Below are 57,671 nucleotides of genomic sequence, written 5' to 3'. Positions count from 1 at the left end.
CATGTGCGGTGACTTTCTGTGTGGTGGTGCTGCTGCGTGGAGGGGACGGGTTGGTGCTGTTCGGTGCGGGTTCTGCTGTGTCTGGTACGGGTTCTGCTGGTCGTGCTGGTCGGTGCTGGTTGGTGCTGGTCGTGCTGGTTGGTGCTGGGTCAGGCGGCGTGTGCGGCCGCCGCGGCGGACTTCGCGGCCGCCGCCGTGGACGCGGCGAGTGCCGCCTGGGCCATCTCGCGGGCCTCGTCGAGGGTGTGCCTGCCGAGTTCGGCACGCACGTCGGCGAGGGCCGCGGGGGTCATGGAGAGGGTGGTGGCGCCGAGGCCGACGAGCACGACCGCGAGGAGCGGGTCAGCCGCCGCCTCGCCGCAGATGCCCACGGCCTTGCCGGCGTCGGCTCCGGCACTGCCGAGCTGCGCGACCAGGCGCAGGACGGCGGGGTGCCAGGGGTCCTGGTAGCTCGCGACGGTGCCGAGCATGCGGTCGGCGGCCATCGTGTACTGGGTCAGGTCGTTCGTGCCGATGGACACGAAGTCGGCGGAGACGAAGACCTGCTCGGCCATCAGCGCGAGCGAGGGGACCTCGGCCATCACGCCGGCCGTGCGGATCCCGAGCTCGCGGGCCAGGTCGACGAAGTACTCGGTCTCCTCGGCGTCGGCGACCATCGGGGCCATGACCCAGAGGTCCGCCTCGGTCTCGGCGTCGGCCTGGGCGAGCGCGGTGAGCTGGTCGCGGAGCACCTCGGGGTGGTTCCGGAGCGCCCGGAGTCCGCGGCGACCGAGCGCCGGGTTCTCCTCGTCCTTGTCGGTGAGGAACGGCAGCGGCTTGTCGGCACCGGCGTCGAGCGCCCGGACCACGACCTTCTTCCCCGGGAACGCCGCGAGGAGCTGGACGTACGAGGCCTTCTGCTCGTCGACGGTCGGCGCCTTCGGGGAGTCGAGGAAGAGGAACTCGGTGCGGAAGAGCCCCACGCCCTCCGCACCGAGAGCGACGGCGCCGGAGGCGTCGGCCGGGCTGCCGAGGTTCGCCAGCAGCGGCACGACGTGGCCGTCGGCCAGGGCCCCGGCGGTGAGCGGTGCCGCGGCGGCGGCGAGGCGGTCGGCGATGCGCTGCTCGACGTCGGCGACGAGTTCGGCGGAGGGCTCGGTGACGACCGTGCCGGCGGCGGCGTCGACGACGACGGCCTGCCCGTCGGTGAGGTCGTCCGCGCCGGTCACGCCGACGATGGCGGTGATGCCCTTGGCGCGGGCGAGGATCGCGGTGTGCGAGGTCGGTCCGCCGTCTCGGGTGACGAGCGCGAGGACCTTCTCGAGGTCGAGGAGTGCGGTGTCCGCCGGCGCGAGGTCGCGGGCGACGAGCACGAAGGGGGTGTCCGACTCGGGGACACCGGGTGCGTGGACCCCGCGGAGCTTGGCGACGATGCGCTGGGCGACATCGTCGAGGTCGGTGGCGCGCTCCCCCATGTAGCCGCCCATGCCGACGAGCAGGTCGCGGAACTGCGCGAAGGCCTCGTACACGGCACGCTCGGCGTTCGTGCCGCCGTCGATGCGGGCGTGCACGTCGTCGAGGAGGGTGGGGTCCTGCGCCATGAGCGCCTGGGCCTCGAGCACGGCCTGGGCGTCGCCACCGGCGAGCTGCCCGCGCTTCGTGAGGTCCTCCGCCACGGCGGCGAGCGCTGCGTGCACGGCCTGCTTCGCGTCGTCCGACGAGCCCTCGAGCGGTGCGGTCGACGGTTCGCCGAGCGGGTCCGCCATCCGGAGCACGGTGCCGTGGGCAACTCCTCGGCCGACGCCGGTTCCGAGCAGTTCGGACATTCGAGACTCCTTCATCTCACACGCGCTTGCGGTGGGGTGGTTCCGTTCTGTGCACAGCGACACGGACGGACCACGCCCGTGCGGCTTGGAGCACCATACATCGATCCGCGTTGACAAACAAACACATCCGGGGATAAAAATGCACAAACAGATGCCCGTTTCGGTCTGACCTGCTCCCGTGCGGCGCATCGATCGCCGAGCTCGCATCCGTCCGTGTCCGTTCTGCTCCGAAGTGGTCAGCTGCTGCTGGAAAGCGGTCAGCTGCTGCTGCGAGGCGGGCAGCCGGATGCCACCACCACGAGACACCGAGGTCCGATGTACGCACCAGAGCGCCACCAGCGCATCGTCGAGCAGGCCCGTGCCGCGGGCCGCGTCGACGTGAAGGACCTCGCCGAGCTCCTCGAGGTCACGCCGGAGACCATCCGGCGCGACCTCACCTCCCTCGAGCGCCGCGGACTCGTCCGTCGCGCCCACGGTGGCGCGATCCCCGTCGAACGGATCACCCTGCACCCGGGCGTCGGCGACCGCGGCGGCATCAACCAGCCGGAGAAGATGGTGATCGCCGAGGCCGCGCTCGAGGAGCTGCCCGAGAACGGCTCCGTGATGATCGACGCCGGCACGTCGACGATCTGCCTCGCCGAGATGCTGCCGACCGACCGCGGGCTCACCGTGGTCACGCACTCGCTGCCGGTGGCGATGGCCGTCGCGAACCGCCAGGGCATCGACCTGCACCTGCTCGGCGGGAACATCCGCAGCGACTCGCTCGCGGGCGTCGGGACCTGGACGCACCAGCTCATCGGGATGGTCAGCGTGGACGTCGCCTTCATCAGCATCAACGGCATCACGCCCGAACGCGGCCTGACCACGCACAACATGGCCGAGGCCGCCGTGAAGTCCGCGATGATCAAGGCCGCCAGACGGAGCATCCTGCTCGCCGACCACACGAAGTTCGGTCGCGAGGAGTTCGGTCGCGTCGCCCCCCTCGCGGCGATCGACACGATCATCACCGACCCGGCCGTCAACCTCGACCTGGTCCGCGAGGTCGAGGCCGCCGGCGCCGAGGTCTTCTGGCCCGGCCGGTCCTGACCGTCGGGACACCCCGACCACCGGCTCGCTAGCATGGGCCGACCATCTCGTCGAAGGAGTTCATCGATGTCCGAAGCCACCCGCACCGTCACCGTCGCCAGCGGATCCGGTCTGCACGCCCGCCCGGCGTCGCTGTTCGTCCAGAGCGTCACCGCGTCCGGGCACCAGGTCACGATCAACAAGGGCGAGAAGTCGGCCAACGCCGGCAGCATCCTCGGCCTGCTCGGCCTCGGGGTCGAGAACGGCGACGAGGTCACGCTGACGGTGACCGGCGACGACGCCGAGACCACGGCCGACAGCCTGGTCGAGTTCCTGAAGACGGACCACGACGCGGCCTGACGTCGCTGGTCGCGCTGGTCGCGACCTGCGTGTCTGACGGGAGGCCCGGTGCCAGCTGGCACCGGGCCTCCAGTCGTTCCCGCCCCACGTCCGCAGGCTGTCGCCCCCCGCCGATAAGGTGTTCTGCATGACACGCCTGCGCCTCGCATCCGTCAACGTGAACGGCGTGCGCGCCGCCTTCCGCAAGGGCATGGGCGACTGGCTGGCGACACGCGACGTGGACGTCCTCGCCCTGCAGGAGGTCCGCGCGTCGAGCGACGACCTGACCGGCCTGCTCGGCGACGAGTGGGACGTCGTGCACGACCCGGCCTCGGCGAAGGGCCGCGCCGGCGTCGCCATCGCCTCCCGACACCGTGCGCACATCCACCGCGTCGAGCTCGGCCCCGCGGAGTTCGACTCCGCCGGCCGCTGGCTCGAGGCCGACTACGAGATCGACGGCACCATGGTCACGGTCGTGTCGACGTACGTCCACTCCGGGGAGGCCGACACCCCGAAGCAGGACGAGAAGTGGAAGTTCCTCGACGCCATGACCGCCCGGCTGCCCGAGGTCCGGGCGCACAACCCGCTCGCCGTCGTCGTCGGCGACCTCAACGTCGGGCACGACCAGCGCGACATCAAGAACTGGAAGGGCAACGTCAAGCGTGCGGGCTTCCTGCCGCGGGAGCGCGCCTACTTCAGCCGCTTCTTCGGCGCGGACGGCGAACCCGTCGAGGGCGCTGACGGCTCCACGGGGCCGGGCCTCGGCTGGGTCGACGTCGGCCGACAGCAGGCCGGCGACGTCGACGGGCCGTACACGTGGTGGTCCTGGCGCGGGCAGGCCTTCGACAACGACTCCGGCTGGCGCATCGACTACCAGATGGCCACGCCCGAGCTCGCGGCGAAGGTGCAGACCTACACGGTCGACCGCGCCGACGCGTACGACCAGCGATGGTCCGACCACGCCCCCGTGGTCGTCGACTACGAGCTCTGACCCCGCTCCCCTTCTCCGTCCAGGACTGGAACCAGCACCATGACCAACCCCCGCACCTTCTCCGGCATCCAGCCCTCCGCTGGCTCGCTGCACCTCGGCAACTACATCGGCGCGCTCATGCAGTGGCGGGACATGCAGGACGACCACGACGCGATCTTCTGCGTCGTGGACATGCACGCGATCACCTCCCCGCAGGACCCCGCCGCCCTGCGCGAGAACACCCGTCGAACCGCCGCGCAGTACATCGCCGCCGGCATCGACCCGGAGCGCTCGACGCTCTTCGTCCAGTCGCACGTGCCGGCGCACGCCGAGCTGGCGTGGGTGCTCAACACGCTGACCGGGTTCGGTGAGGCGAGCCGGATGACCCAGTTCAAGGACAAGTCGGCGCGCCAGGGCGCAGAGGCTGCCTCCGTCGGGCTGTTCACGTACCCGATCCTGATGGCCGCCGACATCCTGCTCTACGACGCCCAGGTCGTGCCCGTCGGCGACGACCAGCGCCAGCACGTCGAGCTCACGCGCGACCTCGCCGGACGCTTCAACTCCCGGTTCGGCGACACGTTCGTCGTGCCAGCGGCCCGGATCCTCGCCGACACCGCGCGCATCTACGACCTGCAGGACCCGACCAGCAAGATGAGCAAGTCCGCAGCCTCCGACTCCGGCCTCGTGCTGCTCCTCGACGAGCCGAAGCGCACCGCGAAGAAGATCCGGTCGGCGGTCACGGACACCGAGCGGGAGATCCGAGCCGACCGCACCGAGAAGCCCGGCGTGACGAACCTGCTGTCGATCCTGTCGGCGTTCACGCGCACGCCGGTCGCCGAGCTCGAGGCCTCGTTCGCGGGCAAGGGCTACGGGGACCTCAAGGGCGAGGTGGCCGACGCCGTCGTCGCCGAGCTCGAACCCGTCCGGGCCCGCACGCTGGAGCTCCTCGACGACCCGGCCGAGCTCGACCGCCTGCTCGCCCTCGGCGCCGAGCGTGCCGAGTCGATCGCGACCGAGACCCTCGCCCGCGTCTACGACCGCATCGGGTTCGTCCCGCGCGTGCGCCGCTGACGTGCTCCCCGTCACGCTCGAGTCCGACCGGGTCCGCCTGGACGTCCCCACCCGCGCGGACACCGTCGCGATCACCGAGGGCTGCCAGGACCCCGAGGTGGTGCGCTGGACGACCGTCCCCACGCCGTACCGCCCGCAGGACGCCGCCGCCTTCGTGGACGCGCTCGTCGGGCCGGGGTGGGCGTCCGACCGCGAGTACACCTGGGCGATCCGCCGCCAGGGCTCCATCTGGCTCGAGGGCGTGATCTCCTACCGCACCGTCCACCGCGACCTCGGCTTCTGGCTCGCGCCGGGGGCCCGCGGCCAGGGCCTCGTGCACGACGCGGTCGACCTCGTCGTCGACTGGGCCTTCGACCGTGGCGCGCCCGACGTGTACTGGGAGTGCTATGTCGGCAACGTGGCGTCGGCAGAGGTCGCCCGGCGTGCTGGCTTCGCGTACACGGGCACCGGCACCGCGAACATCCCGAACCGGGACGGCTCCCCCGCGTCGGCGTGGAAGGGACTCCGTCGTGCCGACGGCACCCCGGCGTCCGACCTGCCGTGGCCGTCCGAGTCCTACGCTCCGGGCGATGCCCCAGGGGCCGACCCGGCGTCCCGGTAGTCTCGGCTCGTGGACAGCAGGGCAGTGACGGAGACCGAGGTGCGGGCCATGCGCCGGGCGCTCGAACTCGCCGCGCTCGGCCCCGTGCTCGGCGACCACGCCCGCGTCGGCGCCGTCGTGCTCGCCCCCGACGGCACCACCATCGCCGAGGGCCACCACCGCGGTGCCGGCACCCCGCACGCCGAGGTCGACGCCCTGTCGCAGCTCACGCCCGAGCAGCAGCGCGGTACGACGGTCGTCGTGACCCTCGAGCCCTGCGACCACGTCGGTCGCACCGGCCCGTGCTCCGTCGCGCTCATCGACGCCGGGGTCGCCCGCGTCGTCTACGCCATCGACGACCCGGGCCCGGCCGTGCACGGCGGTGCCGACCGGCTGCGTGCCGCCGGGGTCGACGTGGTCTCCGGTGTCCTCGCCGACCAGGCGACCGCCTTCCTCGAGCGCTGGCTCACCTCGGTCCGGCAGGGTCGCCCGTGGGTGACCGTCAAGTGGGCGTCGAGCCTGGACGGCCGAGCCGCGGCAGCCGACGGCTCGAGCCGCTGGATCACCGGCGCCGCCGCGCGCCAGCACGTCCACGAGCAGCGCGCCGCCCACGACGCGATCGTCGTCGGCACCGGCACCGTGCTCGCCGACGACCCCTCGCTGACCGCCCGCGGTGACGCCGGCGAGCTCCTCGCCGACCAGCCGCTCGCGGTCGTGCTCGGCGACCGTGCCGTCCCGGCCGACGCCGCCGTGCGCAGGCACCCTCGCGGCGTCCTGCACCTGCCCGGGCACGACCCGCGCGCGGCGCTCCAGGCCCTCGCCGCCGAGGGCATCCGCACCGTCTTCGTCGAGGGCGGGCCCACCGTCGCGTCCGCGTTCATCGCCGCCGGCCTCGTCGACGAGGTGCTGGCCTACGTCGCCCCCGTGCTGCTCGGCGGACCCCGGGTCGCCCTCGGGGACATCGGCGTGGGAAGCATGCACGAACGTCTGCGGTTGGACGTACTATCGACCACCAGCCTCGGCCCCGACCTGCTGGTGCGTGCCCGTCCGGCCGCCGCTGTCCCTACACAGCCCGGACCCGTGCACGCTGACGACGGGGCCCGTACCGACCGGAGCACCACATGACCGACGCCCTGACATCCCCCACCCCGGGCAGTCCGGTCCGGTTCGAGGTCGCGACGAACGTCCCGACCACGCACGGCACGTTCGAGATGCGCGCCTACCACGACCTGGTGACCGGAGCAGAGCACGTCGCGATCATCGGCGCGCTCCCGGACGGCTCCGCCCCGACCGACGGCGCCCTGGTGCGGGTGCACTCCGAGTGCCTGACCGGTGAGGCCTTCGGCTCGCTGAAGTGCGAGTGCGGCCCCCAGCTCGACGCCGCGCTCGACACCATCGCGGCCGAGGGCGGCGTGGTCGTCTACCTCCGCGGGCACGAGGGCCGCGGCATCGGCCTGGTCAACAAGCTCAAGGCCTACCGCCTGCAGGAGGACGGCCTCGACACCCTCGACGCCAACCTCGCGCTCGGTCTGCCTGCCGACTCCCGTGCCTACGGCGGCGCCGCCGGCATCCTCACCGAGCTCGGGATCGGCCGCGTCCGGCTCCTGTCGAACAACCCGGAGAAGCGCCGGCAGCTCGAGGAGCACGGCATCACGGTCGATGGCCTGGTGCCGCTCGTCGTCGGCATCTCCGCGCAGAATGCCGGCTACCTCGACACCAAGCGCGACCGGATGGGCCACCAGCTCCCCGCGCACCTCGAGGCCGGCGCGCACAACTGACCCCACGGGCGGTCTCGGCGGATTCGCAGCTGCGCGACGACCGTCGTACACTGGTGTCCCCCGTCACGAGCGGTCCACCACCACCCGAACGCACCCGTCCGATGCCGCCCACCACGCGGTCCGCACGGTGTCCGCCGTTCGGCACCGCCGCACCCGCTCCGGGTGCTCAGCACGGAGAACGTCGACCATGTCCGCCACATCGGCTGCCCCTGCCCCCGCCCAGAAGACGAACCCGCGGTCCCGGGTCGTCGTCGCGAGCCTGATCGGCACGTCGATCGAGTTCTACGACTTCTACGTCTACGCGACCGCCGCGGTCCTCGTGTTCCCGACGCTCTTCTTCCCGAACGAGGACCCGACCGCGTCGCAGCTGTCCTCGTTCGTGACCTTCGCGCTGGCGTTCTTCGCCCGCCCGGTCGGGTCGATCATCTTCGGCCACTTCGGTGACCGCATCGGCCGCAAGACCACCCTCGTCGCGTCGCTGCTCGTGATGGGCACCGCCACGTTCCTCATCGGCTGCCTGCCCACGTTCGACTCGATCGGCATCTGGGCGCCCGTGCTCCTCGCCGTGATGCGCTTCGCCCAGGGCGTCGGCCTCGGCGGCGAGTGGTCGGGCGCGGCACTGCTCGCGACCGAGAACGCCCCCGCCGGCAAGCGCGGCGTCTTCGGCTCGATGCCCCAGCTCGGCGCCCCGATCGGGTTCCTGCTCGCCAACGGCCTGTTCATCGCGATCAACGCCGCGATGCCCGCCGGAGCCGACGGCACCCCGAACCCCGACTTCCAGGCGTGGGGTTGGCGCCTGCCGTTCCTGCTCTCCGCCGTGCTCGTGCTCGTCGGCCTGTACGTCCGCTTCCGACTGGTCGAGTCGACCGTGTTCCGCGGCGTGCAGGAGTCCGGCACCGTGGCGAAGATCCCGCTGGGCCGCGTGTTCCGCACCTCGTGGAAGGCCGTCATCGTCGGCACCTTCGGCATGGTCGCCACGTACGTGCTCTTCTACTTCATGACCACGTTCACGCTGTCGTACGGCACCACCGGCTCCACCGCCTCGGCGCTCGTGCCGAAGGTCGGCCTCGGCTACTCCCGCGGGGAGTTCCTCACGCTGCTCATGATCGGCGTGGTGTTCTTCGGCATCTTCACCCCGATCGCCGGGATCCTCGCCGACAAGTTCGGCCGTCGTCGCACGCTCATCCCGACCACGATCGGCATCGCGCTGTTCGGCCTGACGTTCCAGTTCTGGTTCGCGGCGTCGCACGGCCCGGTCACCGTGGTGACGTTCCTCATCGTGGGGCTGTCGCTCATGGGTCTGACGTTCGGGCCGATGGGGGCGCTGCTGCCAGAGCTGTTCCCGGCGAACGTCCGCTACACGGGCTCCGCGCTGGCCTACAACATCGCCTCGATCCTGGGTGCCTCGCTGGCGCCGACGATCGCCCTGGCGCTGTGGAAGCCGGACGGGAACATCTTCCTCGTCGGCCTCTACCTGACGATCGCGGCCGTGGTCACCCTCGTCGCGCTGCTGCTCATCCGGGAGACCCGCGGCAGCGACTTCGGCGAGGCCGACGCGGCCCGCGCCGGCGTCGCGTCCCCCGACCACGTGCAGTAGTCGCGACCGCGTGGCGGACGGGAGGCTCGGTGCCAGCTGGCACCGAGCCTCCCGTCCGTCTGCGGCCTGGTCCGGCACCTGCTCCCGCCGCCCCCTCGGTACGTCCGCATCGTGCGACACCACGCGCGTCGAACGACTGGCGCGGTGTCGATCGTTGCGGACTCATCGTCTGCGTCTGCATGATCCGACATCACGGAAGCCGAACGACGCGTGCGGTGTCGGATGGTACGGCTGCATGTTCCAACAGGTCACCGACGCTGCAGCCCGCCCGCGTCAACCCAGGTTGACAGATGTCGGCGCGTCAATGTACGTTGACAACCATGGACCGGCCGACGATCACGAACCTCGCAGCGGGAGCATCAGGGGACGACCCCTTCTCCGCGCTCGCCAGCGTGCGCGACCTCCGCCGGGAACTCGACCGGACCGAGGAACTCGCCGCCCGCCGCGCCAGGAACGCCGGTGCCTCGTGGCAGGAGATCGCGACGCTCCTCGGCGTCAGTCGCCAGGCAGTGCACAAGAAGTACGGCAGAAACTAGGACACGATGAGCCTCCCCTTCGCCCGCCCGAAGCCGACCGACGGCCCCCGTGCCACGTTCGGTCGTCTGCTGTCCTACCTGTTCGAGAACAAGCCGGCGATGGTCGTCATCATCGTGCTGAGCGTCCTCGGTGCGGGTGCGTCCCTGGCGCAGCCGCTGCTCGTGAACCAGGTGATCACCGCGGTGCAGCACGGCAACACGCTGAGCATGCTCGTGTGGTTGCTGGTCGGACTCGTGATCGTCGCGGGACTGCTCAACGGCATCCAGCACTTCCTGCTGCAGCGCGCCGGTGAGGGCGTCGTGCTCTCCACCCGCCGCAAGCTCATCGGGCGCATCCTCAACCTGCCCATCTCCGAGTTCGACACGCGCCGCACCGGCGACCTCGTGTCGCGTGTCGGCAGCGACACCACCCTGCTGCGGGCCGTCCTGACCCAGGGCCTCATCGAGTCCATCGGCGGCTCGCTCACCTTCGTCGGCGCGATCATCGCGATGGCGATCATCGACCCGCTCCTGCTCGGCATCACGCTCGCGATCGTCCTCGTCGCCATCGTCGTCGTCGGCGGGCTCAGCCGCCGCATCCGCGTCGCGTCCAAGCGCGCGCAGGAGAAGGTCGGCGACCTGACGGCCGCGGTCGAACGCGGCATCGGCGCAGTCCGCACCATCCGCGCTGCGGGTGCCACCGAGCGCGAGGTGCACGAGGTCGACGGCCACGCGACCGAGGCCTACCGCCGCGGCCTCGACATCGCGAAGATGTCCGCTTTCGTCGTCCCCGTCGCGAGCATCGTGATGCAGGTCGCGTTCATCGCCGTCCTCGGCGTCGGCGGGGCCCAAGTCGCGGCGGGCACGATCACCATCGCCACGCTCATCACGTTCATCCTGCTGCTCTTCATGATGATCATGCCGCTCGGCCAGGCCATGGGGGCAGCGGTCGCCGTCGCCCAGGCACTGGGTGCGCTCGGCCGGATCGAGGAGATCCTGCACCTGCCGACCGAGGACCAGGACGACGCCGCCGTCCGTCCCGCCGCCGCGGTCGCCACCGACGACGCCATCACCTTCGAACACGTCACGTTCCGGTACGCCCGCTCCGCCGACGCGTCCGGTCCCGACGGCGCGGTCGCGTCCGACGCCTCTGCCGACCGGACGGCAGGCGGCGGTGCGGCTTCCGGGGCAGCCGAGGACGAGCAGGCGGTGCTGCACGACGTCTCCTTCCGGGTGCCCCGCGGATCCCGGGTCGCCCTCGTCGGGCCCTCGGGCGCGGGCAAGTCCACGACGCTGGCCCTGATCGAGCGCTTCTACGACCCGACCGACGGGGTCATCCGCCTCGGCGGCATCGACGTCCGCGGGCTGGACCGCGACGAGCTCCGGGCGCAGATCGGGTACGTCGAGCAGGACGCCCCCGTGCTCGCCGGTACCATCCGCGCCAACCTGCTGCTCGGGTCACCGACCGCCACGGAGCAGGACTGCGTCCGCGTGCTCGAGGCCGTCAACCTCGGCGAGGTCCTGCACCGCGACGCCCGCGGGCTCGACGCGCAGGTCGGCGAGGACGGCGTGATGCTGTCGGGTGGTGAACGCCAGCGCCTGGCGATCGCCCGTGCCCTGCTGGCCGCTCCCCCGATCCTGCTGCTCGACGAGTCGACGTCCTCGCTCGACGGCGTGAACGAGCAGAAGATGCGCCTGGCGATCGACGCCGTCGCCGAGGACCGCACCCTGCTCGTGATCGCGCACCGGCTGTCCACGGTCGTGGACTCGGACGTCATCGTCGTGCTCGAGCACGGCCGGGTCGTGGGTGTCGGGACGCACTCGGAACTCGTCGAGTCGACCCCGCTGTACCGGGACCTGGCGAAGCACCAGCTCCTGGTCTAGCGGGGCCGACCGGGGCCGTCGGGCTCGACTACCGCGCGAAGGGGTCGGGCGTCAGGACGTACACGGTCTCGAGGTACTCCTCGAGGCCTTCGTGCGAGCCCTCGCGCCCGAGCCCGGAGGCCTTGACACCGCCGAACGGGAACGCGGCGTTCGACACCACGCCGGTGTTCAGGCCGAGCATGCCCGTCTCCAGCCGCTCGGCCAACCGCTGCCCGCGGGCGAAGTCGGACGTGTAGGCGTAGGCGACGAGCCCGTACTCGGTGTCGTTCGCGAGCCGGATGCCCTCGTCCTCGGTGTGGAACCGGGTGATCGCGACGACCGGCCCGAAGATCTCGGTCGTCAGGATGTCCGACCCGGGCTGCACGTCGTCGAGGACGGTGGGCGCGTAGAAGGTCCCCTGGCGGTCGACCCGCTCGCCGCCGGCGACGAGCCGGGCCCCGCGCTCCACGGCGTCGTCGACGAGTGCCGCGGCCTTGTCGACCGCACGGCTGTCGATGAGCGGCCCGATGGTGGTGCCGTCCTCCGAGCCGCGGCCGATGCGGAGGGCCTCGACCTTCGCGGTGAGGGCCGCGAGGAACGCGTCGGCGATGCCGTCCTGCACGAAGAAGCGGTTGGCAGCCGTGCACGCTTCGCCGACGTTGCGGAACTTGGCCTGCATCGCGGAGGTGACGGCGGTGTCGAGGTCGGCGTCGTCGAACACGAGCAGCGGGGCGTTGCCGCCGAGCTCCATGCTCGTGCGGAGGACGTTGTCGGCGGCCTGCTTGAGCAGCGCCGAGCCGACGGGCGTCGACCCGGTGAAGGTGAGCTTGCGCAGCCGGCGGTCGGCGATGATCGGCGCCGAGAGCTCCTTGGCGTCCGAGGAGGTCACGACGTTGAGGACACCGTCCGGCAGCCCGGCCCGGCGGAACAGCTCCGCGAGGAACAGCGTGGTCAGGGGCGTCAGGTCGGCAGGCTTGATGACGATCGTGCAGCCGGCGGCGAGTGCGGGACCGATCTTCCTGGTGGCCATCGCCAGCGGGAAGTTCCACGGCGTGATGGCGTACACGGGGCCGACCGGGCGCTTCAGCACGATGCCGCGGCCGGTGCCCTCCGGGTTCGTGCGGTAGTCGCCACCGATGCGGACGGCCTCTTCCGAGAACCAGCGCAGGAACTCGGCACCGTAGACGACCTCACCCCGGGACTCGGCGAGGGGCTTGCCCATCTCCAGGGTCATCAGGGCCGCGAGGTCGTCGGCGTGCTCGTGCACCAGGTCGAACGTGCGGCGGAGGACGTCGGACCGCTTCCGGGGCGCGGTCGCGGCCCAGGCGTCCTGGGCGGCGACGGCGGCGTCGAGCGCGGCGATGCCGTCCTCGGGGGTGGCGTCGGCGACCTCGGCCAGGACGGCACCCGTGGAGGGGTCCTGCACGGCGATGGTCCGGCCGCCGGTCGCGGGGCGCCAGGTGCCGCCGATGAGCAGCCCGGTGGGGACGCCCTCGACGCGGACGTGCTCGTCCGCCACGGTCGTGGTCGCGTCGGTCGTGGTGGTGTCGTTCGTGGTCACAGTTGTGCTCCTCCGGGGTTCGCGAGCCCCTCGTCCATGTCACTCCGGTCGACGTGCCCGCCGCCGTTCCGGATCTCCTCGAGCGCCGCAGCGCTCCTGGTGGGGTCGACCCCGACCACGAGGTCCTCGAACACCACGACGTCGAGTCCGGCGCGCAGGCCGTCCTCCGCCGTGGCGCGGACACAGTGGTCGGTGGCGATCCCGACGATGTCGATCTCGTGCACCGAGCGGTCGAAGAGCACGTCGGCGAGGTCCTTCCCGGACTCCGTCGTGCCCTCGAACGCCGAGTAGGCCGGTGCGCCCTGCCCCTTCATGACGTGCACGTCGATCGGCGCGGTGTCGAGGTCGGGGTGGTACTCGGCACCGGGGGTCCCGGCGACGCAGTGCACCGGCCAGGTCGTCTCGAAGTCGGGCTCGTCCGCGCTGGCGAAGTGCCCGCCGTTGTCGCCGTCGGCGTCGTGCCAGTCGCGGGAGCCGACGATGAGGTCGTACTCGTCAGCGTGTCGCGCGAGGAAGGCGGTGATGCGGGTGGCGAGGGTGTTGCCACCGCTGACGCCGAGCGCACCGCCCTCGGTGAAGTCGTTCTGCATGTCCACCACGAGGAGAGCCCTGGTCATGGACCCATCCAACACCCGCCGGCTCAGGACCCCGTGAGGCGGTTCCCGCAGGAGTAGGCGGCCGCGGTCACCGCGTCGAGTGCCGGGAGCGCCGAGGCCCTCGGGGAGCCGATGGCGTAGAACGCGAACGTCAGCTTGGTGCCGTCCGCGGCGTCGATGTACCCGCCGAGGGTGTTCGCGCTGTCGATCCAACCGGTCTTCGCGTGCACCGCGCCGCGGGCGACGGCGTTCGCCCCCGTGAAGCGGCTGGTGAGCGTGCCCGACTGGCCGGAGACCGGCAGCACCTGAGCCAGCGTGCCGAGGCCCTTCGCGCCGGCGGCGACCGGGACCATGAGGTGCGCCACGAACGCCGGGGACACCGCGTTCGCCGCGCTCTCCCCGGAGCCGTCCTTGATCACGATGCCGGCCGGGTCCACCCCGTAGGTGGCGAGTGCCTTCTGGTACACGCCGGAGAGCGACGCGGCGGACCCACCGCCGCCGGACTCCCGCGAGGAGATCCTGGCGAGCATCTCGGCGAGGGTGTTGTCGGAGTTCGGGATCATCTGCCCGATGAGCGTCGACACCGGCTGCGACGACACGGTGGCGATCGTCGTCTGGCTCGTCGTGGCGCGCTTCACCAGCTGGGCGTTGCCGGCACCGACGACGCCGGCGTTCGCGAGGGCGGTCCGGAAGGCCGCACCCGCGCGTCCGACCGGGTCCTCGGAGCGCGGCGAGGTCGCTGCTCCTGGGTTCGCCCGGTCGCCGTCGACCATGAGCGCGGTGACCTTCGGCTGGTACCCGATGGTCCGCTCGCTGACGGGCCACGTCGGGTCCCAGGCGTCGGCGTCGTCCCAGTAGGAGTCGTCCGTGACGATCGTGGTGACGGGCGTCTCGCCGAGGCGCGCCTTCACCTGCTGGGCCAGCTGCGCGAGCGTGGGTGCCCCCGGGTACACCGTGGCACCGCCCTGCGACAGGGTGGCGTCACCGTGGCCGACGATCGCGATCGTGCCGCTGCCCTCGTCGGTGACGGTGGTGGGGATGGTGTGACCGCCGCCGAGGACCGCCAGTGCCGTCGCGGTCGTCAGGGTCTTCATGACGCTGCCGGTCTGGGCCGGGGTGTCGCCGTTCTTCGAGAACAGGGTCTCCCCCGTCGTGGCGTTCATGACGTAGCCCTCGAAGTTCCCGAGGCCGGGCGCTGCGGCGGCTCCGGCGATCGAGCACGTCCGGGCGGCAGCCGCTGGCTGGCTGGCGGTCGGGGTGGCCGTCGGCGTCGCGGTCGGCGTCGCACGCGCCTTCGGCGTGCGGGTCGGTGTCGGAGACGCCGAACGAGTCCGGGTCGGCGTGGCGGACGCGGTCGTGCGTGTCGAGGCAGACGCCGAGGCCGTCGACGTCGGTGCGTCGGCGGAGGCGATCGCGACCGCACCTCCGGAACCGACCGCGACGACGGCGACCAGACCACCGACCACCCAGGGCACCGGCTTCCGCCGCATCGAGGCGCGGATCGCGGAGAGCCCGCCACGGAGGCGGTCGGGGAAGGACTGGTGCTGGGACATCGGAAGCGATCCTACGGAACCGCGGGAGGAGCCTCCAGGCCGACTTCGCCGGGATGTGGAGGACGGGAGTGCGCTACCGGGCTGTGGAGGAGGCGGAGTCGGCGGCGTACCGGACTCCGACCTGACGGCGGGCCTCGTCCATCGCGGCCATCACGACGACCGTCTCCTCCGGGTCCATCGCGCCGCCCTCGTGGTCACCGGACTCGATCATCGCCTCGAAGGCGCGGACCTCGTGCGCGTAGCCCGCCAGTTCCTCGCGGCCGTCGAACTCTTCGACGACGACGCCGTCCCGGTCACGGAGCCGCCACGTCGTCGGGGTGTACCAGGTCGCGTCGATGTCGATGCGGCCGTCCTCGCCGATGATCGACGCCGTGTTCGGGCTCCGCACGTCGAGCGCGAAGTGCACGGTGGACTGCGTCCCGCCCTCGTGGGTCATGACGATGCCCATCTGCGTGTCCACGCCCTGGTCGCTGAGGGTGCCGGCTGCGGCGACCGCCGACGGCGCTCCGAGGACGTCGATCGCGAACGAGATCGGGTAGACGCCGAGGTCCAGGATGGCGCCGCCGCCGAGCGCGGGGTCGTTGAGCCGGTGCGTCGGGTCGTCCGGGAGCGCCTGGTGGTGGGTCGCCTCGACGAGTCGGGGTCGGCCGATGCGCCCTTCGGCGACGAGCTCGCGGATCATCGTCATCTGCGGCAGGAAGCGGGTCCACATCGCCTCCATCACGGCCACGTCGGCGCGTCGTGCGGCGTCGACGACCGCCCGGGCCTCGTCGGCGGTGATGGTGAACGCCTTCTCGACGAGCACGTGCTTGCCTGCGGCGATGGCCAGCAGGGCGTCCTCGGCGTGCCGGGAGTGCGGCGTGGCCACGTAGACCGCGTCGACCTCGTCGTCGGCGACGAGGTCCGCGTAGCTGCCGTGCGCGCGTGCGATGCCGTACTCGGCGGCGAAGGACTCGGCGCTCTCCTGCGTCCGGCTGCCGACCGCGGTGAACACCACCCCGGCCGCCGTGCAGTCGCCCACGAAGGTCCGGGCGATGCCGCCCGTCCCGATGACTCCCCATCGAACCGTCATGGGCCATGTCTACCAGTGGGTCCTCCACACCCGCCGGTCCGTTCTGGTCTGTCCACATGCAGGCGATTGCTCTGGACCGCACGGCGGACTGCCAGCTAGCGTGCTCGAGCGACCCCCGATCAGGGGCCGTCTCCTCGAGATCAGGATCCCCATGCGCCGTTCCGCGTCCCCCTCCCGGTTGTTCGCCGTCGCCGCCGCGGCAGCAGCCGTCGTCGTCACGTCCACGGTCGTCGGCGCCGTCCCGGCGTCCGCGCACGGCTGGGGCTCGCCCGGCCACGGGCACGGCCACGGGAGCGAGGCCGCGCTCGCACCGCGGACGTCCTTCACGATGGCGCCGGACGGGTCCTCCGGTGCGACGCAGGGCGGCGAGGGCATCCCGAACATCGACTCCGTCAAGAAGACCATCGCCACGTACTACGGCGACCCGGGCACCGGCATCGCGGACAAGACGGACTCCCCGTACATCCGCGAGATGACCCGCATCGTCGCCCGGCAGACGGCGCAGCTGCAGCGCATCCACGACCGCGCAGTCCGGCGCGGCGAGAAGCCCGCGATCGTGCTCGACGCCGACGACACCACGCTCTGGACCTACGACATGGAGGTCGCGGACATGCACTTCGTGTTCGACCCCACCGAGCAGGACGCCTGGGTGCAGGACCAGCGGTTCCCCGCCACCCCGTCGATGGTGGGCTTCGTGGACACCGCGTCGCGGATGGGCTTCACGGTCTTCGGGCTCACCGGCCGGAACGACGACCAGAAGGCCGCCACGGTGGCCAACCTCGCGAAGGTCGGGTACCAGGGCTTCACGCCCGACACCTTCTTCACGAAGTGGACCGGGGTCGGCGCCTCCCAGCAGCCGTCGTACGTGCAGTGTGCGACCGCCAAGTGCACCACCGTCGAGTACAAGGCCCAGACGCGCAAGCACATCGAGCAGGACCTCGGCTACGACATCACGCTGAACGTGGGCGACCAGTGGAGCGACCTGCAGGGCGGGTACGCGGACCGGACGCTCAAGCTCCCCAACCCGACCTACTACCTCCCCTCGACGAACCTGCCGGGGGTGACGGAACCGCGGCTCGCGCCGCGCACCCGCTTCACGATGGCTCCCGACGGTTCCTCCGGCGCGACCCAGGGCGGTGAGGGCATCCCGAACATCGACTCGGTGAAGTCCACGATCGCCACGTACTACGGCGACACCGGCACCGGCATCGCCGACAAGACACACTCCCCCTACATCCGTGAGATGCGCTCGATCGTCGCCCGCCAGGCGCCCGTCGTCGCCGCGCAGTGTGCCGCTGGCCGGTACCAGCACCGCAACCCCGCCGTCGTGCTGGACGCGGACGACACCACGCTGTGGACCTACGACATGGAGGTCGCCGACATGCACTTCGTCTTCAACCCCGCCGAGCAGGACGTCTGGGTCCAGGACCAGCGCTTCCCGGCCACCCCGTCGATGACGTCCCTCGTCGCGATCGCCCAGCGGGCCGGCTGCACCGTCATCGGACTGACCGGACGCAACGACGACCAGAAGGCGGCGACGATCGCGAACCTGCAGAAGGTCGGCTTCCCCCAGTTCACCGCCGAGCGACGCGGCACGCAGACGTACTACACGAAGTGGACCGGTGTCGGCGCCTCGCAGCAGCCGTCGTACGTGCAGTGCGCCACCGCCAAGTGCACGACGGTCGAGTACAAGTCGCAGACGCGTGCGCACATCGAGTCCCGGAGCGGCGGGCACTACGACGTCGTCGCGAACTTCGGCGACCAGTTCAGCGACCTGCTCGGGGGCTCGGCCGACCGCTCCGTGAAGCTGCCGAACCCGACGTACTACCTGCCGTAGGTCCCTGCACCGGCGGACGGGAGGCGCGCCTCCCGTCCGCCGTCGCGGCTTCCGCGTCCATGTGCCCCCCGGACTGGGGGCGATGGCCGCGTCGCACACTGTCATGTCAGCGGGAAGCCGCAAAGGCCGCGCTGACCTGGCTGCCAGACCAGCCAGCCGTCACCCGCGGAGTTAGCGTTGAGGCGTACTCGAAGGTGAAGACGAGAACGATCTGGACCCCGGAGATCCCTGAGGCAGATGTTCCGCGGGGTTCCCATGATCAAGCGTGTGATGACAGTGGTGGTGGTGGCGGCGGGTGCGGCGGCGCTGGCCCTCGCGACCGTCGCCCCGGCCGGCTCCTCCGAGCCCGCCCCCGGGACGGCCGGCAGCTCGGTGCAGAGCGCCACGCCCTCCGCACCCGCCACGAAGCAGCCCTCGGCGCCCGGTTCGGCAGCGTCAGCGCGCGTCGACGAGTCGACCACGCCGGCCACCCCGTCCGTCCCCTCCGCGACGGCCGGAACGCCGTCGTCGAGCGCCGAACCCGACCCCACGGTGCCCCCGGCGGCCGCTGACGAGACGACGGCGCCCCCGGCCGGTGCGACCTTCTCCGAGGGCTTCGACACGCCCGCTCCGGCGGGTGGTGCGTTCGCCGCCACGTACGCGAACGCCTGGCAGCCCTACCCGGACGCCACCGGCGGCAAGTACTGGTCCAGCCTGGTCGCGAGTGCCCACGACGGCGTGATGGACGTCACGCTGGACGGTGCACACGGTGTCGCCGGGACGTTCGGGACACCGACCGACGCCTGGTCGCACGTCGGCGGGACCTTCAGCATCCGCGCGAAGGCCAGCGGCGGTGCCGGCAACGGCGTGGCCGTGATGCTCTGGCCGACGTCGAACGTCCGGAGCGACGGCGAGCTGAACTACCCCGAGGGTCAGTTCGAAGGACGCCCGACGGTCTTCCACCACTCGATGGTCCCCGGACACGAGGACAAGGCCAAGTCGATCGACACGTACGTGTCGTGGCACGGCTGGCACACCTACACGACCGACTGGGTCCCCGGGCAGTACGTCAAGTACTACCTCGACGGCGAGCTCATCGGCACCGTGACCGAGAACGTCCCCACGACGCCGCACCGCTACATGTTCCAGACCGGCAACTGGGGCCAGCCGGGGCACCTGCTCATCGACTGGGTCGCCACCACCACGAACTGACCAACGAAGAGAACCCCGGTCGGGGCCCTGAACTGGGCCCCGACCGGGGTTCTTCGTGGAGCCGCCTGTCGGAATCGAACCGACGACCTATTCATTACGAGTGAATCGCTCTACCGACTGAGCTAAGGCGGCGCACGCTCCGGATCCGGAGCGGCACGGGTCACGACTATACAGGTTCAGACCCGCGAGCGCGAAACGAGCGCACTGCGCGCGTCGCTGGAGATCGCGCGCGGGCCTCGGCGTCGTCCGCCGGGTTCAGCGGAGGGCGCGGACCAGCGTGACCAGGAGCGCCTCGAGCGCCAGCAGCGCCGCGACGTTCGCGGCGATCCGCTGCCGGGCCAGGGCGATCGCGTCGAGGATCTCGAGGGCCGCCGCGGGCGGGACCGATCCCTGTGCGCGGTCGAGCTCGTCCTGCATCGCGAGGTTCACCGGTTCGACCGGCGCGCCGAGTCCCATCAGCAGGAGGTCCCGGTAGAGCGAGGAGACGTCCACCAGGATGCGGTCGAGGCCGTCGCGGAGACTCCGGGTGGCCCGACGCTTCTGGTCCTCTTCCATGGCACGGAGCTGCGACCGGAGCGCCGGCGGCACCGTGCCACCCGGTTCGACCCCGAGGGACCGAAGGGCGGCGTCGCGCTCTTCCGCGTCGCGCTCCATGGTGATCGACTTGGCGTCCTCGTCGGCGACGGCGAGGAGTTCGGCCGCGGCGGTGACGGCCTCTCCGACGCTCCGGATGCCGAGCACGGTCTGCAGGGTCCTGCGTCGGCGCTCCCGTGCCTCGGGGCTGGTGGCCAGGCGCTGCGCCATGCCGATGTGGCTCTGGGCCTGTCGTGCCGCATCGAGCGCGAGGGCACGGTCGACCCCGGTCCGGGCGACGAGCAGGTCGGCCACGGACTCGATGCCGGGGACCCGCAGCCGGACAGAACGGACGCGGGACCGGATGGTCGGGAGCAGGTCGGCCTCGCTCGGTGCGCAGAGGATCCAGACGGTGCGCTCCGGCGGTTCCTCGAGCGCCTTGAGCAGCAGGTTCGACGTGCGCTCCGTCATGCGGTCGGCGTCCTCGATGATGACGACACGCCAGCGACCGACCGACGGCGAGTAGTACGACGACGTCACCAGGTGCCGGATCTCGTCGATCGTGATGATCACCCGCTGGGTCGTCAGCACGGCGACGTCGGGGTGCGTGTGCGCCGTGATCTGTCGGAGGGTGTGGTCGTCGTCCGGTCCGGAGCCGACGAGGGCTGCGGCGAAGGCGGTGGCGACGTTCGACCTGCCGGAACCCGCGGGGCCGGTGATCAGCCACGAGTGCGTCATCCCACCGGTGTCGTCGGGTGACTCGGCCGCGTTGCGGAGCGCGGCGACCGCTTCGTCCTGGCCGGTCAGGCCGTCCCACACGCTCACAGGGACATCCTGGCAGCGACCACCGACGAGTCCACGCTCATGCGCCGATCCCGACGAGCGGTGCGAGCGCACGACGGATCGTCTGCTGGACGTCGTCCGTCGGCCGGGCGGCGTCGACCACGAGGAAGCGGTCGGGCTCGGCGTCGGCCATGTCCAGGAAGGCGCGGCGGACGGTCTCGTGGAACACCGCGGCCTCGGACTCCAGGCGGTCGAAGGTGTCTCCGCGAGCGGCTGCCACGCGGGCGCGCCCCTCGGTGACGTCGAGGTCGAGCAGGACCGTCCGGTCGGGCCGGAGGCCGTCGGCGGCCCAGTCCGAGACGCCGCGGACGTGCTCGGCACCGAGTCCACGGGCGACACCCTGGTAGGCCACGGACGAGTCGATGTAGCGGTCTTGCAGCACGACCTCGCCCCGCGCGAGCGCCGGCCGCACGACCGTCTCGACGTGGTGCGCGCGATCGGCGGCGTAGAGCAGGGCCTCGGCCCGGGGGGCGATGTGCCCCCGCTCGTGCAGGACGATCTCGCGGACGCGGACCCCGAGGTCGGTGCCCCCTGGCTCGCGGGTGCGGACGACCGTCCGGCCGTTGGCCTCGAGCCACGCCGTGAGCAGTTCGGCCTGCGTGGTCTTCCCCGCCCCGTCGCCGCCCTCGAGCGTGATGAAGCGGCCGGTCACTTCTTCTTGGCCGGAGCGCGTCGCGCGGGGGCCTTCTTCTTGACCGGGCCCTTCGCGCGCTTGTCGGCGAGGAGCTGGACAGCGCGCTCGAAGTCGACGGCCTCGACCTCTTCGCCGCGCGGGATCGTGGCGTTCGTCTCACCGTCGGTGACGTACGGACCGAAGCGGCCGTCCTTCATCTTGATCGGCTTCCCCGACACCGGGTCGGCTTCGAACTCCTTGAGGGACGCACTCGCGGCACGCTTGGCGCCGTACTTCGGCTGCGCGAAGATCTCAAGCGCACCGGCGAGGTCGACGTCGAAGATCGCGTCCTCGCTCGGCAGCGTGCGGGTGTCCGTCCCCTTCTTCAGGTACGGGCCGTAGCGGCCGTTCTGCGCGGTGATCTCGTCACCGGACTCCGGGTCGGCGCCGACCGTCCTCGGCAGGGACAGCAGCTTCAGCGCCGTCTCGAGGTCGACGCTCTGCGGGTCCATCGACTTGAACAGCGAGGCGGTGCGCTCCTTCGGGGCGGCAGCCTTCTTCGCGGGCTTCTTGGCCTTGGTGGCAGTGGCCTTCGTCGCGGTGGCGGTCGTCCCGGCGGCAGCGGCCTTCTTCGCGGCAGCGGCGGTGGTCTTCTTCGCCGCAGCGGTCGTCGCGGCGGGCTCCGGCTCCGCAGGGGTCTCGATGACCTCTCCGGTCGCCGGGTCCACCTGGGGCTCGGGCTCCGGCGTGCGCTCGGTCACGTACGGACCGAAGCGGCCGTCCTTCGCCAGGACCTCCTTGCCCGTCTCCGGGTTGATCCCGACCACGCGGTCACTGACGACCGGGGCCTCGACGAGTTCGCGGGCCTTCTCGGCCGTGAGCTCGTCCGGGGCGAGGTCCTCGGGGACGTTGACGCGGCGGGGCTTCTCCGGGTCGTCGCTCGGGGTCTCGATGTACGGGCCGTACCGACCGATGCGGAGGGTCAGGCCGGGCGAGAGCTCGACGGAGTTGATCTCCCTGGCGTCGATCTCACCGAGGTTGTCGATGACCGTGCGGAGCCCGCGCTGGTCACCGCCACCGAAGTAGAAGCCCTTGAGCCAGTCGACGCGGTCGGCCTCGCCGTTGGCGATCCGGTCGAGGTCGTTCTCCATCTCGGCCGTGAAGTCGTACTCCACGAGGTCGCCGAAGTAGTCCTCGAGCAGCCGCACCACGCTGAACGCGATCCAGTTCGGGACGAGCGAGGTGCCGCGCGGGGTCACGTAGCCGCGGTCGACGATCGTCGAGATGATCGCCGCGTAGGTGGAGGGGCGCCCGATGCCGAGCTCCTCCAGCGTCTTGACGAGGCTGGCCTCGGTGTAGCGCGGCGGTGCGGAGGTGTCGTGCCCCTTGGCCTCGACGTCGTCGACCCCGAGGTGGTCGCCCTCGGTCATGACCGGGAGCTTGGCGTCGGCGGGGTTCGCCGACGCGTCGTGGCGCTCTTCGTCACGGCCCTCTTCGTAGGCGTTGAGGAAGCCACGGAACGTGATGACGGTGCCGGACGCGGTGAACTCGACGTCCGTGCCCGCCGCCGTGGACGCGAGGCCCTCGACGGACTCCGCGGAGGTGATCCCGAGGACGACGGAGGCGGTGGAGCCCTTGGCGTCCGCCATCTGCGACGCGACGGTGCGCTTCCAGATGAGGTCGTAGAGCTTCCAGTCGTTGCCGCGGAGGACCCTCTCCATCTGCGACGGCGTGCGGAACACGTCACCGGCGGGGCGGATGGCCTCGTGGGCTTCCTGGGCGTTCTTGCTCTTGCCGGCGTAGCTGCGCGGCTTGTCCGGGATCGTGTCCCCGCCGTAGAGCTCCGAGGCCTGCTTGCGGGCTGCGGCGACCGCCTGCTGCGAGAGCGACGCGGAGTCGGTTCGCATGTAGGTGATGTGGCCGTTCTCGTACAGCGACTGGGCGACGCTCATCGTCTGCCGAGCGGAGAAGCGGAGCTTGCGCGCGGCTTCCTGCTGCAGGGTCGACGTGGTGAACGGTGCGGCCGGTCGACGTGTGTAGGGCTTGGAGTCGACGCTGCGCACGACGGCGTCCCCGGCACGCTCGAGCACGGCGGTCAGGGCGGTGGCGGAGGCCTCGTCGAGCCGGACGGCGTCCGAGGTGGTGACACCGCGGTCGTCGAAGTCACGGCCGGACGCGACACGAGTGCCGTGGATCCGGGCGAGCTTCGCCGTGAAGGCGCTGTCGCCGGTCTTCTCGAAGCGGGCGGTCAGGTCCCAGTAGTTGGCCGAGACGAAGGCGAGCCGCTCGCGTTCACGGTCGACGACCAGGCGGGTGGCGGCGGACTGCACGCGGCCGGCGGACAGGCCGGGGCCGACCTTGCGCCAGAGCACCGGCGAGACCTCGAAGCCGTAGAGACGGTCGAGGATGCGGCGGGTCTCCTGGGCGTCGACGAGCGCGGTGTCGAGGTCGCGGGTGGCTTCCTGGGCGCGCTGGATCGCTTCCTTGGTGATCTCGTGGAAGACCATGCGCTTCACGGGCACCTTGGGCTTCAGCACCTGGAGGAGGTGCCACGCGATGGCCTCGCCCTCGCGGTCCTCATCTGTGGCGAGGTAGAGCTCGTCGGCGTCCTTCAGGGCGCGCTTGAGGTCGGCGACCGTCTTCTTCTTGGCATCGGAGACCACGTAGTACGGCTCGAACCCGTTGTCGACGTCGACCGAGAACTTGCCGATCGAGCCCTTCTTGAGCTCCGGGGGCAGGTTCTTGGGCTCGATGAGGTCACGGATGTGTCCGACTGACGCCTGGACTTCGTATCCGTCACCGAGGTATTGCGCGATCGTCTTCGCCTTCGCGGGGCTCTCGACGATCACGAGCTTCTTCGTGCCTGGCACGTGACTCCTTGATCGATGGTGCTGTCGGCCCTGGGACGCGGACGCGTCCGGGTCGACCGGGACATCGATGACCGGCGGGCCGACAGGCACACCATACACACAGTGACGGGGATGCCCGCCGGGTCGATGTCCGCGTCGTGTGTCGACGCGTCGGCGGTCGGAGGACCGGCGAGCGCGGCGGCCTCGACGTCGACGAGCCCGGCGCGCAGGCGCACCCGGACCCGGACGACGGCGTCGGCGACGTCACACGAGGAGACCCGTGCCCCGTTGCCACGAGCCGCATGGTCCGCAGCGACGCACGGTTCACCGCGGACCAGTCCGACGGCTGCCGCCGCCCCGGCCACGGCGGCGGCGTCCGCGGCCCCCTGGGACCGCACGAGCGCGACCCGGGTGCCAGCGGCGGCGAGCAGTGCCGCGGCGAGGAGCATCGTCGCAGTGACGACGCCGACCATGACGACGGTCGCTGATCCGCGGTCAACGGCCGCGGATCCGCGGTCACCGTCCGCCGTCCGCCGCACAGCCCCTCGCCCGGAGCGTGAGGGAGGAGAAGGGGCCGCTGCCGGAGCGCTCGACGGTGACACAGACCAGGCCGTCGTGCCGGTCGACCTGGCTGCCTGCCCCGGCGGCGAGTCGTCCCAGCGCCGCCTGTGCACCGTCGGCGTCGTCGCGGCCCCAGGCCCGAGCGGCCGTGGCGGCAGCGACCTGCAGGCGCCCCTGCGCGTCGACGAGCAGGACCCCGCCGATCGCGAGGGAGACGACCACGGCCACGACGGGCAGCGCGACGGCGAACTCGACCGTGACGGCACCACGGTCACAGGGAGAGCGCACCACGGACCAGGTCCGTGAGGATCGCCTGGACCTCGCCGGAGCGCATCACCGCCACGAGGACACCGGCGAAGGCCACGGCGGCGAGGATCACGACGGCGTACTCGGCGGTGGCGGAGCCGCGGTCGTCGTCGAGCGCAGGACGACGACGGACGGCGCCACCGCGTGCGGGACGACGGAGCGGGGCGTGGACGGAGCGACGGTCTGGCCGGGAGTCCGGAGTGGAGGTGGTCATGCTGGGGTTCCCTTCTCTTCTGGTGCGACCAGCCTGGCGACCGGGCATGTCCCTCCACGCGGCTGCGGACACACCCGTGGACAAGTCACCCGACACCCGACACGGTGGAGGACAGGATGCCCACGACGACGGGGACCACCCCCACGAGCACGAACGCCGGCAGCACACACGTCCCGAGCGGCAGCACGAGCCGGACCCCGAGCCGTTCGGCGGCGGCCAGGGCGTCCGCGGCGACGTCGTCGCGCACGTCGTCGGCGGCGGCCCGGAGCAGCGCCGCCGCCGGCACCCCGGCCCGACGTGCCAGGTCGAGCGTCTCCCGCAGGCGGTCGGCCTCGACGGACCGCGACGGCCGGTCGCGCATGGCCTCGCGGACGGCCGACGCGGCGCTCGTCCAGGAACCTCCTCCGGCGAGCGCCACCGCCCACGCGTCGAGGAGCACCCCGGGGACCGCGCCCTCCGGGGTCGCGGCACGGACCAGTCGAGCGCTCCAGGCGCGACCGACGCCGACCAGGAGCAGCGCGGACGTGCCGCACACCCACCCCACGGGTGACCCCAGCAGCACCGCCGTGGTGTCGATCCCCCACAGGGAGCCGAGCACCACGCCGAGCAGCGGCAGCGCGAGCACGACGTTCGCACTGGTCCGTGGTCCGGCGAGCGCCACCCGGACGGCACGGTCGCCGGACGCCGCCCGCCGCAGCGCCCCTGCCAGCGCTCGGAGCGTCGGTGCGACAGGCGCCCCGGTGCGCTCGGCGACGGCGAGCACGGTGCGGACGTCGTCCCAAGCTGGTGCACCGCTCCCCCGCTCGGGGTCGAAGGACGCCAGGGCCTTCGCCCGCGGGGCCGGGATCCCGGCTGCGACCAGCGTCGCCACCTGGTCGAGCACACGAGCTGTCCGGACCGGGTCGAACGTCGGAACCGGGCGGCTCACCGATGCTCGTCCGGGAGCGGACGTCGACGGCCGTGGGGTTCCGCTCCGGCCGCCGGTGTGACGGCGAGCCGACCGGCGGAGTCGACCCCGAGCCTCCCGGCAGCGGCCAGCCGGCGGGTACCCCGCGAACGCTCCAGGTGCAGCACGAGGTCGAACGCGCTCGCCGCCTGCCGCGCAAGTGCGTCGGGGTCGAGCCCCGCCAGCGCGCCGAGGGCCTCGAGCCGCGCGGGCACGTCCGCGATCCCGTTCGCGTGCACGGTACCGGCTCCGCCGTCGTGCCCGGTGTTGAGCGCCGACATGAGCTCCCGCACCTCGGCGCCACGGCACTCACCGACGACGATCCGGTCCGGACGCATCCGCAGGGCCTCGCGGACGAGCCGGTCGAGCCCGAGTGCTCCCGCACCTTCGGCGTTCGCCTGGCGGGCCTCGAGCCCCACGACGTGTGGGTGGTCGACGCGGAGCTCGGCGACGTCCTCGACCGTGACGATGCGTTCGTCGTGCGGGACGAGCCCGAGCATGGCCGCCAGCAGGGTCGTCTTCCCACTCCCGGTCGCGCCGGAGACCAGGACGTTCCGCCGCCGCGTGACCGCGTCCTCCACGAGTCGGCGCGACACCCGGTCGAACATGCCGTTCTGTGCGAGTGAGTCGACCGTCGGTGGTGCGCCGCGCGGCAACCGGATGGAGAGGGCAGTGCCGCGCACCGCCACGGGCGCGAGGACCACGTGGACGCGGACGCCCTCGCCGTGGCGGACGTCCGCGATCGGCGTGGACTCGTCGACGTGCCGGCCGCCGAGCGCGACGAGCCGGGTCGCGAGTTCCCTGGTCCGGGTCTCGTCGATCCGGAGCCCGGTGTCCACGAGTCCGGTCCCGCGGTCGACCCACACCGACAGACCGCCCTGGACGAGGACGTCGGTCACGGAGTCGTCGAGCACGAAGGGTGCGAGCTCCTCGAACTCCAGCGTGTCGGTGCCGCTGCGGAGCCGGACGGGCGGGGTCGACCCCGGCAGGAACGGTGGGGCATCGGCGCGGTGGCGGTACATGCGGGCACGCTAAGCGGCGCTGAAGCGGCAGCGTCCGACCATGCAGGGGTCTGTGGAGGTCCTGTGGCCGAGCTGCCAGCGGGACGTTTTGTACCCCGTTCGGTGGCGACGTACCCCGGGTGATCTCGTGGCGAGTCCGTGATCCGCAGCCGGCGACGACACCCGGGACCGCGCCGTCCCGACGACGTCGCTCGACCGATGTACCACCGGTCGGTCAGTGGTGGTGTATGCGTCGACATGGACCGGTCTGTCCACCGTTCGGCATCAACGCGCGGATCGGCCCGATCTCCGGGCCCGCAACAGACGATGGATCGCGTGGATTGCGTCCGGGAAATAGAAGAGGCGGCACCGGTTGGGGGGAACAGGTGCCGCCAGGACACCGGAGGATTGGGGGGAATCCGATCCGATGCCGCCGGAAACGAGTCCGGCAAGCACCACTGTACCCCACGACGGGCCGTCCGGGGCAACCCGTGTCGCGCATCCGGCGCGTGTCCGCCGAGGGCGTACGACGGAGCCCGGCAGGAACCACCCGAGCCAGCCAGTCCGACCCCGGCAGGGACCGCCCACGCCAGGCCCACGTTGCCCTGCAGAACCGCCCGTTGCACGACACACCTCCGCCTCCGGCCGAGCGGTAGTCTCCGTGTGCACACCGGACGCACCGACGCGAAAGGGACATCGATGTCCACTCCGACCCAGGTCGACCCCCGGGGCGACGACGCACGCCAGAACGACGGCGCGCGCCGCCACGACGGCGCCGACCCACGCCACGACGACTCGCCCACGTTCCCCCCGACCCCCGAGTTCGTCGCCGACGCCATCGCACGCGAGGACCTGCACACCGCCGCCAGCACCGACCGCGAGCAGTTCTGGGCGGACCAGTCGCGCGAGCTCCTTGACTGGCGCACCCCGTTCACGCGGACGCTGGACTGGTCGGGTGCGCCGTTCGCGAGGTGGTTCGACGACGGCACGCTCAACGTCGCGGAGAACTGCCTGGACCGCCACGTCCGCGCGGGCAACGGCGACCGGGTCGCGATCCACTTCGAGGGCGCCCGCGGTGACACGCGCCGCATCACCTACGCCGAGCTGACCGCCGACGTGCAGCGCGCGGCGAACATGCTCACCGACCTCGGTGTCGGCCGGGGCGACCGTGTCGTCGTGTACCTCCCGCTCATCCCGGAGGCCGTCGTCACGATGCTGGCGGTCGCCCGAATCGGCGCCGTGCACTCCGTGGTCTTCGGCGGCTTCAGCGCGGAGAGCCTCCGTGCCCGCATCGAGGACGCCGGCGCGAAGCTCGTCGTCACGGCGGACGGCGGGTGGCGTCGTGGTGCCGTCGCGGCCCTGAAACCGGCGGTGGACGAGGCACTGCAGGGCGAGGGCACCGACAGCGTCGAGCACGTCCTGGTCGTGCGGCGTGGCGAGAACGCCATCGACTGGCACGACGACCGCGACCTGTGGTGGCACGACGAGCTCGCGAAGGCGGACGAGCACCACGAGCCGCAGGCCTTCCCCGCCGAGAACCCCCTCTTCATCCTGTACACCTCGGGAACGACCGGGAAGCCGAAGGGCATCGTCCACACCTCGGGCGGGTACCTCACCCAGGCCGCGTACACGCAGAAGAACGTCTTCGACATGCACCCGGAGAAGGACGTCTACTGGTGCACCGCCGACATCGGCTGGATCACCGGGCACACCTACGTCGTCTACGGACCGCTCGCGAACGGCGTCACCCAGGTCCTCTACGAGGGCACCCCGGACGAGCCGAAGCCCGGTCGCTGGTGGGACCTCGTCGACGAGTACGGCGTCACGGTCCTCTACACCGCACCGACCGCGGTCCGCGCCGCGATGAAGGCCGGCCGCCAGGTCCCCGACGCCCACGACCTGTCGTCGCTGCGTCTGCTGGGCAGCGTCGGCGAACCGATCAACCCCGAGGCCTGGCACTGGTACCGACAGGTCATCGGCCACGACCGCACCCCGGTCGTCGACACGTGGTGGCAGACCGAGACCGGCGCGATCATGATCTCCGCGCTCCCCGGCGTGACGAAGCTCAAGCCGGGCGCGGCGCAGACACCGCTGCCGGGCATCGTCGCCGAGATCGTGGACGAGGACGGCAACCGTGCCGACCCGGGCGAGAGTGGCTACCTCACCATCACCGAGCCGTGGCCGTCGATGGCGCGTGGCATCTGGAACGACCCCGACCGCTTCGTCGAGACGTACTGGGACCGTTTTCCCGGCCGCTACTTCGCCGGCGACGGCGCCCGGCTCGACGGCCAGGGCGACATCTGGGTGCAGGGACGCGTCGACGACGTCATGAACGTGTCGGGGCACCGGCTCTCCACCGCGGAGATCGAGTCCGCGCTCGTCGGCCACGAGGGCGTCGCCGAGGCCGCCGTCGTCGGAGCCGCCGACGAGACCACCGGTCAGGCCATCGTCGCGTTCGTGATCCTGACGACCGAGGCAGCCGAGGGCGTCGACCGCGAGGCCGTCGCCGCCGAACTCCGCGCATGGGTCGGGACCCGGATCGGCGCGATCGCGAAGCCCCGCCAGGTGGTCATCGTGCCGGAGCTGCCGAAGACCCGCTCCGGCAAGATCATGCGCCGACTCCTCCGCGACGCGGCCGAAGGCCGCCGCATCGGCGACACGACGACGCTGGCCGACCCGACGATCATGGCGACCATCGCGGATCTGATGTAGACCACGGAACGCGAGCAGGGCCTCCAGTCAGTCCAGACTGGGCCCACGCCGCCGGTTCCGGAGTGACGCGCCAGCGGCAGGCCGGCCGTGCCGGTGGGGGGAGGCCCTGCTTGCGTTCGGTCCGCTGCTGACGGTCCGTCAGTCGGTCAGCTCGACGACCAGCTCGACCTCGACGGGCGCGTCGAGCGGGAGCACCGCGACGCCGACGGCGCTGCGCGCGTGGACGCCCGCCTCGCCGAAGACGTCACCGACGAGCTGCGAGGCGCCGTTCGCGACGCCGGGCTGCCCGGTGAAGGACGGGTCGGAGGCCACGAAGACCGTGACCTTGACGACCCGGGCGACCCGGTCGAGCGACCCGGCGACGCTCTGCACCGCGGCGAGCCCGTTGAGGGCAGCCTGACGGGCCTGCGCCGTCGCGGTCGCGGCGTCGACCTCCGCGCCGACCTTGCCGGTGACGGGGAGTGCTCCGTCGACGAACGGCAGCTGCCCCGCCGTGTAGACGTACTGCCCCGTGACGACGGCGGGCACGTAGGCGGCGACGGGTGCGGCGACCGCTGGGATCGTCAGGCCGAGCTCCGCGAGCCGGTCGGAGACGCTCACGCCTGGGCCTTCGCGCGCTTCAGGTAGGCGACGAGCCCACCCTCGGGACCGGTGACGATCTGGACCAGCTCCCAGCCCTCGTCCCCGTAGTTGTTGAGGATGGCGGTGGTGTTGTGGATCATCAAGGGCGTGGTGAAGTACTCCCAGCGAGTCATGCGGTTCCTTGCCAGCCTTCCAGTCGTGGGTGTCGTTTAGGCTGCATCCTATGTCTGCCCAGAAGACGTCTGCATCGCGGACCAAGCCCGTCTCTGCAGTCGGTGCCTTCATCGGTTTCACCGGCTTCAGCGTGCTCGCCGGCCTCCTGGTCACCATCGGGGTCACCCCGGCGATCGCGGTCGCCGGCGTCACGACGACCTCCACGATCGGTGTGTTCGAGTCACTGCCCGAGTACATCGAGATCGGCAAGCTGCCCCAGCGCAACGAGGTGCTCGCGTACCAGGGCGGCCAGCCAGTGCACCTGGCGACGGTCTACGACCAGAACCGCCAGGAGCTCAAGTACAACGACATGAGCGACCAGCTCAAGCACGCCGCCATCGACGGCGAGGACAAGCGCTTCTGGGAGCACGGCGGTGTCGACATGACCTCGCTCCTCCGCGCGGGCGTCGGCAGCCTCGCCGGCGGGCTCGGCGAGTCGGGCGGTGGCTCGACCCTGACGATGCAGCTCGTCCGCAACATCAAGATGCAGCAGGCACTCGAGCTCCCCACGCAGGAAGCGCGCGACAAGGCCTACGACGACGCGGTCAGGCAGACCATCCCCCGCAAGCTCGAGGAGATGAAGCTCGCGATCGGCCTCGCGAAGAAGTACTCGAAGGCGCAGATCCTCACCGCCTACCTCAACATCGCCTACTTCGGCGACCAGACCTACGGTGTCCAGGCCGCGGCGCAGCGTTACTACAACAAGAGCGCGACCGACCTGACCCCGGCCGAGGCCGCGTCTATCCTCGCGATCGTGCAGTCGCCGAACAAGCGGAACCTGTCGAAGCCGGAGAACTACGAGGCCAACGTCGGCCGTCGTGACGTGATCCTCAAGAGCATGTACGCCGAGAAGGACCTCACCAAGGCCCAGCTCGACGAGGCACTCGCCGCGAAGCCCGCGGACTACGTGCACCTGACCGACCCGACGCAGGGCTGCAAGGCGTCCGCCGGCAACGGCACGCAGTACTTCTGTGACTACGCCGTCCAGGTCGTCAAGGAGATGTCGCAGCTCGGTTCGACGCAGAAGCAGCGCGACGCCGCGTGGCGCAACGGTGGCTACACGATCCAGACCTCGCTGAACCTCGACCTGAGCTCGGCGCAGAAGGACCTCATCAACGCCTACGCGCCGAACACCGAAGCGCGGTTCAAGCTCGGCGGTGTGATCGACTCCGTCGAGACCGACACCGGCCGCATCCTGACGATGGCGCAGAACAAGAACTACAACCAGCTGACGTCCTGCACCGCCGAGGGCGCGGACCCGAACGCCTGCGCACCGAGCACGGACAGCGGCATCAACCTCAGTGTCGACCAGCGGTACGGCGGCGGCGAGGGCTTCCAGACGGGCTCGACGTTCAAGCCGTTCACCCTCCTGAACTGGCTGCAGAACGGACACGGCCTCAACGAGATCGTGAACGGCACGCCGAGGACGTACACCTCGTACCCGCTGTGCGGCGCGCCCTCCGGCACGAACTACACGCCGAAGAACGACTCGCTCGGTGAAGGCGGCAACATGACCGTCGAGAACGCGACCTACCGGTCGGTCAACGTCGCGTACGTGAACATGGCGCAGAAGCTCGACTACTGCGACATCCGCAAGACGGCCGAGGCCTTCGGCATCCACAAGGGATCGCCCCGTGCGCCGAACGCCGCCTTCGGGGACGACATGTCCTCGAAGTCGACCAGCGAGATCGAGCTCTACGCCGGTGCGGTCCTCGGTGACAACTACATCTCGCCGCTGACCATGGCTGCGGCGTACGCCGGCATCGCGAACAACGGCACGTTCTGCCGACCGATCGCGATCGACAACATCACCGACGCTGACGGCAAGTCGCTCGGCGGCCAGCAGAAGGACTGCACGCAGGCCGTCGACCCGACCGTGGCGAAGACCGCGATCTACGCCCTGAAGAAGGTCCTGACGATCGGTACCGCTGGCGGCGGGCGTACGCCGGACGGCTACGACGAGTTCGGCAAGACCGGAACGACGAACGAGGCCGACCAGATCTGGCTCATCGGCTCGAGCACCAAGGTGGCGACGGCGACCTGGCTCGGCAACATCGAGGGCAAGCAGAGCCTCCGCCACGTGGCTGGTCCGCAGGGGCTCTACTCCCTGTCGCGCACCTCGCTGTGGCGGCAGGCGCAGAGCATCGTGAACGCGCAGTACCCGGGCGGCCAGTTCGAGGCGCCCTCCCCCTCGGACATCCGCGGCAACAGCATCACGGTGCCGAACGTCGCCGGGCAGAGCGCTGAACAGGCCCGTGCCACGCTGACCAGCGCCGGGTTCACCTACGTCGACGGCGGCACGCAGCCCGGCGGCGGTGCCCCTGGCAGCGTCCTCTCGACCTCCCCCGGTGTGGGTTCGGCGCTGTCGAAGAACTCGAGCGTCACCGTGTACACGTCCGACGGCTCGCAGTCGACGATCCCCGAGGTGACCGGCAAGACCGTCGGCTCGGCCCGCTCGACCCTGTCGGACGCCGGGTTCGGCAACGTGAACATCTCGGACGAATACGAGAAGGGCAACGGCAAGAACGCCTGCCGTGTCGCTGGTGTCGAGCCGGGCGCGGGGACCAACGCCTCGAAGGACACCGGCGTCACCGTGAAGCTCTACGGCAACAAGAACGGCAAGGCACCGAGGAACTGCCGGTGACCCGCGGTCGCGTCACCGCTGGCGCCCTCGTCGCGACGGCCGCCGTCGGTGCCGCCTCCGCCGCGTGGGGGACGCTCGTCGAACGGCGGCGCTTCGGCATCCGCTGGGAGACCGTCCCCGTGCTGCCGCCGGGATCACGTGACGTGGTCGTCCTGCACCTCTCGGACATCCACATGGCCCCGTGGCAGGCGGACAAGCAGCAGTGGCTGCGTGACCTCAGCCTGGTCGAGCCTGACTTCATCGTGAACACCGGCGACAACCTCGGGCACGAGACCGCCAACACCGCGGTGGAGTATGCACTCGAGCCGTTCCGCGGGATCCCGGGGGCGTTCGTCTACGGCTCGAACGACTTCTTCGGCCCCTCCCCGCGCAACCCGCTGAAGTACTTCGGCGGCCCGAGCGCCATGCACGGCAAGGCTCGAGTCGTCGACCTCGACATCGAGCGGCAGACGGCGTTCTTCGAGTCGCTCGGCTGGCTCGACCTCAACGACAGGGCGCGGGCGATCGAGGTCCGCGGTTCGCGGTTCGAGCTCTTCGGCACGTCCGACGCCCACCGCGACTGGGACCGGCTCGACGTCCTGCCGACGAACGTCGACGAGATGCGCAGCGACGTGCCGTGGTCCGAGGACGAGGGCGGCCCCGCACCGGTGTCGATCGGCGTCACCCACGCGCCCTACCGCCGCGTCCTTGACGCCTTCGTCACGCAGGGTGCCGACGTCATCTTCGCCGGGCACACGCACGGCGGCCAGGTCGCGGTCCCCGGCGTCGGCGCGCTCGTCACGAACAGCGACCTCCCCCGCCGGTACGCCAGCGGCCTGCACCAGTGGCAGAGCCGGACGCACTGGTCGTGGTTGAACGTCTCCGCTGGCCTCGGGACGTCCATCTACGCCCCCGTGCGCTTCGCCGTGCGTCCTGAGGCGGTCGTGGTCACGCTGACCGCCCGGACCGCCTGACTGCGACGCGCCCGAGCAGTCGCCCGGTGGTCGTGAGCACCTCGATCATCCGCTAGACTTCATGGGTCGCTCCGCGGAGCGGACAACACACCTCGGGGTGTGGCGCAGCTTGGTAGCGCGCCTCGTTCGGGACGAGGAGGTCGCAGGTTCAAATCCTGTCACCCCGACACTGCAGTGAAGTAGCAGAGAAGAAGGCTCTGGTTCTGACGAACCGGAGCCTTCTTCTTGTTGCTCCAAGGAAAGTCCTCTGAAGAGCGGACAGACGGCCTGGGTCTCCGCTCGTTAGCGTGATCGCGTCTGAACGTTGTCGGCGGTCTCGCACCGTCTTCTTGGGGGATTCATCGTGTCATCTGCTCGACGGTTGTCGACATCACTCCTGGTCGCAGCCGTCGCTGCCGGCGCCCTGGTCGTGCCAGCATCGCCCGCGGAAGCGCGCACAGATCCATCCGCCGACCTGCCGGTCCGCTCGACCGCCGAGACCAGCGAAGCGGTCCGTGCGCTTCCAGAAGACCGCCGCGACGCGTTCATCGGACAGGACTGGCGGAGCAGCGATGACACCGCCATCAGCGGTACCGGTGACGCCGACGGCTTCTCTGTCTTCCGTGGGACAGCAGAGGCCGGCTACGCAATGGACACGATCGCCACGCTCTCCGCACCCGGTGTGCAGACCGAACGCTGGATCGGCAACCTCTGCGTCGTGGACGGTGGCGCTCACGTCGCCGTCGTGTTCGGGCCACGGGAGTTCACCAACGACGAGAAGGCCTTCAACGAAGGGGCCTGGGCCGCCATCGTCGACACCTCCGACGGCTCGGTTCGGTCACTCGGGCGGGGGTATTCGCTTGCGTACTTCAACCCTGGGTGCGGCGCGTCAGGAACTGTCACCCTTTCCAGGTTCGACGGGACGAAGACCTTCATCGGCACAGCGGACGCCGCGACCGGGACCCACCTGCTCGACACCGCGGTGAAGGGCCAGGTCACGTCTCCCCTCGCAACCGACGCCGGAACGGTGGTCACTGCCGGCCGTACCGGCATCCTCAGCGTGACCTCGAGCGGGACGATCCGCACCCTCGCCGCGACGTCCGGTCCGGCGTACGACCTGACGCTCGACTCGGCGGGCGCGGTCTCGTACGTCGACCGCAAGGGTGACCGTGCGACGGTTCACCGACTCCCTGATTCGAAGAGCCGTCCAGAGACGATCGCGTCCGGGCCGGTCGACCGCATCGGCGTCACCGGGGATTCCACCGGGCGCTCGTGGGTTCTCGGCGCGGGCGCGCGAGCGGGATCCGCGACTGATCCGCTCCTGCGCTTCGCTCCGCGGGTACGCCCGTCCAGCACACTCTCCTCGGACGGATCGGTCGCCGTCTCCACCCCGGTGACGAGCGATGACGAGTCGGCGTCGGACGTGACCGTACCGGTCACGAGCACGGCGGGCAGAGGATCAATCGGTATCACCGCAGCAATTCCGGAGGGCGGGGAACCGTCGCCGTCGGACTCGGTGCGGAGTTCTGCTCCCAGCTCGACTCGCGGATCAGCCGCGGGCTCCTCCTCACGCGAAGTCGCCCCGTCGACGACGAACCGCGCCACTGCCGCAGTCGGCTCCGCGAGCAACCCGGCCGAGACCGAGCGAACCTGCGCGATTGCACGAAACGACGTGCGGATGCAGGCTGTTCAGCCCATGCCACGTCAGGTCGAGTGGGCCGTCAACCGGGCTGTCCGAGGAGAGCTGACCGAGTCCCGAGCCGCAAACTGGCGCAACCTCGGTATGGCCGCCTACACGCCGCAGGGGATGTTCCCGAGGACAGCGCTGACCGGCGGCGGTCAGATCCCCGACCAGATCCTGTTGGGCGTCCTGATGCAGGAGTCGAACCTCTGGCAGGCTTCTCGGTACACGAGTCCCGGCGAGACGGGGAACCCGCTCATCGGCAACTTCTACGGCACGGACCGCGACTTGTCCACGAGCGATGCTGGCTTCTGGAAGGTCGCCTTCGACAAGGCGGACTGCGGGTACGGCGTCGGGCAGATCACCGACGGGATGCGCGTCGCAGGAGACCCGAATGCGACCACGCCGGCGCTCCCGGTGGCCAAGCAGCAGGCCGTTGCCGTCGACTACGCAGCGAACATCGCCCGTGCGCAGCAGATGCTCGCAGACAAGTGGAACCAGCTGCAGGCCAAGGGCATCACGATCAACAACAACGACCCGTCGAAGATCGAGAACTGGTTCGGCGCGGTCTGGATCTACAACACGGGGTACCAGGGTCCGGACGACAAGGGATACGAGGGACTCGGCTGGTCGAACAACCCTGGGAACCCGAACTACCCCGCCAACCGCCTGCCGTTCCTCGACGGACGGTCTTCTGACGCGTCGACCCCGCAGCGCTGGCCCTACCCGGAGAAGGTGATGGGCTTCGCCGCGTTCTCGCAGGGGCTCATCGAGCGCCAGACCGTGCGCGGAGGAGTCGAAGAGGTCGGAGGCTATCGAACCGCATCGTGGAACGGTGGCGACGTCGACGGTCCTCGGAACCGGAGCCGCGTCAAGCCACCGCTCGACACCTTCTGCAACCCGACGCTCAACGGTTGCAACACCGGTGCTGCACCTGGGTGCACGCGGGTCGACTCGCACTGCTGGTACCGGGCGAAGGCGTCCTGGAAACCGGACTGCGCAACGACGTGCGGAGTGGCCTTCCACCGCTTCTCCCCCGCAGCCCAGTACATGACCGAGGCGAGCGCTTCGGTCGGCAAGGCTGCGAGCTTCCCGCCCGCCTGCACGAGGACCTCGGAACTCCCCTCGACCGCGAAGATCGTCGACGACGTGCCGTTGTCGGTCGACAGCACGATCGTGACGCAGAAGCCGGTGAACCCGGCATGCGCGAGCCCCGTCGCGACCCAGGGATCATTCCGCTTCGACTTCGGCCGAGCCTCGAACGGCTCGTACCCGTCGAAGATCGACACGCACCAGCTCGGGGGCGGTCTCAACGGACACTTCTTCTTCACGCACACCCGCGGTGACGCTGCCGGGTACCCGTCACGGGTCACCGGGACCTGGAACCTCGGCGAGTCCCTCGCGGACAAGTGGGGACGGGTCTACGTCCACACACCGGACCACGGTGCCTGGACCCAGCAAGCGACCTACCAGATCGATCGGGGCGACGGCAAGCCCGTGAGCCGCGCGCTGCCCCAGCGTGGCTACGCGAACACCTGGCGGTCGATCGGCGTGTTCAAGTTCACCGGGACGCCGAAGGTGACCCTGTCGAACTTGACGGCCGACGGCGCGGACTACATGGACGACGTCGCCTGGGATGCGGTCGCGTTCGAGCCCCTCAGCGCAAAGCCCAAGGACGTCATCGTGAGCATGGGCGACTCCTTCTCATCGGGGGAAGGGGCACGAGGCAACCGGAACGGTGACCCGTACTATCCCGAGACCGACAACAACGGGACCGAGGACCGCTACCGCAACGCCTGCCACCGTTCAGATGCGTCGTGGTCACGGAAGGCGACGGTGTCGAGCTCGACGAAGACGATCGGTGCTCGAGCCGACGCCGGCGACCCCACGATCGATTACCACTTCATCGCCTGCAGCGGCGCGGTGACAGCCGATCTCAGCAGTGCGGTCCCCGGTGAGCGCGGTTCCAAGACCAGAGAGCTCCCCCAGATCGAGCAGGGGTACCTCGACGAGAACACCACGCTCGTGACCATGACCATCGGCGGCAACGACATCGGCTTCTCTGACGTGGTGAAGCAGTGTGTCGTGGCTGGCTTCCTGGGCAGCCCGTGCCGCGAACTGCCGCAGCTCCCCTTCGGCAAGAGTCTCGAGAACGTCACCAAGGACAAGACCGACGCAGCCGAGGCCAAGATCCTCGCCGTCCTGACAGCGGTACAGAGCGCGGCTCCCAACGCCAAGATCGCGATCCTCGGATACCCTCCGATGTTCTCCGACGGTGTCTCGTGCGTCGCGATCAAGGCTGCTGACCAGGAGTGGCTCGACCAGGCAGCAGAGCACCTCAACGCCTCGGTCAAGGCTGCCGCCACGTCCGCGAACCGCGCTGGGCATCCCGTCTACTTCGGGGACACGAAGTCGGCGTTCGCTGGGCGGAACATCTGCTCGAGCACCCCGGCGATCAACGGTCTCGTGCCCTACGAGGAGGGCAACGGTGGGACGCCGTGGAACGGCGACGCACCGTTGGTCGACTTCCCGTGGCCAGGTGAGAACCCCAAGCTGGGCGTCTCGCAGCAGAGCTTCCACCCGAACACCACCGGGACGAGCCTCTATGCCTCGGTCCTGCAGAACACGCTGCAGGGACGTTACTGAGCATGAAGAGGTCGGCGGTGGCCGTCAGCGCGGTCGTCGTCACGATCGCGCTGACGGCCACGGGGTGCAGCGGTACCGCCGACGTCGGCTCTGGGATGGACGACACCGTGCGCGCTGTCCGCGATCGTGTGGAGACCGTCGCCCGGACGAGCAGCAGTCCCGCTGAACTCGAACGCCGCATCCGCGACGGGGAGAGCTACACCCTGCTGCTCCTCGATCCGACTCCTGACGAGCTCAGAGGCACGAGGCCCTTCCCGTCGACGGCGATCACCGCGGTCAGCCGTGCCGGGGACCAGGTCGAGGTGGAGTTGTTCACCACCGGTCAGGGATCACGCAGAGCAGGTTGGTTCGGGGACGAAGCCGTCAACGCCGTGGGCTGCGTCCACCTCTCCGCTCGTCCGGGTGGCCGGACCACGGCATCCGGGTCGCGCTGCGGGGACGCTGTGCAGGAGGTCTTCCGCGACCCGTGGGTCGAAGTGCGCCTGCGTCCCTGAGCCGGACGCGTCCGCCGTCTGGGCTCCGGCAGCAGACCGGGCCCGCGCCACCCTCCGCAGACGAAGAACGCCGAGGGAGCGTCGCTGCTCCCTCGGCGTCCTCTTGCTGCCGTCAGATCACGGAGTCCACTGCAGGTTGTAGCTGAACGACGCGGCCCAGGACTTCCCTGCCGCACAGGTCGACGAGCCACATGCACCGTTCGACGAGGCGTTGATGTAGAACGTCCCCGGGGTCACCCAGTAGGTGCCCGTGTCGGACTTCACCGCGACGGACTTGCCCGAACCAGCGGTGCCCCGCGCGAACGTCTTGCCCGACGAGTTCCGGAGGGCGATGGTCAGGTCCCCACCACACGGTCCGACGTTGGTCGCACGGAAACTCACGGCGTTGCGCGAGTACGAGTTCGTCCGAGCCGCGCCGTAGGCGGTTGCTTCACTGCAGTGCTGGATCGTACCCGTCAAGGTCGTCGTGGTTGCCTGTGCCGGCGCTGCGGTGAAGAGCAGCCCGAGCGCTCCCACCATCGCCGACACGGCCATCAGCGCCGACCGGTTCCCGAACTTCTTCTTCATGGATTCCCCTTTTCCTCGAATACGAGCTGTCCGCAGTCGAGATCGAACTCGACCTGGAACTCGCTCTCGCCCGCGGCTGCTGCCGCGGCACGCATGTCGGAGTCGTAGTTGGAGAAGACTCCTTGGTCCTTCACGCCGGGCAGGTCGTACCACCGGCCGACCATCGACTCCGCCTGGTCCTTCGCCGCGGCTGCCTCGGAGGGTGACGCGTCCAGCGCGGATTCGATCCACGCGCATCGCCACCACCGCGCAGCGATCTGTTTCGGGAGGACGGGAGCGAACGCCTGGGCTGATCCGGCCTCGTCAGTGTCGAAGAACGGCGGCGGGTCAGACGGGAAGGTCCGGCCCGCGGGCAGCGGATCGTCGATGGCTCCCGTGGCCGCGTGCCACGCTGCAGGGAGGTCCTTCGGAGTGAGCAGCGCCGCAGGCGCCGCCTCGTGCTCCACCTGCGAGTCCTGCGCGCGCGCCGCGCTGAACCCGACAGCGGTCACCACGACCGCCGCCGCCGCGATCGTCACCATCGTCGACTTCCGCACCAGACCCCTCCGGACATGACTCATACCGCGCCACAGACGGACGCTTTCCCCCCGAACCTTGCGATCGGCTGAAATCAACCTAGCGAGTTGCGCAGAGACACCGCTGTGGGCATTTGTACGGAACTTGTTTGTACCCCGCCACATGTGCTCCAGGACGGGACCGGCGCCGTCAGCCCACCCGTCCTCAGCCTGTCCCGGACGTCGCGCCCGTCCCGGCCATGCGGCGGCGACGCGACTCGGCCTGCTCAGCTGACCCGAGCCTCCCGGACGCGAACGAGGGAGCAGGAATCGTCGAGTCGGCGGACCGGACTCGACGTTTCCTACTCCCTCGATGCGCCAGCGGCGCCAGCGGCGCCAGCGGGGCCAGCTCCCCTGCGCCAGCGGCGCGAGCGGGACCAGCCCGCGCTACGCGACCGCGACCGCGCGCCGCACCAGGCGCCCTGCCCCGTGCAGCGACGCCATGACGTCGAGCGCCTGGTGCCGGTACCGGGCCTGCGCAGCACCCGGCGCCACGATCACGCCGTTCGCCCCGGTGGACTCCACCAGCGCGTTGATCTTGTCGGCGACCTGGTCGGCCGTGCCGTACGCCTGGCGCTCGGTGCGGGCGGCGATGAACCGGCGCTCGAGGTCGCTGAACTGGTACGCGCGGGCCTCCTCCATCGAGACGGGCTCGGGCTTGGTGCCCTGACGCATCCGGATGAACGAGATCATGCCGGGGGCGGACTGCTCGTCGACGACGGCGGGGTCCTCGTCCGTGACGACCTGCACGCCGATGAGCGCGTTCGGCTCGGACCGGAAGCGCGACGGACGGAACGAGTCCCGGTAGAGCGCGAGCGCGGCCTCGGTGTTGTCGGAGGCGAAGTGGTGCGCGAACGCGAACGAGATGCCGAGCGCGCCGGCGACCTGAGCGCTGTACCCGGAGGACCCGAGCAGCCAGAACTCCGGCACGTCGCCGTAGCCGGGCACCGCGCGGATGCGGGACAGCGGGTTCTCCGCGTCCATGCCGGTGAAGAAGCCGATGAGGTCGGCGAGGCGCTCGGGGAAGTCGTCCACGTCGAGGCGGTCGGTGCGGCGGAGCGCCATCGCGGTCGCGCCGTCGGTGCCCGGGGCACGCCCGAGACCGAGGTCGACGCGGTCGCCGTAGAGGGCCCGGAGCGTCCCGAACTGCTCGGCGATGACGAGCGGCGCGTGGTTCGGCAACATCACGCCGCCGGAGCCGATGCGGATCGTCTTCGTGGCGGCCCCCACGGCGCTCAGGAGGACGGCGGGCGCCGAGGAGGTGATCCCGGGCATCCCGTGGTGTTCAGCGACCCAGAACCGCTCGTAGCCGAGGCCCTCGGCATGCACTGCCATGTCGATGGACCCCTGCAGGGCCTCCGTGTTGGACTGGCCGTACTCGCGGGTCGCCAGGTCGAGGACGGACAGGTGCAGGGAATCGTCGCTCATGCCGGGTGGAACGCGGGGCGGGGCGCGGGCATTCCGCGCCGGGTGGTCACGACACCCCGTCGGCGGTCTGCCGAGGGGTCATGTCGCGTCGCTCGGCGCCGCCTGCGGCGACGATTCGCGACCACTGAGCGGAGGTGAGCGGGGTGTCGTGACCGGTCACGACGACGGACGGGAGGCTCGGCACCGGTCCGGCAGCGAGCCTCCCGTCCGGCACGTGGTGACGTGACGCGCGCGGTCAGCCGAGGTCGCCGTCGAGGCGACCGCCGGACTCCGTCAGGTAGCAGTTGGCGCAGAGGGACTCGTACTCGACGTCGACGCCGTCGATCGCGACCTGCGAGCCGTCGAACACGAAGGCGCCGTCGACCTTGCGGGCGTTGAAGACCGCCTTGCGGCCGCAGCGGCAGATGGTCTTGAGCTCCTCGAGCGAGTGCGCGAGCTCCAGCAGGCGTCGGCTGCCGGGGAAGGCCTCGGTGCGGAAGTCCGTGCGGATGCCGTACGCGATCACGGGGACGTCGTCGAGCACCGCGATCCGCAGCAGGTCGTCGACCTGGTGGGGCGTGAGGAACTGGGCCTCGTCGACGAGCACGCAGCTCACCGGGCGGACCATGCCGTCGAGCTCGGCGGAGGCGGGATCGACCGCGCCGGCCTCGGCCACGGCGGTGCGGACGTCGTCGTCGGCGGCGAACACGACGTCGACCTGCCGCGTGACGCCGAGCCGGGAGACGATCTCGCGGTCGCCCTTCGTGTCGACACCGGGCTTGGCGAGGAGCACCCGCTGGCCGCGTTCCTCGTAGTTGTACGCGGCCTGCAGCAGGCCCGTGCTCTTGCCGCTGTTCATGGCCCCGTAGCGGAAGTACAGCTTGGCCACTAGGAGAGGAAGCCGTCCTCCGCCGCACGACGGATCAGGTCGGACTTCTTCGACGCCGGGCGCCCCACCTTGGCGTACTTCTCGCGCACGCGGCGCAGGTACGTCTTGGCGGTCTCGTACTGGACGTTCATCTGCGCGGCGACCTCGTTCGTGGAGTACCCGGAGACGTAGAGCCGCAGGGCCTCTTCCTCGCCGTGGCTGAGCTTGGGACGCTGGTGCGCCGTCGCACCGGTCGGCAGCGGACGCCATTCGCGCTGCGGCGGGGTCTCCCGCGCCACGCCCATGACGTCACGCGCGACGTCCATGACCTCGCGCATCGGCAGCGACTTCGACAGGAACGCCGAGGCGCCGGCGGCGAGGGCACGGTCGCGGGACTCGCGGGTGTCGAGGCTCGAGAGCACGACGACCTTTGCGCCGGCGGCACGGCAGGTGCGCACGCGGGCCTCGATCGAGACGGGTTCCTTGAGCTGGAAGTCGAGGAACACCAGGTCCGTCGGGAAGCTGTCGCTGTGGACCATCTCGAGCCACGTGTGCGCGGTCAGGGCGAGGTCGAAGTCGAAGGCGTTGACGGCGATCCAGCTGGACAGGCTGTCGAGCAGGACCTCGTGGTCGTCGAGGATGGCCAGTCGTACCCGGCGCGATCCGGGGTTCGGAAGGGCTGGCATGCCCTCCGAGAGCCTGTTCGGGTCAGTGCTGGTCATAGGAGAACCTTAATGCGAGGGCGGACGGACGGACGGCGACGTCGAGGTCCGGGAACGTCACACGGAGGACGGCGAGGTAGGGGTCGAAGGCACGGTGGATGCCGACGTCGGAGTCGGCCACCGCGGCCTCGACGATGACGTCGACGCGGTCGTCGGGCCGGCGCTCGACCGTGGCGTGGAAGCCGGCGGGGTCGACGGTCGACGCCCGGAGCACGGCGCGCAGGAACGTCCGGACGACCGTGCGCTGGTCGGCGTCGAGCGCGGCGATGAGCCCGTCGGGGTCGTCGATCGTCGCGGCCGCACCGCCCTCGGCCCGCACGGCCTGCTGCAGCCAGGTGCGGTCGGCGTCCGCGACCATCACCCGCCGGATGCCGTCGGCGATCGACCGCGCACGGGCCCGATCGGCGTCGGTGATGGTCTCGCGGGTGCGGAGCTCGGCGAAGAACGGCGCGACGTCCTCGGCGAGGATCGAGGAGCGGTCCTGCTGGACGCTCTCGGCGATGCCGTCACGCTCGGCCCGCTCGACGGAGTACGACCCCGCGCGGATCTGCACCCGCTCGGCGAGGCCGGCGAACGTCCACGCGAAGACCACGGCCGCGACGGTCAGCACGAGGGTCGGAGCGGCGGCGAGGAACGCCGACACCGCGACGGGCACCGCGTGCGGGAAGACGGTCGCCGCGACGCCCCAGGTCACGGCGTCGGCGGCGGCGAGCACCACGCCGCCCACGACGAGGTCGAGCCACGGACGGTAGGGCGCCGCCATCACGATCCCGGTGGCGGTCAGCAGCGACATGAAGTCGTTCAGCGCGTTGCGGTCCGGGCCCCACTGCGCGGCGACGCTCGCGACGACGGCGGTGCCGAGGAGCGCCACGTGCGCGACGAAGGCCCACCGTGGGAACGGCGCACGGAACGGGCTGGACGCGACGATCACGACCGCGGTCGAGGCCGCGACCAGGAGCACCGCGACGGCGCTGAGGGTGGGACTGCCGAGGACGTCACGGTCGAAGATCGACACGAGGATCGCCCACAGCACCCCTGCGGCGCCGAGGACGACGACGAGGGGCCTCGACCCCATCGCGCCGAGCGGGTCGTACTGCTGTGCGGTCCTGGAGCCCCTCACGCGGACTCCTGCAGACCGTCGGTGTCGCCCTGGCCGATGACGCGCACCGGGTTCGTCGTGGTGGCGTACGGCACCGACATCATCACGCTCGTGCCGCTGCCGGGCGACGTCCACACCTGGACGTCACCGCCGACGCGACCGATGCGCTCGCGGACGGAGTTGCGCAGGCCCATGCGGTCGGCGCCGGTCTGCTGCTCGTCGAACCCGCGGCCGTCGTCGACCACCATCACGGTGCAGGCGGCACCGTCGTCGAAGACGCTCACCTCTGCCGAGTCGGTGCCGGCGTGCTTCCGGACGTTCGCCAGGCAGGCACCGACGGCTCGGACCAACGCCGTGAGGGACGCGGGCTCGAGTCGGGCGAGCGCGGCCGGGTCCCCCGTGACCAGGACCTGGAGCCCCTCGGCGCGGTGTTCCTCGATCACGTGCTCGAAGGCCCCGACCGCGGCGCTGTCGCCGGTGTCGTCCGGTTCGCTCGCCAGCCAGGCCTTGCCGGTGAGCATCGCGAAGTCGGCGTCCACCGTGCGGGCGAGCTGTTCGTCCATCGGGCCGTCAGGTGCGAGCGCGATCGCCCCGAGGTGGTTCAGCACGGTGTCGTGGAGGATCGCGGAGGCCTCGGACTCGACGCCGGCGCGGTACGCGGACACGTGCTCTTCGCGCGCGGAGCGGAGGAGCTCGGGCTGGACACGCTGCGACCGCGCGGTGCTGCGTCCGCCGACCAGCACGATGCCGGCCACGAACGCCAGGGTCAACCAGGCGAGCACGAGGGGGTACGCCGGCCCGCCGGTCTGCGCGGCGGCGATGCCCGTCGCGATCCGGCCGACCGCGAGCCCCGCGACGGACCACAGGACCACACGACCGGGGACCGCACCGGCACCACCGACCAGGACGAGCGGCACGACGACGAGCGAGAGCAGGTAGGACGTCACCCACGGCACCGCGATGTCCTGCTGCACGACGAGCGAGAACCACCAGGCGCAGACGCCGCCGACGAGCAGGAACGCGACCGCGGAGCGCCACGTGCCGAACTGCACGTGGACGCCGATCATCGCGAGCATCGGCAGGAGGGCGACCAGTGCCCCCACCACCCGGACGTCGGTGTCGGTCAGGACGAAGAGCAGGAGCGTCAGCGCAGCAGCCAGCAGCGACCCGACGGCCGCCGCGTGGAAGGCCCGCACGGTCGACCACGCGTTCACCCGCGGAGCGAGGTGCGTGGGGATGCCGAGCACGGTGCGTCTCCTTCCGGGAGCCAGGGAGCGCCGCCCACGATCCAACCACCATCGACGCGGTCGTGTACCCCGGATCGGGTACCGGATGACGACTGCTTCGATGATAGCGGCAGGGGTCTGACGTTCGATGTCCCCCGAAGGTGTGCTGGGGAGCGCCCCGGACCGGCGTCAGAACAGCGTCGGCACGCCGTTCGTGATCCCGGTTCGGCGGCGGTCCCACCCGGGGTCGGCGCGCTTCAGCGGGGAGATGCCCGCTTCCCTGTCGCTGCCGGGGCCGTCGACGCCGAGCGCGACCTGTCGGGTGCCCGCCGGTCCGTCGGAGAAGCCCATCGAGCCGGTCGCGGGGTCGACGCGCCCGAGCCCCACGCCGTGCGCCCGCATGATCGGGCGGATGCGCTCGGCGAGCCACCGGCGGTAGTCCTTCGGCGGGTAGGTGTTGTCGAGGTACATGGCGCGGTACCGGGCGACGAGGTCCGGGTGCGTCCGCCCCAGCCACTCCATGTACCACGGCTTGACGCCGGGCTTCAGGTGGAGTGCCGAGTACATCAGGCTCGTGGCACCGGCGGCCGCCGCCCGTCCGACGGCGTCGTCGAGGTGGGCGATGGTGTCCGTGACGTACGGCAGCACGGGCATCAGGAACACCGAGCACGGCAGGCCGGCGTCGACCACGGCGCGCACGGTCGCCAGGCGTGCCGAGGTGGTCGGCGTGCCCGGCTCGACGGACTGCTGCAGGTCGTCGTCGTACACGGCGATGGACATCGCGACGTCGACGGGGACCGTCCGGGCTGCCTCGACCAGGAGCGGGATGTCCCGACGGAGCAGCGTGCCCTTCGTCAGGATGCTGAACGGTGTGCCGGACTCGGCCAGGGCCTCGATGATGCCGGGCATCAGGCGGTACCGGCCCTCGGCCCGCTGGTACGGGTCGGTGTTCGTCCCGAGGGCGACCGGGTGGCGGTCCCAGCTCGGCTTCGCCAGTTCGCGGCGCAGCACCTCGGCCACGTTGGTCTTGACGACGATCTGCTGGTCGAAGTCGGCGCCGGCGTCGAACTCCAGGTACGTGTGGGTGGGTCGGGCGAAGCAGTACACGCAGGCGTGGCTGCAGCCGCGGTAGGGGTTGATCGTCATCCCCCAGGTGTCCCCCTGGATGCCGTTGACGCGGTTCAGCGCGGACTTCGCCAGGACTTCGTGGAAGGTGACCCCGGCGAACTCCGGCGTCGTGACGCTCCGGACGAACCCGCTGTTCGACTCGAGCCCCGGCAGGGCATCACTGAGCGACGCATCGATCGCCTGCCCGTTCCATCGCATGCCGCAATTCGAACACACGTTCGAACGCGATGCAAGCCAAGGAAAGGGTCAGTGGTGCAAGCCGAGCACCGCCGCGGTGCGGCCGAGGGTCTCGTCGGCGAGTGCCGCATCCGCGCCGAGGTCCTTGCCGTAGGTCGGCACCATCACGCGCACCGCGTCCTCCCAGCGGTCCCAGCGGTCGGGGAAGCACTTCCGGAGCAGCCCGAGCATGATCGGCACCGCGGTCGAGGCCCCGGGCGACGCACCGAGCAGGCCGGCGATGGAGCCGTCGGCAGCCGTGATGACCTCGGTCCCGAACTGCAGGACGCCGCCCTTGTCCTTGTCCGGCTTGATGACCTGCACGCGCTGCCCGGCGATGATCTTGTGCCAGTTCTCGGGTTCGGCGCTCGGCATGAAGTCGCGCAGGGCGTCGAACTTGGTCGACTTCGACGCGAGCAGCTGCCCGATCAGGTAGCGGAGCAGGTCGAAGTTCGAGAACGCGACGCTCAGCATCGGGCGCAGGTTGTGCGGACGGATCGACCGGAACAGGTCGAGCACCGACCCCTGCTTGAGGAACTTGGGGCTGAACCCGGCGTACGGGCCGAACATCAGCGAGGCCTTGCCGTCCACGATGCGGGTGTCCAGGTGCGGCACGGACATCGGCGGGGCGCCGACGCTCGCCTTGCCGTAGACCTTCGCCGCGTGCTTCTGCACGACCTCGGGGTCGTCGGTGCGGAGGAACTCCCCCGACACCGGGAACCCGCCGTAGCCGCGGATCTCCGGGATGCCGGACTTCTGCAGCAGCTGCAGGGCCCCGCCACCGGCGCCGACGAAGACGAACTTCGCCGCGATCTTCTGCGGGGACCGGCCGATCTCGTTCACGACGTCGAGTGCCCAGCCGTCGAACTCCTTGCCGCGGCTGATGTTCCGCACGCGGTGGCTCGGTTCGAACTCGACGCCGTCGACCTCGAGCTGGTCGAAGAGCTGGCGGGTGAGCGACCCGAAGTCGACGTCCGACCCGGCGGCCGAGTACGTCGCCGCGATGGGCTGGTCCTTCTTGCGGCCAGGGATGAGCGCCGGTGCCCACTTGCGGATCTGCTCGGCGTCGTCGCTGAACTCGAGCCCGGCGAACAGGGGGTGGTCCTTCATGGCCTCGTACCGAGCGCGCATGTAGGCGACGTTGTCGGCGCCCCAGACGAAGGAGATGTGCGGCGTCGGGTTGATGAAGTTCGACGGGTCGGGCAGGGTGCCGGTCTCGACGAGGAACGACCAGAACTGTCGCGAGACCTGGAACTGCTCGTTGACGTTGACGGCCTTCGTGATCTCCACCCGGCCGTCGGGCAGCTCAGGCGTGTAGTTCAGCTCACAGAGTGCGGAGTGCCCCGTCCCGGCGTTGTTCCACGGGTTCGAGCTCTCCTGCGCGACGCTGCCGAGGCGCTCGTACACCCGGATCTTCCACGACGGCTCCAGCCGGTGGATGAGTGCGCCCAACGTGGCGCTCATGATGCCGCCCCCGATGAGGACGACGTCGATCGGGTCCACCTGCTTCACTGCCACCAGACGATCCTAGCGTCGGGCGCTGACAGTGCGGCTGGTGATCAGGACGGTTCCTGAAGACGGACGGGAGGCCCGGTGCCAGCTGGCACGGGGCCTGCCGTCCGTCACGTGGTGCGTGCCGTCAGGCCGCGACCGCGCGTCGCGCGACCACGACCTCCGCGATCTGGACGGCGTTCAGCGCCGCGCCCTTCCGGAGGTTGTCGTTGCTGACGAACAGGACCAGGCCGCGCCCCTCGGGGGCGGACTGGTCGGCCCGGATGCGCCCGACGAAGGTCGGGTCCTGCCCGGCGGCCTGCAGCGGGGTCGGGACGTCGGACAGCTCGACGCCCGGCGCGGCGGCGAGGACCTCGGTGGCACGCTCCGGCGACAGCGGCCGGTCGAACTCCGCGTGCACGGAGATCGAGTGCCCGGTGAAGACGGGGACGCGGACGCAGGTGCCGGCGACGAGCAGGTCGGGGAGCTCGAGGATCTTCCGGCTCTCGTTGCGGAGCTTCTTCTCCTCGTCGGTCTCGCCGAGGCCGTCGTCGACGATGCTGCCGGCGAGCGGGATGACGTCGAAGGCGATCGGACGGACGTACTTGACCGGCTCGGGGAACGTCACGGCGCTGCCGTCGTGCGTGAGCGCAGCGGTGTCCTGCTCGAGCGCGGCGCGGGCCTGGCCGAGGAGCTCCTCGACGCCGGCGAGGCCGCTGCCCGACACCGCCTGGTACGTGGTCGCGACGAGGCGCTGCAGACCGGCCTCGGCGTCGAGGACCTTCAGCACCGGCATGATCGCCATGGTCGTGCAGTTCGGGTTCGCGATGATGCCCTTGCCTGCGGCGTCGATGGCGTGCGGGTTCACCTCGCTGACGACGAGCGGCACCTCGGGGTCCATCCGCCAGGCGCTCGAGTTGTCGATCACCAGGGCGCCGGCGGCGGCGAACCGCGGCGCGAGCGCACGGGACGCGGTGGCCCCGGCCGAGAACAGCGCGATGTCGATGCCCGACGCATCGGCGGTCTCGCTGTCCTCCACCACGACGTCCTGCCCGCGGAAGGACAGGGTCGTGCCGGCGGACCGGGCACTGGCGAAGAAGCGGACGGTGGTCGCCGGGAAGTCGCGCTCCTCGAGCAGGCGACGCATCACGGCGCCGACCTGGCCGGTGGCGCCGACGACGGCGACGGTGAGTTCTGCGGTCATGGGTGGCTCCTGGTGGTGCGGGTCAGCGGCCGGTGCCGGCGTAGACGACGGCCTCGCTGTCGGCGTCGAGACCGAAGGCCTCGTGGACGACGCGCATGGCCTCGTTCAGGGTGTCGGCGCGGGTGACGACCGAGATGCGGATCTCCGACGTGGAGATCATCTCGATGTTGATCGACGCCTGGTGCAGCGCGCGGAAGAGCTCGGCGGACACCCCGGCGTTCGTGCGCATGCCGGCGCCGACCAGGGCGAGCTTGCCGATCTGGTCGTCGTACTGGATGCTCTCGAAGCCGATGTCGGCCTTGGCGACGCCGAGCGCGGTCAGGACGTTCTGGCCCTGGTCCTTCGGCAGCGTGAAGGAGATGTCGGTGCGACCGGTCGAGGCAGCCGACACGTTCTGCACGATCATGTCGATGTTCGCGCCGGCACGGGCCACGATCGTGAAGATCTCCGCCGCCTTGCCGGGCTGGTCGGGCACGCCGACGACGGTGATCTTGCCCTCGGAGAGGTCTCCGGCGATGCCGGTGATGATCGGTTCTTCCACGGTTTCCCCCTTCGCAGGGTTGTAGACGATGGTGCCCTCGGCGTTGGAGAACGACGAACGGACGTGGAGGGTGACGCCGTGCCGCCTGGCGTACTCGACGGCGCGGATGTAGAGGACCTTGGCACCGGACGCCGCGAGCTCGAGCATCTCCTCGCTCGTGATGCGGTCGATCTTGCGGGCCTTCGGCACGATGCGGGGGTCGGCGGAGAAGATGCCGTCGACGTCGGTGTAGATCTCGCAGATGTCGGCGTCGAGGGCAGCCGCGAGGGCGACGGCCGTCGTGTCCGACCCACCGCGGCCGAGCGTGGTGATCTCGCCCGTCGTGCGGTTGAAGCCCTGGAACCCGGCGACGATCGCCACGTGGCCGGCGTCGAGCGCCTCGCGCACACGCTTCGGGGTGACGTCGACGATGCGGGCCTTGCCGTGCTGGGCGTCGGTGAGCATGCCCGCCTGGCTGCCGGTGTAGGACGAGGCCTCGACCCCCTGGCTCTTGATCGCCATCGCGAGCAGCGCCATCGAGATGCGCTCCCCCGCGGTCAGCAGCATGTCGAGCTCGCGGCCGGCCGGGATCGGAGTGACCTGGTGGGCGAGGTCGACGAGCTCGTCGGTGGTGTCGCCCATCGCGGAGACCGCCACGACGACGTCGTTGCCGGCCTTCTTCGTCTCGACGATCCGCTTCGCCACGCGCTTGATGCTCTCCGCGTCCGCGACGGAGGAACCACCGAACTTCTGCACGATCAAGGCCACGGGCGGGTACTCCTGGGACGAGGGGTCCGCGACGGGCGCGGCTTGCGACAATCGTAGACGGTGTTTCGGGGATGTTGCGTGCGAGCAGGGGTCCACGCAACGATCGTGCGTGGCGGCGTCCGGGCGGTCAGCCGCCGACGACGCGCCGGCCCTCGAACGCACGGCCGAGGGTGACCTCGTCCGCGTACTCGAGGTCGCCGCCGACGGGCAGTCCGGACGCCAGGCGGGTCGTCCTGATGCCCATGGGCACGAGCAGCCGGCTGAGGTAGGTCGCGGTGGCCTCGCCCTCGAGGTTGGGGTCGGTCGCGATGATCACTTCTTCCACGGTGCCGTCGGCCAGTCGGGTCATGAGCTGCTGGATCCGGAGGTCGTCCGGGCCGACGCCGTCGATCGGGCTGATCGCCCCGCCGAGCACGTGGTACAGCCCGCGGAACTCGCGGGTGCGCTCGATCGCGGCGACGTCCTTCGCTTCCTCGACCACGCAGATCGTCTGGGGCTGGCGGCGGGGGTCGCGGCAGATGCTGCAGCGCACCGACTCGGTCACGTTGCCGCAGACCTCGCAGAACCGGACCCGCTCCTTGACGTCCGCCAGCAGCTCGGCGAGCCGGGCCGGGTCGAACGACTCGTTCTGCAGGATGTGGAAGGCGATGCGCTGCGCCGACTTCGGGCCGATGCCGGGGAGACGACCGAACTCGTCGATGAGGTCCTGGACGATGCCGTCGTACATCAGTTGCCTTCGCTCAGGGTGGTCTCCTCGATGAACTGCGCGCCGAGGATCTCACGCACGACCGCCTCGCCGTAGCGGCCGGGGACGGGTGCGCGGCGCGGCTGCTGGGCCGGGGCCTGCCGCGGCGGACGCTGCTGCGCGGGCGTCGACGCTGCCGGTGCCTGCTGGGTCGATGTCTGCTGGGCCGGTGCCTGCTGGGACGGTGCGTGCTGCGTGGGCGCCTGGCCGGCCGCGCGGCCGCCGAAGCCGGGGTCGGGGAACGGGGCGCCGTCGTCGTAGGGGGCGTCGTCGAAGGGGCCGTCGTCCATCGGGTAGTCGTCGACCGGGACGTCGGCCCCGGGCGCTGCCGGGCCGGGCGACGCGACGGAGGACCCCTGCCCGTCGCGAGGGGCGGACGCGGTCGAGCTGGCCGGGGACGCAGCGTCCGAGGACCCGGTGCGCCACGGTTCCGTGGTGTCCGGAGCGGTCGAGGTCGTCGGGGCGACGGTGTCCGACGGCCCGGTCGACCCGAAGGGCGCTCCCCAGGCCGGCTCGACGCCCTCGGGCACGGCGCCCGTGCTCGGGTCGGTCGACGGGATCGTCGCGACCGCCCACTCGGTCACCGGGTCGTTCGAGACCGGCGTCTGCTGGACGGCCGGAGCGGGCTCGGACCGCTGCGGAGCGGACGCGGCCGGCTGCCGGGCGGCCGGCTGCTGGACGGTCTGCTCCTCGGAGGGCTGCTGCTCAGAGGGCTGCTGCTGCTCGGGCACGCTCCGCGGTGACTCGCGGGGCGGGGTCGCCGGTGCGGTGGCAGCGGGCGCGGCCGGTGCCTGCTGTGCCGACGAGGGAGCGGACGCGGACGCGGGCTGCTCCGCTGCCGGCTCGACCGGGGCCGCCGCTGCGGCAGGCGCTGACGTGGGCGCCGACACCTGCGCGGACGCCGGTGCCGGGGTTGTTGCCGGTGCCGACGGAGCTGGCGCAGGACGCTGCGCCGCCGCGGCGGGCTGGTCCCGCGGGGGCTCAGCCGGACGCTGCTGCCCAGGGCCGCCGGGACCGCCGGGACCGCGTGCAACGAACTTCACCCGGAACCCGAGCACGTCGAGGATCGCCGCGCGGACGAGTTCGCTGACGCTGGTCGAGGGGTCGGCCATCTCCTTGAACGAGGCGACGTCCTGCTGGCTCGGGAACGTCAGCGTGAGGACGTCGTCGCGCAGCGCGGTGACCTGCGCCGTGACGACGACGGTCCACGCGGAGCGCTTGGCGTGCTGCACGTGGTCGAGGACCTGCGTCCACGCATCCCGCATCTGCTGGAGCCCGACCGGTGCGATCGAACGGACCGCCGGCTCGGAGCCGATGACGGTGCCCTGGCCGGTGGACGACGACGAGGCGTGCTCGCTCGGCGCTGACCCAGCGGCACCCGGTCCGTCGGTGGCCGCCGCGGTCGGCGATGACCCGGTGTCCGGCGTCGACGAGCCACCGGACGACTTCGGTGCACCCGACGAGTCCGCACTGCCGGGCGCCACAGCGGCCCACGACGCGGCGGCGTCCTGCGCGGCCGAGGCAGCCGCCGGCGTGCCGACGGGAGCGTCGGACGACGACTCCGAGGCAGACGACGACCCCGACGATGCCCCGATCGTGTCGGGCGCGCTGCTGGCGGTCGTCGACACGGGCTCGGACTGCCGGACGGGCTGCATCGAGGACGACGACGCCACCGAGGCCGCGGCGTCACGGACCGGCGCGGCAGCGGGCGATGCCGTCGGAGCGGCAGCCGCGCTGGACTCGAGCACCGCGGGACCCCCGCTGTGCCCACCCGCGTCGCCCACACCGACACGGCGCTCGAGCCGCTCGACCCGCGCGAGCGCACCGCGTTGGGAGTCGTCTGCTTCTGGGACGAGCATCCGCGCGACCATCAGCTCGAGGTGCAGCCGCGGCGAGGTCGCCCCCGTCATGTCGGTGAGCGCCCGGTTCGCGATGTCCGCGCCACGGGACAGCCCGGTCGCGCCGAAGACGCCGGCCTGCCGGGACATGGTGTCGAGCTCCTCGGGTGAGACACCCCGCAGGACGGCGCCGGCGCTCTCGTTCGTCGCGGCGACGACGATGAGGTCACGGAGGCGTTCGAGCAGGTCCTCGACGAAGCGGCGGGGGTCCTGGCCGGTCTGGACGACGCGGTCGACGGCGGCGAAGGCCGAGCCCGGGTCGGCGACGGCGAGCGCGTCGACGACGTCGTCGAGGAGCGCGCTGTCGGTGTACCCGAGCAGGGCGACGGCACGCTCGTAGCGGAGCGCTCCGTCTTCGCTGCCGGCGATGAGCTGGTCGAGCAGGGAGAGGGTGTCGCGGACGGACCCGCCGCCGGCCCGGACGACGAGGGGCAGCACACCGGGTGCCACGGTGACGGACTCCTGCGTGCAGAGCTGTTCGACGTACTCGAGCATCGCGGCGGGTGGGACGAGCCGGAACGGGTAGTGGTGGGTGCGCGACCGGATCGTCCCGATGACCTTCTCGGGTTCGGTGGTGGCGAAGATGAACTTGACGTGCTCCGGCGGCTCTTCGACGAGCTTGAGCAGCGCGTTGAAGCCCTGCGGCGTGACCATGTGGGCCTCGTCGAGGATGAAGATCTTGTAGCGGTCACGTGCCGGGGCGAACACGGCGCGGTCGCGGAGGTCGCGGGCGTCGTCGACACCGTTGTGGCTGGCGGCGTCGATCTCGATGACGTCGAGCGACCCGCTGCCGCCGCGCGCGAGCTCGACGCAGCTCGGGCAGACGCCGCACGGGGTGTCGGTGGGGCCCTCGGCGCAGTTCAGGCAGCGCGCGAGGATGCGCGCCGAGGTCGTCTTGCCGCAGCCGCGCGGCCCGCTGAACAGGTACGCGTGGTTGACACGGTTGGTGCGGAGCGCCGTGCGGAGCGGGTCGGTGACCTGCGACTGCCCGATGAGCTCGGCGAAGTTCTCAGGCCGGTAACGGCGATACAGGGCGGTGACCACGCGACAAGGGTAGCCGGGACGGCCGACAGCCGGAGGCCGCTCTCCACAGGCCGCCCGGGGCCCTGGAACGGCCACCTGCGGAGGGTGCCGGGACCCGGAGACGGCAGCGCGCCTCCCGGCCGTCAGGACGACGGTCGGGAGGCGCGCTGCGGGTCGTGCGCCCGCGTCAGCTCCGGCGGCGGCGGACGCTGCGTGCCAGGCGCGACAGGCCGAGCAGCAGGAACCCGAGGACCACCAGGCCGCCGGCCGCTCCGGCGAGCGGGGCGACGTCGGCGCCGGTGAAGGCGAGGTCACCGCGCGGCGTCCCCTGACCGGAGGTCCCGCCGGTCGAGCCACCGGTGCCGCCGGCCGTGCCGCCGCCCACCCCGGAGCCCGGCAGGCCGGTCCCGCCCGTGCCCGGGAAGCCGGGCGTCCCGGGCAGACCCGGCGTGCCCGGCAGACCCGGCGTGCCCGGCAGACCGGGCGTGCCCGGCAGACCCGGCGTGCCCGGCAGACCGGGCGTGCCCGGCTGACCCGGCTCGGTCGGCTGCCCCGCGACCGCGGCGTCGACCATGACGGTCCGCACCTGCGGGGCGGACGTGACGCCACGGACGGTCTGCGTCGCGGTGAGCTGGTGCGTCCCGACGGGCAGCCGGAGCACGACCGACCAGGAGCCGTCCGCGTCGGCGGTCGTCGTGACCGGGGTCCCGTCGCCCGCCCAGACCGTGACGGTCGCGCCCGGCTCGGCGGTCCCGGTGACGGTCCAGTCGACCCAGCCCGCGTCGCCGGCGGTCTGGTGCTGTCCGGGCATCGGCGACGTGACCGCGAGCGGGTCCACCGCCTGGACCACGATCGTCACCGTCGGCGCCGTGGCGGCCACCCCGTTGACGGTCTGCGTCGCACCGATGGTCCACTCCCCCTCCGGCACCCGGTCGAACACGACGCTCCAGTCGCCGTCGTCGTCGGCGGTGGTGGTGCGGACCTGCCCGGTGGACAGGGTGACCGTGACCATGACGCCCGGCGTCGCCTGACCGGTCACCGTGAAGGAGCCGGTCGAGCCGGTCCCGGTGGCCGGGATGAGCTGCCCGGGGGTCGGCGCGGTGATCACCACGTCGTCCGGCTGAGCCGTGACGACCCGGACGTCGGCGGTCACGGGGTCGGACGTGCGCCCCCCGACCGTCTCCGTGACGGAGACCGTGTGGGTGCCGGTCGACACGTCGTCGACGGTCGCCGTCCACGAACCGTCGTCCCCGGCCGTCGTCTCGACGGTCTGTCCGTCGAGCTCGACCGTGACGGTCGCCCCGGGCTCGGCGGTGCCGCTCACCGGGATCCACGCGGTGTCACCCGTGACCGGGAACACCTGGCCGTCGGTGGGGCTCGACACGGTCACCGGCGTCGCGGCGACCACGGAGAACCCGACCTCGGAGGCGGTGCTGTCCCGGCCGCCGACGGTCTGCGTCGCGGCGATGGTGTGCGATCCGGTGCCGATGCCCGGCACGGTGACGCGCCAGGCGCCGTCGGTGTCGGCCGTCGTCGTGACCGCCGCCCCGCCGTGGATCGACACCGACACCGCGGCGCGTGCCGCTGCCGTGCCGGACACGACGACGTCGGTCGGGCCGCCGAGCACCCGGTACACGGTGCCCGGTGCCGGCGAGGTCACGACGATGCTCTCCGCGTCGGCGACCACGACGGTGAAGCCGCGGCCGACCGGGTCGGACGTCGTGCCGTTGACGACCTGCGTCACCGACAGCTGGTGGGCGCCGGCGTCGAGGCCCTGGAGGGTGGTCGTCCAGCGGCCGTCCGTCCCGACGGGCACCTCGACGGGGTCGCCGCCGTCGGCGACCACCACGACGGTGGCGCCGGGCTGGCCGGTGCCGTTGACGACCACGTCCGTGCCGGTGGTGCCGGCGGGGACGGTGATCGTCGAGCCGGCCGCGGGGGTGTCGATCGCCAGGGTGGTGGCACCGGCGACGGTGAACCGCGAGGTGACCGGGCTCGACGTGGACCCGTCGACGGTCTGGGTGGCGCGCACGGTGTGGCGCCCCGTCCCGACCCGGGTGAAGTCGACCGACCACGTGCCGGCGTCCGTCGCGGTGGTGCTCCGCACGGTGCCGTCGTCGAGACGGACCCGGACGGTGGCGCCGACCGCGGCCGCACCGCTGGCGGTGACGGTCGTGGTCGAGTCGTCCTGGGCGACGCGGATCGTCGACTGGTCGGCGGGGACCGCGATCGTGATCGGGTCGGCGACGACGACGTGGACCGGCACGGTGACCGGAGCGGACTCCGTGTCGCCGATGCGCTGCGTCACCGACACCACCGGGTCGCCGGCTCCGACGCCCGCGACGTCGACGGTCCAACGGCCGTCGCTGTCGACGGTCGTGGACTCGCTCCGGCCGCCACCGAGGTCCACGACGACGTTCGCGCGGGGCTCGGCGGTGCCGCTGACCCGGATCGTGGTGGTGGCGTCGGCGTCCCCGACGGGGAACTCCGCGTCGGTGGTCGGCGTGGTCACCCGGACGGGCGCGCCGGCGACGACCTCGAAGGTCGAGGTGACGGGTGCCGTCGAGGTGGAGCCGTCGACGGTCTGCGTGACGCTGACGTCGTGGTCGCCGACGCCGAGGCGCGGGACCTCCACCGTCCAGGTGCCGTCCGTGCCCGCGGTGACCTCCACCGGGTCGCGGTCGTCCACGGTCACCGTCACCGTCGCGCCCGGCTGGGCGTCACCGGCGACGACGACCGTCGTGGTCTGGTCACCGTCGGCGACCGTGACCGGCTCGTCGGCGTCGGGCTGGCGGATCGTCAGGTCGGCCGCGGCCACGACGGTCACGGGGCGTTCGACCGCCGCGCTCGTCGTGCCGTTCAGCGCCTGGGTCACCGACGCGGTGTGGGAGCCGGTGGGCACGTCCTGGACGGTCGTGTCCCAGGAGCCGTCGCCCCGCACGGTGGCGGTCGCGGAGCCCCCTGCGCCGAGGTCGACGGTCACGGTGGCGCCGGGCTGGCCGGTCCCCGCGAAGTCGACGTCGGTGGTGGCG

48 protein-coding genes, 2 tRNA genes and 1 pseudogene (2 of these 51 running past the window's edge) are annotated in these 57,671 nt (G+C 71.3%); 18 read left to right on the top strand and 33 right to left on the bottom strand.

Annotated elements, in window-relative coordinates; translation table 11 throughout:
- Window positions 1–3, bottom strand: the beginning of a protein-coding gene (locus BIU98_RS01780; protein ID WP_071270429.1) for a PTS mannitol transporter subunit IICB. Its footprint begins 1,554 nt before the window's first position; 3 of the gene's 1,557 nt are visible here — the first part of the coding sequence; its start codon is at window positions 1–3; its stop codon lies beyond the left edge, outside the window.
- A 146-nt stretch (window positions 4–149) separates the two neighbouring features.
- A complete protein-coding gene (ptsP, locus tag BIU98_RS01775) occupies window positions 150–1,805 on the bottom strand; it encodes a phosphoenolpyruvate--protein phosphotransferase (protein ID WP_071270426.1) in 1,656 nt (551 codons plus the stop codon).
- 315 nt (window positions 1,806–2,120) lie between these two features.
- Between ptsP and BIU98_RS01770 the strand changes: the two genes are divergently transcribed.
- From BIU98_RS01770 to BIU98_RS01725, 10 genes and pseudogenes are all read left to right on the top strand, one after another.
- Window positions 2,121–2,891, top strand: coding sequence for a DeoR/GlpR family DNA-binding transcription regulator (locus tag BIU98_RS01770; RefSeq protein ID WP_071270423.1), 771 nt, complete (start codon window positions 2,121–2,123; stop codon window positions 2,889–2,891).
- A gap of 66 nt (window positions 2,892–2,957) precedes the next feature.
- The gene (locus BIU98_RS01765) at window positions 2,958–3,230 is read left to right on the top strand and encodes an HPr family phosphocarrier protein (protein ID WP_071270420.1); all 273 of its coding nucleotides are present in this window, start codon (window positions 2,958–2,960) and stop codon (window positions 3,228–3,230) included.
- A gap of 127 nt (window positions 3,231–3,357) precedes the next feature.
- Window positions 3,358–4,200 carry an exodeoxyribonuclease III gene (locus tag BIU98_RS01760; protein WP_071270417.1) on the top strand — a complete coding sequence of 281 codons (843 nt, stop codon included), beginning with the start codon at window positions 3,358–3,360 and terminating at the stop codon, window positions 4,198–4,200.
- 39 nt (window positions 4,201–4,239) lie between these two features.
- Window positions 4,240–5,250, top strand: coding sequence for a tryptophan--tRNA ligase (trpS, locus tag BIU98_RS01755; RefSeq protein ID WP_071270414.1), 1,011 nt, complete (start codon window positions 4,240–4,242; stop codon window positions 5,248–5,250).
- Window position 5,251: 1 nt separating this feature from the next.
- The gene (locus tag BIU98_RS18790; RefSeq protein ID WP_071270411.1) at window positions 5,252–5,851 is read left to right on the top strand and encodes a GNAT family N-acetyltransferase; all 600 of its coding nucleotides are present in this window, start codon (window positions 5,252–5,254) and stop codon (window positions 5,849–5,851) included.
- Window positions 5,852–5,899: 48 nt separating this feature from the next.
- The gene (gene ribD / locus BIU98_RS18785) at window positions 5,900–6,955 is read left to right on the top strand and encodes a bifunctional diaminohydroxyphosphoribosylaminopyrimidine deaminase/5-amino-6-(5-phosphoribosylamino)uracil reductase RibD (RefSeq protein ID WP_071270603.1); all 1,056 of its coding nucleotides are present in this window, start codon (window positions 5,900–5,902) and stop codon (window positions 6,953–6,955) included.
- A gap of 29 nt (window positions 6,956–6,984) precedes the next feature.
- A pseudogene (ribA, locus tag BIU98_RS01740) lies at window positions 6,985–7,608 on the top strand (GTP cyclohydrolase II); the annotation flags it as partial.
- Between the two features lie 187 nt (window positions 7,609–7,795).
- Window positions 7,796–9,205 carry an MFS transporter gene (locus tag BIU98_RS01735; protein WP_071270405.1) on the top strand — a complete coding sequence of 470 codons (1,410 nt, stop codon included), beginning with the start codon at window positions 7,796–7,798 and terminating at the stop codon, window positions 9,203–9,205.
- Window positions 9,206–9,525: 320 nt separating this feature from the next.
- On the top strand, window positions 9,526–9,741 hold the full coding sequence (locus tag BIU98_RS01730) for a hypothetical protein (RefSeq protein ID WP_071270402.1): 216 nt from the start codon (window positions 9,526–9,528) through the stop codon (window positions 9,739–9,741).
- Window positions 9,742–9,747: 6 nt separating this feature from the next.
- Window positions 9,748–11,604 (top strand): ABC transporter ATP-binding protein, encoded by a 1,857-nt coding sequence (locus tag BIU98_RS01725; RefSeq protein WP_071270399.1) that lies wholly within the window; start codon window positions 9,748–9,750, stop codon window positions 11,602–11,604.
- A 28-nt stretch (window positions 11,605–11,632) separates the two neighbouring features.
- Here BIU98_RS01725 and BIU98_RS01720 read toward each other — a convergent pair whose 3' ends face one another.
- From BIU98_RS01720 to BIU98_RS01705, 4 genes are all read right to left on the bottom strand, one after another.
- Window positions 11,633–13,102 carry an NAD-dependent succinate-semialdehyde dehydrogenase gene (locus tag BIU98_RS01720; protein WP_071270602.1) on the bottom strand — a complete coding sequence of 490 codons (1,470 nt, stop codon included), beginning with the start codon at window positions 13,100–13,102 and terminating at the stop codon, window positions 11,633–11,635.
- A 38-nt stretch (window positions 13,103–13,140) separates the two neighbouring features.
- Complete coding sequence (locus tag BIU98_RS01715; protein ID WP_071270396.1) at window positions 13,141–13,761, bottom strand: isochorismatase family protein; 621 nt, start codon at window positions 13,759–13,761, stop codon at window positions 13,141–13,143.
- Between the two features lie 23 nt (window positions 13,762–13,784).
- On the bottom strand, window positions 13,785–15,293 hold the full coding sequence (locus tag BIU98_RS01710; protein WP_254787758.1) for a D-alanyl-D-alanine carboxypeptidase/D-alanyl-D-alanine-endopeptidase: 1,509 nt from the start codon (window positions 15,291–15,293) through the stop codon (window positions 13,785–13,787).
- Between the two features lie 73 nt (window positions 15,294–15,366).
- Complete coding sequence (locus BIU98_RS01705; protein ID WP_071270393.1) at window positions 15,367–16,365, bottom strand: Gfo/Idh/MocA family protein; 999 nt, start codon at window positions 16,363–16,365, stop codon at window positions 15,367–15,369.
- 151 nt (window positions 16,366–16,516) lie between these two features.
- Between BIU98_RS01705 and BIU98_RS01700 the strand changes: the two genes are divergently transcribed.
- Window positions 16,517–18,202, top strand: a complete 1,686-nt coding sequence (locus BIU98_RS01700) for an HAD family acid phosphatase (RefSeq protein ID WP_071270390.1) — start codon at window positions 16,517–16,519, stop codon at window positions 18,200–18,202.
- A gap of 255 nt (window positions 18,203–18,457) precedes the next feature.
- A complete protein-coding gene (locus tag BIU98_RS01695) occupies window positions 18,458–19,393 on the top strand; it encodes a glycoside hydrolase family 16 protein (RefSeq protein WP_254787757.1) in 936 nt (311 codons plus the stop codon).
- Between the two features lie 56 nt (window positions 19,394–19,449).
- On the opposite strand, the gene BIU98_RS01690 is transcribed toward BIU98_RS01695, so the two are convergent.
- From BIU98_RS01690 to BIU98_RS01650, 9 genes are all read right to left on the bottom strand, one after another.
- A tRNA-Thr gene (locus BIU98_RS01690) sits at window positions 19,450–19,525 on the bottom strand.
- A gap of 123 nt (window positions 19,526–19,648) precedes the next feature.
- Window positions 19,649–20,791, bottom strand: a complete 1,143-nt coding sequence (locus BIU98_RS01685; RefSeq protein WP_071270336.1) for a DNA polymerase III subunit delta' — start codon at window positions 20,789–20,791, stop codon at window positions 19,649–19,651.
- A 37-nt stretch (window positions 20,792–20,828) separates the two neighbouring features.
- Entirely contained in the window at window positions 20,829–21,461 is a 633-nt protein-coding gene (tmk, locus tag BIU98_RS01680; protein WP_071270333.1) for a dTMP kinase, read from the bottom strand.
- Entirely contained in the window at window positions 21,458–24,292 is a 2,835-nt protein-coding gene (gene topA / locus BIU98_RS01675; protein ID WP_071270330.1) for a type I DNA topoisomerase, read from the bottom strand. Before topA ends, tmk begins: the two co-directional genes overlap by 4 nt.
- Window positions 24,268–24,744, bottom strand: coding sequence for a hypothetical protein (locus BIU98_RS01670; RefSeq protein ID WP_139200510.1), 477 nt, complete (start codon window positions 24,742–24,744; stop codon window positions 24,268–24,270). The genes topA and BIU98_RS01670 overlap by 25 nt, the downstream gene beginning before the upstream one ends.
- Window positions 24,745–24,787: 43 nt before the next feature.
- On the bottom strand, window positions 24,788–25,123 hold the full coding sequence (locus tag BIU98_RS01665; RefSeq protein ID WP_071270324.1) for a TadE family type IV pilus minor pilin: 336 nt from the start codon (window positions 25,121–25,123) through the stop codon (window positions 24,788–24,790).
- Window positions 25,104–25,352, bottom strand: coding sequence for a DUF4244 domain-containing protein (locus tag BIU98_RS19745; RefSeq protein ID WP_071270321.1), 249 nt, complete (start codon window positions 25,350–25,352; stop codon window positions 25,104–25,106). Before BIU98_RS19745 ends, BIU98_RS01665 begins: the two co-directional genes overlap by 20 nt.
- Window positions 25,353–25,437: 85 nt before the next feature.
- On the bottom strand, window positions 25,438–26,280 hold the full coding sequence (locus tag BIU98_RS01655; protein ID WP_071270318.1) for a type II secretion system F family protein: 843 nt from the start codon (window positions 26,278–26,280) through the stop codon (window positions 25,438–25,440).
- A complete protein-coding gene (locus BIU98_RS01650) occupies window positions 26,277–27,320 on the bottom strand; it encodes a TadA family conjugal transfer-associated ATPase (RefSeq protein WP_083392864.1) in 1,044 nt (347 codons plus the stop codon). Before BIU98_RS01650 ends, BIU98_RS01655 begins: the two co-directional genes overlap by 4 nt.
- 678 nt (window positions 27,321–27,998) lie before the next feature.
- Between BIU98_RS01650 and acs the strand changes: the two genes are divergently transcribed.
- The gene (gene acs / locus BIU98_RS01645) at window positions 27,999–30,011 is read left to right on the top strand and encodes an acetate--CoA ligase (protein ID WP_071270315.1); all 2,013 of its coding nucleotides are present in this window, start codon (window positions 27,999–28,001) and stop codon (window positions 30,009–30,011) included.
- Window positions 30,012–30,149: 138 nt separating this feature from the next.
- On the opposite strand, the gene BIU98_RS01640 is transcribed toward acs, so the two are convergent.
- A complete protein-coding gene (locus BIU98_RS01640) occupies window positions 30,150–30,611 on the bottom strand; it encodes a RidA family protein (RefSeq protein ID WP_071270312.1) in 462 nt (153 codons plus the stop codon).
- Window positions 30,608–30,766 carry a DUF4177 domain-containing protein gene (locus BIU98_RS18775; protein ID WP_139200509.1) on the bottom strand — a complete coding sequence of 53 codons (159 nt, stop codon included), beginning with the start codon at window positions 30,764–30,766 and terminating at the stop codon, window positions 30,608–30,610. Before BIU98_RS18775 ends, BIU98_RS01640 begins: the two co-directional genes overlap by 4 nt.
- Before the next feature lie 50 nt (window positions 30,767–30,816).
- Between BIU98_RS18775 and BIU98_RS01635 the strand changes: the two genes are divergently transcribed.
- The 3 genes from BIU98_RS01635 to BIU98_RS01625 all read left to right on the top strand — a co-directional run bounded on the left by BIU98_RS01635 (window position 30,817) and on the right by BIU98_RS01625 (window position 34,570).
- Window positions 30,817–33,450: a transglycosylase domain-containing protein gene (locus BIU98_RS01635; protein WP_071270309.1), complete on the top strand. Its 2,634-nt coding sequence runs from the start codon at window positions 30,817–30,819 to the stop codon at window positions 33,448–33,450.
- Window positions 33,447–34,403: a metallophosphoesterase gene (locus tag BIU98_RS01630; RefSeq protein ID WP_071270306.1), complete on the top strand. Its 957-nt coding sequence runs from the start codon at window positions 33,447–33,449 to the stop codon at window positions 34,401–34,403. The genes BIU98_RS01635 and BIU98_RS01630 overlap by 4 nt, the downstream gene beginning before the upstream one ends.
- Before the next feature lie 93 nt (window positions 34,404–34,496).
- Window positions 34,497–34,570, top strand: a tRNA-Pro gene (locus BIU98_RS01625).
- 203 nt (window positions 34,571–34,773) lie between these two features.
- Here the strand turns inward: BIU98_RS01625 and BIU98_RS18770 are convergent.
- Together BIU98_RS18770 and BIU98_RS18765 are read right to left on the bottom strand one after the other, a co-directional pair.
- On the bottom strand, window positions 34,774–35,118 hold the full coding sequence (locus tag BIU98_RS18770) for a hypothetical protein (protein WP_139200508.1): 345 nt from the start codon (window positions 35,116–35,118) through the stop codon (window positions 34,774–34,776).
- Complete coding sequence (locus BIU98_RS18765) at window positions 35,115–35,543, bottom strand: hypothetical protein (protein ID WP_139200507.1); 429 nt, start codon at window positions 35,541–35,543, stop codon at window positions 35,115–35,117. Before BIU98_RS18765 ends, BIU98_RS18770 begins: the two co-directional genes overlap by 4 nt.
- A gap of 535 nt (window positions 35,544–36,078) precedes the next feature.
- On the opposite strand from BIU98_RS18765, the gene BIU98_RS01620 reads away from it, so the two are divergent.
- Complete coding sequence (locus BIU98_RS01620; protein WP_175481260.1) at window positions 36,079–38,709, top strand: SGNH/GDSL hydrolase family protein; 2,631 nt, start codon at window positions 36,079–36,081, stop codon at window positions 38,707–38,709.
- A gap of 2 nt (window positions 38,710–38,711) precedes the next feature.
- The gene (locus BIU98_RS01615) at window positions 38,712–39,203 is read left to right on the top strand and encodes a hypothetical protein (RefSeq protein WP_071270300.1); all 492 of its coding nucleotides are present in this window, start codon (window positions 38,712–38,714) and stop codon (window positions 39,201–39,203) included.
- A 117-nt stretch (window positions 39,204–39,320) separates the two neighbouring features.
- Here the strand turns inward: BIU98_RS01615 and BIU98_RS01610 are convergent, their stop codons facing one another.
- From BIU98_RS01610 to BIU98_RS01545, 14 genes are all read right to left on the bottom strand, one after another.
- Complete coding sequence (locus BIU98_RS01610; RefSeq protein WP_071270297.1) at window positions 39,321–39,770, bottom strand: hypothetical protein; 450 nt, start codon at window positions 39,768–39,770, stop codon at window positions 39,321–39,323.
- Window positions 39,767–40,291 (bottom strand): hypothetical protein, encoded by a 525-nt coding sequence (locus tag BIU98_RS01605; RefSeq protein WP_139200505.1) that lies wholly within the window; start codon window positions 40,289–40,291, stop codon window positions 39,767–39,769. Before BIU98_RS01605 ends, BIU98_RS01610 begins: the two co-directional genes overlap by 4 nt.
- 420 nt (window positions 40,292–40,711) lie before the next feature.
- On the bottom strand, window positions 40,712–41,752 hold the full coding sequence (locus BIU98_RS01600) for an LLM class flavin-dependent oxidoreductase (RefSeq protein ID WP_071270291.1): 1,041 nt from the start codon (window positions 41,750–41,752) through the stop codon (window positions 40,712–40,714).
- 235 nt (window positions 41,753–41,987) lie between these two features.
- A complete protein-coding gene (locus BIU98_RS01595) occupies window positions 41,988–42,620 on the bottom strand; it encodes a thymidine kinase (RefSeq protein WP_071270288.1) in 633 nt (210 codons plus the stop codon).
- Window positions 42,620–43,285, bottom strand: coding sequence for a response regulator (locus BIU98_RS01590; protein WP_139200504.1), 666 nt, complete (start codon window positions 43,283–43,285; stop codon window positions 42,620–42,622). The genes BIU98_RS01595 and BIU98_RS01590 overlap by 1 nt, the downstream gene beginning before the upstream one ends.
- Window positions 43,286–43,307: 22 nt before the next feature.
- Window positions 43,308–44,441 carry a hypothetical protein gene (locus tag BIU98_RS01585; RefSeq protein WP_071270282.1) on the bottom strand — a complete coding sequence of 378 codons (1,134 nt, stop codon included), beginning with the start codon at window positions 44,439–44,441 and terminating at the stop codon, window positions 43,308–43,310.
- Entirely contained in the window at window positions 44,438–45,667 is a 1,230-nt protein-coding gene (locus tag BIU98_RS01580) for a sensor histidine kinase (protein ID WP_071270279.1), read from the bottom strand. Before BIU98_RS01580 ends, BIU98_RS01585 begins: the two co-directional genes overlap by 4 nt.
- A 168-nt stretch (window positions 45,668–45,835) precedes the next feature.
- Window positions 45,836–46,972: an Rv2578c family radical SAM protein gene (locus BIU98_RS01575; RefSeq protein ID WP_071270276.1), complete on the bottom strand. Its 1,137-nt coding sequence runs from the start codon at window positions 46,970–46,972 to the stop codon at window positions 45,836–45,838.
- Window positions 46,973–47,020: 48 nt separating this feature from the next.
- Window positions 47,021–48,508, bottom strand: a complete 1,488-nt coding sequence (locus tag BIU98_RS01570) for a malate:quinone oxidoreductase (protein ID WP_083392863.1) — start codon at window positions 48,506–48,508, stop codon at window positions 47,021–47,023.
- A gap of 121 nt (window positions 48,509–48,629) precedes the next feature.
- Window positions 48,630–49,685, bottom strand: a complete 1,056-nt coding sequence (locus BIU98_RS01565; protein WP_071270273.1) for an aspartate-semialdehyde dehydrogenase — start codon at window positions 49,683–49,685, stop codon at window positions 48,630–48,632.
- Window positions 49,686–49,707: 22 nt separating this feature from the next.
- Complete coding sequence (locus BIU98_RS01560) at window positions 49,708–50,973, bottom strand: aspartate kinase (RefSeq protein WP_071270270.1); 1,266 nt, start codon at window positions 50,971–50,973, stop codon at window positions 49,708–49,710.
- 127 nt (window positions 50,974–51,100) lie between these two features.
- Window positions 51,101–51,700, bottom strand: a complete 600-nt coding sequence (gene recR, locus BIU98_RS01555; protein ID WP_071270267.1) for a recombination mediator RecR — start codon at window positions 51,698–51,700, stop codon at window positions 51,101–51,103.
- A complete protein-coding gene (locus BIU98_RS01550; protein WP_071270264.1) occupies window positions 51,700–54,660 on the bottom strand; it encodes a DNA polymerase III subunit gamma and tau in 2,961 nt (986 codons plus the stop codon). Before BIU98_RS01550 ends, recR begins: the two co-directional genes overlap by 1 nt.
- Window positions 54,661–54,826: 166 nt before the next feature.
- Window positions 54,827–57,671: the 3' portion of an Ig-like domain-containing protein gene (locus BIU98_RS01545; RefSeq protein WP_071270261.1), read on the bottom strand. The gene runs 4,766 nt beyond the window's last position; only the last 2,845 of its 7,611 coding nucleotides appear in the window; its start codon lies beyond the right edge, outside the window; it ends in the stop codon at window positions 54,827–54,829.

The sequence above is a fragment of the Curtobacterium sp. MMLR14_010 genome, assembly GCF_001865015.1.
In the GTDB taxonomy this organism is placed as follows: Bacteria; Actinomycetota; Actinomycetes; order Actinomycetales; family Microbacteriaceae; genus Curtobacterium.
Note: the sequence above shows the minus strand (reverse complement) of the source record. Positions and strands in the feature narration are given on the sequence as shown.

Excerpts from the sequence above, each read along its gene's own strand:
- ptsP (WP_071270426.1), bottom strand. The coding sequence starts at position 1,805 with ATGTCCGAACTGCTCGGAACCGGCGTCGGCCGAGGAGTTGCCCACGGC.
- BIU98_RS01770 (WP_071270423.1), top strand. The coding sequence starts at position 2,121 with ATGTACGCACCAGAGCGCCACCAGCGCATCGTCGAGCAGGCCCGTGCC.
- BIU98_RS01765 (WP_071270420.1), top strand. The coding sequence starts at position 2,958 with ATGTCCGAAGCCACCCGCACCGTCACCGTCGCCAGCGGATCCGGTCTG.
- BIU98_RS01760 (WP_071270417.1), top strand. The coding sequence starts at position 3,358 with ATGACACGCCTGCGCCTCGCATCCGTCAACGTGAACGGCGTGCGCGCC.
- trpS (WP_071270414.1), top strand. The coding sequence starts at position 4,240 with ATGACCAACCCCCGCACCTTCTCCGGCATCCAGCCCTCCGCTGGCTCG.
- ribD (WP_071270603.1), top strand. The coding sequence starts at position 5,900 with ATGCGCCGGGCGCTCGAACTCGCCGCGCTCGGCCCCGTGCTCGGCGAC.
- BIU98_RS01735 (WP_071270405.1), top strand. The coding sequence starts at position 7,796 with ATGTCCGCCACATCGGCTGCCCCTGCCCCCGCCCAGAAGACGAACCCG.
- BIU98_RS01730 (WP_071270402.1), top strand. The coding sequence starts at position 9,526 with ATGGACCGGCCGACGATCACGAACCTCGCAGCGGGAGCATCAGGGGAC.
- BIU98_RS01725 (WP_071270399.1), top strand. The coding sequence starts at position 9,748 with ATGAGCCTCCCCTTCGCCCGCCCGAAGCCGACCGACGGCCCCCGTGCC.
- BIU98_RS01715 (WP_071270396.1), bottom strand. The coding sequence starts at position 13,761 with ATGACCAGGGCTCTCCTCGTGGTGGACATGCAGAACGACTTCACCGAG.
- BIU98_RS01710 (WP_254787758.1), bottom strand. The coding sequence starts at position 15,293 with ATGTCCCAGCACCAGTCCTTCCCCGACCGCCTCCGTGGCGGGCTCTCC.
- BIU98_RS01705 (WP_071270393.1), bottom strand. The coding sequence starts at position 16,365 with ATGACGGTTCGATGGGGAGTCATCGGGACGGGCGGCATCGCCCGGACC.
- BIU98_RS01700 (WP_071270390.1), top strand. The coding sequence starts at position 16,517 with ATGCGCCGTTCCGCGTCCCCCTCCCGGTTGTTCGCCGTCGCCGCCGCG.
- BIU98_RS01695 (WP_254787757.1), top strand. The coding sequence starts at position 18,458 with ATGATCAAGCGTGTGATGACAGTGGTGGTGGTGGCGGCGGGTGCGGCG.
- BIU98_RS01670 (WP_139200510.1), bottom strand. The coding sequence starts at position 24,744 with ATGGTCGGCGTCGTCACTGCGACGATGCTCCTCGCCGCGGCACTGCTC.
- BIU98_RS19745 (WP_071270321.1), bottom strand. The coding sequence starts at position 25,352 with ATGACCACCTCCACTCCGGACTCCCGGCCAGACCGTCGCTCCGTCCAC.
- BIU98_RS01650 (WP_083392864.1), bottom strand. The coding sequence starts at position 27,320 with ATGTACCGCCACCGCGCCGATGCCCCACCGTTCCTGCCGGGGTCGACC.
- acs (WP_071270315.1), top strand. The coding sequence starts at position 27,999 with ATGTCCACTCCGACCCAGGTCGACCCCCGGGGCGACGACGCACGCCAG.
- BIU98_RS18775 (WP_139200509.1), bottom strand. The coding sequence starts at position 30,766 with ATGACTCGCTGGGAGTACTTCACCACGCCCTTGATGATCCACAACACC.
- BIU98_RS01635 (WP_071270309.1), top strand. The coding sequence starts at position 30,817 with ATGTCTGCCCAGAAGACGTCTGCATCGCGGACCAAGCCCGTCTCTGCA.
- BIU98_RS01620 (WP_175481260.1), top strand. The coding sequence starts at position 36,079 with ATGCCACGTCAGGTCGAGTGGGCCGTCAACCGGGCTGTCCGAGGAGAG.
- BIU98_RS01615 (WP_071270300.1), top strand. The coding sequence starts at position 38,712 with ATGAAGAGGTCGGCGGTGGCCGTCAGCGCGGTCGTCGTCACGATCGCG.
- BIU98_RS01610 (WP_071270297.1), bottom strand. The coding sequence starts at position 39,770 with ATGAAGAAGAAGTTCGGGAACCGGTCGGCGCTGATGGCCGTGTCGGCG.
- BIU98_RS01605 (WP_139200505.1), bottom strand. The coding sequence starts at position 40,291 with ATGGTGACGATCGCGGCGGCGGCGGTCGTGGTGACCGCTGTCGGGTTC.
- BIU98_RS01600 (WP_071270291.1), bottom strand. The coding sequence starts at position 41,752 with ATGAGCGACGATTCCCTGCACCTGTCCGTCCTCGACCTGGCGACCCGC.
- BIU98_RS01590 (WP_139200504.1), bottom strand. The coding sequence starts at position 43,285 with ATGCCAGCCCTTCCGAACCCCGGATCGCGCCGGGTACGACTGGCCATC.
- BIU98_RS01575 (WP_071270276.1), bottom strand. The coding sequence starts at position 46,972 with ATGCGATGGAACGGGCAGGCGATCGATGCGTCGCTCAGTGATGCCCTG.
- BIU98_RS01565 (WP_071270273.1), bottom strand. The coding sequence starts at position 49,685 with ATGACCGCAGAACTCACCGTCGCCGTCGTCGGCGCCACCGGCCAGGTC.
- recR (WP_071270267.1), bottom strand. The coding sequence starts at position 51,700 with ATGTACGACGGCATCGTCCAGGACCTCATCGACGAGTTCGGTCGTCTC.